Below are 40,953 nucleotides of genomic sequence, written 5' to 3'. Positions count from 1 at the left end.
CCCCGCCCCGCCGCCCGCCCCCCCCCCCCGCCCGCCCCCGCCGCCCCCCCCCCCCCCCGCCGCCCCCGCGCGCCCCCCCCCCCCCCCGCCCCCCCCCCCCGGCCCCCCCCCCCCCCGCCCCCCCCCCCCCCCCCCCCCCCCGCGGCCCCCCCCCCCCCCCCCGCCCCCCCCCCCCGCGGCTCTGTCTCGATGCGGTGCTACGCGGTCAAGCAGACTTCCTGCTGTCCCGCGGGTGCACTGCGATATTCATGGCGCCGGAGCGCAGAACCGCCAGCCTCTCGGCCAGCACCTCTTCCAGCTCCTCGCGTGTGCGCCGCTCCATGAGCATGTCCCAGTGCGTACGCGCAGGCTTGCCCTTCTTCTCCTCGGGGCCATCCCCGTCCACCAGGAGTGCCATGGCGCCACACGCCTTGCACTCCCACTCCGGCGGAATTTCCGCCTCTACCGAGAACGGCATCTCAAATCGATGTCCGTTCTGGCATGCGTACTCCACCGCCTGGCGCGGGGCCAGATCGATGCCGCGGTCCGTCTCGTAGCTGGTAACCACGAGTCGCGTGCCGCGGAGAGCTCGCTCACTCATGAATCGTGCCTCCCGGGCTTGTCGCCCACAGGACAAATGTCGCTGTCGTCGTCATCCGGTCAACGTCCGGTCGGCGGCAAAGATTCCCGTTACCGGTCATGCGTCGCCCGTCGTGCCGCTGCTTTTTCAGGTCGCGAGTGTTGAAGTACCCGCCAGTGCCCGGTTTGTCACATCTGGCGGACGTTGTCACTCAACGGTTTGGATTCTTCCACTCGCAGTAACGGTCCTCCGGGCAGGCCAAAGGCGTACACTACCGGCCTTTCACTTCAACGTCTAAATCCGTTCGGGAACAGGATTCCCGGCCGCTGCCACCGCCTGCCGTACCGGCACCCTCGCGAGCAGCACGGAACCGATCACGAAGAAGACCACCAACGAGATGATCGCATCCCGATAACTGCCGGTCAGCTGGTACGCGAGCCCGAACACCAGGGGCCCCAGCCAGCTCAGTCCGCGGTCGCTCATCTCGTACGCCGAGAAGTACTCGGCCTCCTTGCCGCGTGGCACCAGATGCGAGTAGAGCGAACGGGACAGCGCCTGGCTGCCGCCGAGGACCAGCCCGATCGCCGCAGCCAGCGCGTAGAAGAAGACCGGCGATCCGGCGGGCAGGAAGTAGCCCGCCACGAGGATCAGCGTCCAGACCACGAGCGACCCGAGAATCGTGTGCTTCGCACCGTACGTCCGGGCCATCCGCCCCATCCCGAGTGCCCCGGCGACCGCCAGCACCTGCACCAGCAGTACCGCGGTGATCAGCGTCGTCTGGTCGAGGCCCAGTTCCTCGGAGCCGTACACGGACGCCTGGGAGATCACGGTCTGCACGCCGTCGTTGTAGATGAGGTAGGCGAGCAGGAAGGAGAGGGTGAGGGGGTGGCGGCGCATGTCACGCAGCGTCGCCCTCAGCTGCCGCCACCCGGAGCCGGCCGCCCCGGTTCCGCCGGTCCTCGTGTTCCGGCCGGGCGTGTTCCGGTCGCGCAGCCGGCGCAGCGGTATGACGGTGAAGGCGCCCCACCAGACGCCCGCCGAGGCGAGACAGATCCGCACGGCGTCCGGCTCGGAGAGGCCGAAGGAGTCGTGGCCGGTGTAGAGGATCAGGTTGAGGACGAGGACCAGCGCCCCCGACGTGTAGCCGAAGGCCCAGCCGCGGGAGGAGACCGCGTCGCGCTCGTCGGGCTCCGCGATCTGCGGCAGAAAGGCGTTGTAGAGCACCATCGACACCGAGATCGAGGCGTTCGCCACGATGAGCAGGAACGCGCCGAGCAGATACCGGTGGCCGTCCAGGAAGAACATCGCCGCCGTCGCGGTGGCGCCCGTGTAGGCCGCCACCGCGAGCAGCGGCTTCTTGCGGCCCGTACGGTCGGCCGCGGCGGCCGCCATCGGCATCAGGATCACCGCGAGCACGAGGGAGGCCGAGATCGTGTAGGCGAACAGCGATCCGGCGCGGACCGGGATGCCCAGCGGATGGACGTAGCCGTCGGCGTCGGCGGCGGCCTTGGCGACCGAGGTCAGATACGGCCCGAGGAACACCGTGACGACGCTCGTCGAGTAGACGGAGCAGGCGAAGTCGTAGAAGTACCAGCCGCGCTGTTCCCGCCGCCGGTCCTCGGGGCCGGCCGCCCCGGTCGTGTCGTCCGCCGGTTCGGTGGTGTCCGCCGTCTCGGCGCTCATTGCGCACCCCTCGTCTCTCCCCGTGGAGACGTCACCGGGCTGGCGTCAGGCCCAGGCCCCCCGCTCGCTCAGCACCGTACGCAGCGTCTCGATGTGATCGGTCATGATGCCATCCACCCCGAGGTCCAGGAGCGCGGCCATCCGCTCCGGTTCGTTCACCGTCCAGACGTGCACCTGGAGTCCGCGTGCGTGCGCCTCGCGCACGAAGCGCCGGTCGACGACCCGCACGCCGCCCTGGCTCTCCGGGACCTGGGCGCAGACCGCACCGGCGCGCAGCGCCGCCGGGATGCCGTACGAGCGCAGTCGCAGCCCCAGCACGCCGCGGACGCCGTAGGAGGTGGCGAGCCGGGGGCCCGCCAGGCGGTGCGCCCTGGCGACCCGTGCCTCCGAGAAGGAGCCGACGCACACCCGGTCCCAGGAGGCCGTCCGGCGGATCAGCTCCACGAGCGGCGTGAGGGCGGGCCCGGCCTTGATGTCCACGTTCCAGCGGGCCTCGGGAAACGCCTCCAGCAGTTCCTCGAAGAGCGGCAGCGGCTCACGCCCGGCCACCCGGGCCCGCTGTATCTCGCTCCACGGCAGTTCCGCTATCCGGCCCCGGGCGTCCGTGACCCGGTCCAGGGTGGGGTCGTGGAAGGCGACCAGCCGGCCGTCCGCCGAAGCGTGCACATCGGTCTCGAAGTAGCGGTATCCGGCGTCGGCGGCGCGTCGGAACGCGGCCGCGGTGTTCTCGATCCCGTCCGCCGCCCCGCCGCGGTGGGCGAACGCGAGAGGGCCGGGGTGGTCCAGATAGGGATGGGGTACGGAAGTCACTGCGGCAGTATGGCCTGCCCGGATGTCCGGCCTGCGACCGTGGTGTCACCGCTGTCCTTGATCGCGAAGAAGCGCAGGAAGAACTGGGCGAGCGGGCCGATGGCCAGGGCGTACAGGACCGTACCCACGCCGAGGGAGCCGCCGAGCAGGAAGCCGGTGACCACCACCGCGACCTCGATCGCCGTGCGGACGAGCCGGATCGACCGGCCGGTCCGCCGGTGCAGCCCGGTCATCAGCCCGTCCCGCGGCCCGGGACCGAACCGGGCGGCGATGTAGAGCCCCGTCGCGACGCCGTTGAGGACGATCCCCGCCACCATCACCCCGGCCTGCGCGGCGAGCCCGTGCACCTCGGGGACCAGGGCGAGCGTGCCGTCCATCGCGAGACCGACGACGAAGACGTTGGACACGGTGCCCAGGCCCGGCCGCTGCCGCAGCGGGATCCAGAGCAGCAGCACGATCGCACCGATGATGATCGAGACGACCCCGATGCTGATCCCGGTGCGCTCGGCGAGGCCCTGGTGGAGCACGCCCCAGGGCTCCAGGCCGAGTCCGGCGACGACCAGCAGGGCCGAGCTCGCCCCGTACAGCGCCAGGCCCGCGTAGAGCTGGATGAGCCGCCGGGTGAGGTGAGCTCCGCGCGGCACGGCGGTGATGGACAAGTGGTGCCCCCTGGTGTGGTGGTCGTGGACTGCTGCATGTCACTCTGTGGCAGGGGATTGGCTGCCAACTATGGCCAATCCGAGGAAGGTGGACTGATTCTCATGGCGCAGTGGACTTCGGCCGTTGGCGCGGCACAGCTCGCCCGGCAGCTCCACGCCCAGCAGCCCCGGCCCGCGGGCCCCGGCAGTCGCAGGCCTCCCGCCTATCGTGCGCTCGCCGACGGTGTCCGGCTGCTCGTCCTCGAAGGCCGCGTCCCGGTCGCCGCCCGGCTGCCCGCCGAGCGTGAGCTGGCACTCGCCCTCTCCGTGAGCCGTACGACGGTCGCCGCAGCCTACGAGGCGCTGCGGGCCGAGGGCTTCCTGGAGTCCCGGCGTGGGGCCGGCAGCTGGACGGCCGTGCCCGCGGGCAACCCGCTGCCCGCCCGAGGACTGGAACCGCTGCCGCCCGAGGCGCTGGGATCGATGATCGATCTGGGCTGCGCCTCGCTTCCCGCCCCCGAGCCGTGGCTGACCCGGGCCGTCCAGGGCGCCCTGGAGGAGCTGACCCCGTACGCCCACACCCACGGCGACTACCCGGCCGGCCTTCCCGCCCTGCGGCAGATGATCGCCGACCGGTACACCGCGAGCGGCATCCCGACGATGCCCGAGCAGATCATGGTCACCACGGGGGCGATGGGCGCGATCGACGCGATCTGTCACCTCTTCGCCGGCCGCGGCGAACGGATCGCGGTCGAGTCCCCGAGCTACGCCAACATCCTCCAGCTGATGCGGGAGGCGGGTGCCCGCCTCGTGCCTGTGGCCATGGAGGAGGGGCTCGGCGGCTGGGACATGAACCGGTGGCGCCAGGTGCTGAGGGACGCGGCGCCCCGGCTCGCGTACGTCGTCGCGGACTTCCACAACCCCACCGGCGCTCTCGCCGACGAGGACCGCCGCCGCGCGCTGGTGGACGCGGCCCGTTCGGCCGGCACGGTTCTGGTGGTCGACGAGACGATGCAGGAGCTGTATCTGGACGACGACGTGCACATGCCCCGCCGCGTCTGCGCCTTCGACCCGGCCGGCAGCACGGTGCTCACCGTCGGATCGGCCAGCAAGGCCTTCTGGGCCGGCATGCGCATCGGCTGGGTCCGTGCCGCGCCGGACGTGATCCGCAGTCTGGTGGCCGCCCGCGCCTACGCGGACATGGGGACCCCGGTCCTCGAACAGCTGGCCGTCAACTGGCTGATGCGCACCGGCGGCTGGGAGCAGGCCGTGCAGATCCGCCGGGAGCAGGCGCGGGACAACCGGGACGCGCTCGTCACGGCGGTCCGCAGGGAGCTGCCGGACTGGGAGTTCGCCGTGCCGCGCGGCGGGCTGACCCTCTGGGTGCGCACCGGCGGGCTCTCCGGATCGCGGCTCGCCGTGGCCGGGGAACGGGTCGGGGTGCGGGTGCCTTCCGGCCCCCGGTTCGGGGTCGACGGTGCCTTCGAGGGCTACGTGAGGCTGCCGTTCACGGTCGGCGGCCCGGTGGCGGACGAGGCGGCCCTGCGGCTCGCGGCCGCAGCCCAGCTGGTCGGTTCGGGGACGGGCGTCGGGGCGGAGGCGCCCCGTACGTTCGTGGCCTGACACCTGCCGCAGACGGGACGAGGGGCCCGCGGATCCGGATCCGCGGGCCCCTCGTCCCGTCTGTCCGGGTCAGTCGCTGAGGGCCAGGCCCTCGACGGCGACGGAAGCGGTCACGGTCTGCGCCATCACCGGATCGGGCGGGCTCGCCTCGACGGCCGTCCGCCGCTCGGGCAGCAGGTCGAGCACCGCCTGTCGCTGCGCCTCGCTCGTCGCGTCGTCGTACGGATCGGGCGTGGCGGGAACCTGGATGCGCAGCACCTGGCCGGTGCCGAGCCGCGCGTACCCACGGCCGGGCGGGACGTCCGGGGTGGGGGTGGTGTGCGGCTCCAGTCCGAGGACGGACTCGATCTGGCCGGGCGAGCAGTGGCCGAGCACGACCCGGGCCCTGGTGTGGGACCGGACGGTGTCGCTCAGACCGTCCAGGCTGTCGGACTGCTCCGTCATCACCACGGTGACGTTGGCGGCCCTGCCGTGCCGCAGGGGTACCTGGAGCAGTTCCTGCGGATCGCGTCCGCCGTGCGCGGCGGCGAGGTGGCCGAGCACGCTGGGCCGGTCGAGCAGGATCCAGAGCGGGCGCCGGGTGTCCTCGGGGACGCTCCGGCCCGACTGACGGGCACGGTTGGCCTCGATCAGTCGCCGCTCCGTCTCGGTGGCCGCCCATTCGAGGGTGGACAGCGCCCCGTCCAGTCCGCATTCGACGGCCAGGACCCCTTCGCGCCCGGTGAAGCACGCGTACTCGCCGGTGCCGCTGCCTTCGATGATCAGGATGTCGCCCTGCTGGAGCGCCTGGAGAGCGATGGAGCGCAGCAGGGTGGTGGTGCCGCTGCCGGGCTGTCCGGCGATCAGCAGATGCGGTTCGGTGGAGCGTGCGCCGGTCCGCCAGACGACCCCGGGCGCGTCCCGGGTCTCGTCGCCGTCGTTCACCGGAACCGTGCGCTGCACCGCGTCGTCGTCGGTGAACCCGAGGACGGTCTCGCCGGGGGCGGTGACGAAGCGCTGGGCGGTGAGGGAGGTGGGCAGGGCGTCGAGCACGTTCATGACGAGCTGGTTGCCCTCCTCGTCCCAGCTGAAGTGGTACTCCCGGCCGCGGCCCGACTTGGCGTGCAGCAGTTGTTCGATCCGGGCACGGGAAGCGGACTCGCTGTCGGTGAAGTAGGCGGGGTACGTCACACGGAGGCTGCTGACCCGGCCGTCGCCGTCGAACTCGTAGCCGCTGAAGACCTTGTCCCAGTCGCCGCCGTGGGCGAACAGCGGACTGGGGTCGTCGGCCGTCGAGAAGTACGGCACGAGAGCCTCGTACAGGGCTTGCAGGCGTCCGGTCTCCGCCTCGTCGGGGCCTGTTTTGACGGGTGTGCGTTCCCGTCCCTTCCATGCGGCGGCGCCCATCACCACGACGAGGGCCAGCAGTGGCCCGTACGGGATGAGCGCGACCACGAGCACGCAGGCCGCGACGAGGAACAGCGTGGGACCACGCCGGTCCTTGGGCGTCGCGGCCCACTTCTGCCGTCCTGCACCGGCCAGCAGCCGCAGACCACGAGTGATCATGATCAGCGGATGGAGCACGTCGGTGGCGCTGTCGGCGGCCGTGCGCGCGAACTCGCGACTGCGAGTGATCGAAGCGCTGCCGCTGCTCAGAATGCGGGGGAGTGGTCGCCGGGCCACGTCGGTCTCCTGAAGGGGGTGGGAGCGGGAGCGGAGGGTCAGAACTTGATCCCGCCCAAGAGGCCGGCGAGGCTCGCTCCGCCCGCGGTGATGCTCGGTGCGATGGCGGTGCCGGCCAGGTAGAAGCCGAACAGGGCGGTGACGAGGGCGTGCGACGCCTTGAGGCCGTCCTTCCTGAAGAACAGGAAGACGATGATGCCGAGGATGACGACGCCTGACATGGAAAGGATCATGAGTGGTTCTCCTGGTTGGGGGGACAGTCACCATGAGTCCTTCCAAGCTCACCGGAAGTATCTATATGATAAAAGCTGCAATTGGGTGAAAAGTCGGTTTTTTCACTGGACTGGCGTACAAGGAGGCGCCGGCGGGAGGGACTTCGGGGGCCGGACCTCTCCTCGCCGTCACTCGACGTGATCATTTGCCATGGGTGGGACGGGGCGTGTGCGCGCCCGGGCAGTACTCTGTCGATTCACTCGTACGGCCCACGCGGGGCACGCCCCGGCAGGCCGGCATCAGCGCGAACGGTTAAAGGAAGGCGGTTCCCCGATGAGCGAAACCCCTGATCCCGAGGTGGTCGAGCTGGCGACCAAGGTCTTCGACCTGGCACGTCACGGCGACGCCGACGCCCTCGCGGCCTATGTGGACGCGGGTGTCCCGGTGAACCTCACCAACGACCGGGGTGACTCGCTGCTCATGCTCGCGGCCTACCACGGGCACGCCCCCGCGGTGATCGCTCTGGCCGGCCGCGGCGCCGACCCGGACCGGGCCAACGACCGCGGTCAGACACCGCTCGCCGGAGCCGTCTTCAAGGGCGAGGACGCGGTGATCAAGGCCCTGCTCGACGCGGGAGCCGATCCGGCGGCCGGAACACCCTCCGCGCTGGACACGGCGCGCATGTTCGGCAAGGCCGACCTGCTGGAACTCTTCGGCGCCCGCTGAAGGGGCTTCGCCGTAAATGTGGTCGCGGTGGCGAAATGGCTGGGTCATCATGACGTCGCGGGCCCGATTCGGGCCACCGACGAGAGGCAGGAAGATGCTCTACACCAGGCAGAAGACGGCGGTCGGCCGATCATGTTGCTGCGCGGCCTGAGGGGGCGTCCCGTCGATCAGGGCCGGGTCCGCGACGCCTGGCACGGCGCGTCGCAGCGCTGCCGAGACGCCGAATCGCTCCGCGATGAGGACGCTCCGGCGCCTTGCGACGCACCGCACCGGACGCCGCGTCCTGTCCGGCCCTGATCGACGAGACGCCCCCAGTGCCCACCCGGCACGCGGAACTGCACAGTCCCCGGTTGCGTCGACAGCTTGATGTGAGGCTTTTCCCATGTTCGATCCGTTCATAGCGCCGAGCGGCACCCTGCTCGGCCTGCTGCAGAGGGGCCGCGGCGACGGCACGCTCCACGCACTCGCCGCACCACGCCCCGAGGCCCTGGCGGCTCTCAACCACTGCGTCCTGAGCGACCCGCGTCACGACTGGCAGGTCGAGAACCGCTCTCTCTACTACGCACGCCTGTATCTCGACCTCGACGGCGGGATCGAGGAGATCGAACGGCACCTGTGCGACGCCGACGACCACCTCGACACGGACGACTCACGGACCGGCCTGGCCCTGGCCGTCCTCGGACACCTCGCCTCGTACGGCCGCGACGACGCCCTGGCCCTGCTGCGGCGCTACGCCGCGACCGGCTCCAACTGGGCCTGGGCCCTGGACGAGCTCGCGCTGCGTGACGACGACGCCGGGCTGCGGTCCCTCGCCGTGCCCGTGCTCGCCCGGTTCCCCGAGAGCGCCGAGGGCCGCGCCGAGCTCGCCGCCACTGTGCGGGACGCGTTCGAGCCCCGCCCCTGGCGCCTGTGGGCCGACGATCCGCGCCCCTCGGTCGGCGCCCGGGTGAGAGCGGCCTCGGAACAGGGCTCGTTCGACCGCTGGCAACGGCAGATGCGACCCGGCGGCCCGCGCCCCGGCTGGAGCGTCCGCGCCGTCTTCGACTGGGCCCAGGAAGGGCTCGACCGCGGCAGCGCCCTCCATGTACCGGCCGCCCGGTGCCTCTCCGCCGTGGCGGGGCCCGAGGACCGGTCCGTGATCATCGAGGCCGCCCGCAACGGTTCCGAAGGCGCCCGCTGTGCCGCGCTGCACTACCTCGCCGCCGAGGTCCGCGACCCGGCCGTGCTCGACCTGATCGAGGCCGCGACGGAAGACGCCTCGCGCACCGTCGCCGAAGCGGCCGTCGCCGCCTTCGAGCGGATGTGCGGCGAGGCGGCCGTGGAACGCGCGCGCCGCTGGGCGCGACGGCCCGACGCGCTGGGCGCCTCGGCAGCCGGTGTGCTGGCCTGCCGAGGCGGCGCACAGGACGCCCAGCTGGTCCTCGGCGCCCTGCGTGACGCCGTACGGGGCGAGGGACCGGACGCACCCCGGCTGTGGACCCTGGTCGACGGCGCCGGCCGGCTCGGCATCGTCTGCGCCGCGCCCGTACTGCGCCACGTCTACCGCGAGACGTCCTCGTCCCATCTGCGGGGCAGGGCCGCGCGCGCCCTCGCCGCCACCGACCCGTCCTTCGCCACCGGCTTCGCCGTCGAATGCCTGTGGGACTGCGAGGAGACGACCCGGGAGGTCGCCGCACGCCATGCGGAGACCGGGGACATCAGGGTGGCCGAGCGCCTGCGACGGCTGGCCGCCGATCCGGCCGAGGAGGCCGAGGTGCAGTCGGCCGTACGCAGCAGGATCGGACCGGACGCCCCGGCGGTCTGACACCGCCCGACGCACCGGCGTCGTCGGACCGCGCCGGGTCGGGCCCCGCTCCACGCACCGGTGCCGCCGGTCCGCGCCGGGGGGGCAGGCCCTCTGCCCCGTCGGAGCCGCCGGACCGCGCCGGGGCAGACCTCTTTCTGCCCCACCGGATCTCCCTCGCGTCCTGCGCCCCTCTCGAAGGGCCGCGCGCCACTATGGAGGGATGACCGGACGCTGGGAGTTCTGGATCGACCGAGGCGGTACGTTCACCGATGTGGTGGGACGGGACCCCGGCGGACGGCTGGTCACCCGCAAACTCCTCTCGCACGACCCGGACCGGCACCGGGACGCCGCCGTGGCCGGGATCCGGCTCCTGATGGGGCTCGGCCCGGACGATCCGGTCCCCGCCGACCGGGTCTCCGCCGTCAAGATGGGCACCACCGTCGCCACCAACGCCCTGTTGGAGCGGCGTGGTGAACCCACCGTGCTCGTCATCACCGAAGGCTTCCGGGACGCCCTGCGCATCGCGTACCAGAACCGGCCCCGCCTCTTCGACCGCCGCATCCTGCTTCCGGAGGCCGTCTACGAGCGGGTGATCGAGGTCCCCGAGCGGGTCGACGCCCGGGGACGGACCGTCAGGCCGCTGGACCGGGCCGCGGTCGCGGAGCGGCTGCGCGCCGCACGCGACGACGGACTGAGCAGCGCGGCCGTCGTCCTCATGCACGGCTACCGCCACCCGGACCACGAGAAGGCGGTGGCCGCCGAGGCCCGTGCGGCCGGGTTCAGCCAGATCAGCTGTTCCCACGAGGTCAGCCCGCTGATCAAACTGGTGCCGCGCGGCGACACCACCGTCGTCGACGCCTACCTCTCGCCGATCCTGCGCCGGTACGTCGACGCGATCGCCGCCGAGCTCGACGGCATCCGGCTGATGTTCATGCAGTCCAACGGCGGCCTGCGCGAGGCCGCTCGTTTCCGGGGCAAGGACGCAGTGCTCTCCGGGCCGGCCGGCGGCGTCGTCGGCATGGCACGCACCTCCGCACAGGCCGGATACGACCGGGTGATCGGCTTCGACATGGGCGGCACGTCCACCGACGTCTCGCACTACGCGGGCGAGTTCGAACGCGAGCTCGGCACCGAGGTGGCCGGGGTGCGGATGCGCGCCCCCATGATGAACATCCACACCGTCGCGGCCGGCGGCGGCTCCGTCCTGCACTTCGACGGCCGGCGCTACCGGGTCGGCCCCGACTCGGCCGGAGCGGTGCCGGGCCCGGCCTGCTACCGCAGGGGCGGGCCGCTGACCGTGACCGACGCCCAGGTGATGCTGGGGCGGATCCAGCCGGCCCACTTCCCCGCCGTCTTCGGGCCGGACGGCGATCTGCCCCTCGACGCGGACATCGTACGAAGACGCTTCGAAGCCCTCGCCGACGACGTGGCACGGGCCACGGGAACCCGTCGGACGGCGGCCGGTACCGCTGCCGGGTTCCTGGAGATCGCCGTGCTCAACATGGCGAACGCGGTCAAGAAGATCTCCGTGCAGCGAGGGCACGACATCACCCGGTACGCCCTCACCGGCTTCGGCGGCGCCGGCGGCCAGCACGTCTGCGCCGTAGCCGACGCCCTCGGCATCGACACGGTCCTCGTCCCCCCGCTGTCCGGCGTGCTGTCCGCCTACGGCATCGGGCTGGCCGACGCGACCGCCATGCGCGAACAGTCCGTCGAGGCGCCGCTCGACACCTCCACCCGGGCCCGCCTGGGCGAAGTCTGCGACGCGCTGGCCGCCCGTACCCGGGCCGAACTGCGCGCCGACGGCGTACCGGACCATGCGATCAGCACCCGGTCCCGGGTGCTCCTGCGGTACGAGGGCACCGACGCGAGCCTCTCCGCCGACCTGGACACGGTGGCCGCCATGACCGAGGCGTTCACGAGCGGGCACCGCGCGCGTTACGGCTTTACCATGGACCGGCCACTCGTCGTCGAGGCGGTCTCCGCCGAGGCGACCGGGACGGCGGGGGAGCAGGAGGAACCGCGGCACTCCGGACCGGAACGGGGCGGGGCCACCGCGCCGCAACCCCACGACACGGCACGGATGTTCGCCGAGGACCGCTGGCAGGACGCCGCCCTCCACCACCGCGCGGAGCTGCGAGCCACGGACACGGTGACCGGGCCGGCCGTCATCGCCGAGGACGGTGCGACCACCGTCGTCGACCCCGGCTGGCAGGCAGCCCTCAACGACACCGGCCATCTGCTCCTGACCCGCGCCCGCCCGCGCCCCGCGACACAGGCCGTCGGCACCCGGGTCGACCCGGTCATGCTGGAGGTCTTCAACAACCTCTTCATGTCCATCGCCGAACAGATGGGCGTGCGCCTGGAGAACACCGCCCACTCCGTCAACATCAAGGAGCGGCTCGACTTCTCCTGCGCCCTCTTCGACGCGGACGGCAACCTGATCGCCAACGCACCGCACATCCCGGTGCACCTCGGCTCCATGGGCGAGTCCATCAAGGAAGTGCTGCGCCGCAACGACGGCACGATGCGGCCGGGCGACGTGTACGCCATCAACGACCCGTACCACGGGGGTACGCATCTGCCCGACGTCACCGTCGTGACACCGGTGTTCGACGAGACGGACGACGCCCCCGCCCTGAGGTTCCTGGTGGCCTCGCGGGGCCACCACGCCGAGATCGGCGGCATCACGCCCGGCTCGATGCCGGCCTTCAGCCACACCGTCGACGAAGAGGGGGTGCTCTTCGACAACTGGCTCCTGGTGCGGGACGGCACCTTCCGCGAGACCGCGACCCGCGAGCTGCTCGGCTCCGCCGCGTATCCCTCCCGCGACCCCGACACCAACCTCGCCGACCTCCGCGCCCAGATCGCCGCCAACGAGAAGGGCATCGCCGAACTGCGCCGCATGGTCGAGGAATTCGGCCCCGACGTCGTCGACGCCTACATGGGCCACGTGCAGGACAACGCCGAGGAGTCCGTGCGCCGCATCATCGCCGGGCTCCACGACGGTCATTACCGGTACGAGACCGACAACGGTGCCGTGATCGAGGTGACGCTGACCGTGGACCGGGACGCCCGCAGCGCGCTCGTCGACTTCACCGGCACCTCACCGCAGCAGCCGGGCAACTTCAACGCGCCGAAGTCGGTGGTCATGGCCGCCGTGCTGTACGTGTTCCGGACCCTGGTGGCCGACGACATCCCGCTCAACAGCGGCTGCCTCACCCCCTTGGAGATCAGGGTCCCGGAGGGCTCGATGCTGGCACCGGTCCACCCCGCGGCCACGGTAGCCGGCAACGTGGAGACCTCGCAGGCCGTAACAGGCGCGCTGTACGCCGCCCTGGAAGTCCAGGCCGAGGGCTCGGGCACCATGAACAACCTCACCTTCGGCAACGACCGGGTGCAGTACTACGAGACCGTGGCGAGCGGCTCGGGTGCGGGGGAGGACTTCGACGGCACCGACGCCGTACAGACGCACATGACCAATTCGCGCCTCACCGATCCCGAGATCCTCGAATGGCGTTATCCGGTGCTGCTGGAAAGCTTCCGGGTCCGCGAAGGGAGCGGGGGAGCGGGACGCCGGCACGGCGGACGCGGAGTGGAGCGCCGGATCCGCTTCCTCGAACCCGTCACGGTCGCGCTGCTCAGCGGACACCGCCGCGTTCCGCCGTACGGCATGGCGGGCGGCGGCCCGGGCGCCCTGGGCAGCCAGCACGTCGAACGCGCCGGCGGCGGCCGCACCCCGCTGAAGGGCTGCGACACCGCCGACCTCGACGTCGGCGACGTACTGGTCATCCGTACCCCGGGCGGCGGGGGCTACGGAGCACCGGACACGGCGGGTGACCGGGCTCGTGGAGACCCCCACGAAAGGGCATGACCGACTCCGGGGCAACCGGCCGCATCTGCGCCGTTTCGACCGTTGTCAGTCCGAGGACCTAATCTGTGCAGCGTGACTTCGCCTGCCTACACGGAAAACGCTGCGCCCCAGCTCAGCGCGGGGCCGCGGCCCGCACCGGGCCCGGCCGCCGACGAGGGGCTCTCGCGGCGGCTGCGCGCGCTCGCCTGCACGGCGCCGCTGCACGACCTCGACGTGCGCAAGGCGAACCTGGCCGGCGAGTACACGGTGTACGCGATGGCCGAGGTCGCGCTCGCGGCCATCGACCACGTCACCCTCAACATGGACTTCGACACCGGGGCCGACCACGACCAGATAGTGGCCAGACTCCTCCCGCGCGTCGCCGCGCAGGCACCGCGCCGTCCCGCAGCCGAGCACGAGCGGGTCGCCCGCTGGGTGCTGGAGAACCTGATCAACGTCGGCAGTGTGGACCGCGGCTTCCGCGCGGTCTACGGCACCTTCGGACCCGACGGCGTCTACGTCCGCCGGGACTACGACTTCAAGCTCATCGAGGAGGTCCCGGGATACGGCGGCAGCGTCTACCTGCGGGCCACCGACGAAGCGGTCAACGTCCTGGTCGGCGCGCTCGACACGGACGTCACCAGCGCCCAGATCGCCGCCGAGGTGAAACTGGAGGTCCTGATCAGCCGGGGCCGCCTCGCCGACGCCCAGCTCGCCGCCGAGCAGGCCCGCTACCGGACCGTGCAGTACGCACAGACGCTCCGCAGAACCCTCGACGCGACCCGGCGCAACGTCCGTGCGGTCGACTGGCTCAACGCCGTGCCCGACATGATCGCCGAGGCGCTCGACCACGTCGCCGACCGCTACCGCCACGAGAACGCGATCCTCACCAACATCCGCAAGGCCCGGGACGAGGCAGAGGAGCCCGAGCACAAGAGGCGCGCCGCCGAGCTCGTCGACATCGTCAAGGACTGCATCCGCCGCCACACCCAGCTCCAGTCCCGCCTCCTGGAGGCCGGACCGCTGTTCCGTGCCGAGCAGGACCGCCAGGCCTTCGCCGCACCGGCAACGCGCACAGGACTCGACCTGTACGGACAGCTCCTGGCCCCGCTGCTGCCGCTCCCCGTCGAGCAGGCCATTCGGGCCACCGACGCGTTCTTCGCCCACGGCACAGGGCTGCGCACCCCTGCTTCGGTCCGGGTGGGCGACCTGGTCGACATGCTGTTCACCCCGCCGCTCGAACGGGAGAACCTGGGCGCCGAAATGCCCGAACCGGACCTGATCGCCACACCGGACGACAGCCGGTTCAGCGAGGAGCAGCTGGCGTCGGCCATGGAACTCCTCGATCTGGAGCACGACGCCCCGCGCCGCCTCTCCGGACTCCTGGCCGAGGCCCGGCGGCGCGACGCCGAACTGCCCTACCTGGTCGCCCTGCTCGCGGTGCACGCCGCCAGCCCCCCGGTCGGCACCGCCTACCGCCAGGGCGAGCGCCGGCTGCTGTTCTCGGTCGACGACGGCACCCGGCTCGACGACCCCGAGTTCGGTGGCGCCGACCTGATCGTGGGCATGGCGCTGCTGGACGCCGTCGGCATGGCGGCGGACCGCTCGGAGGCGTCATGAGGACGCCCCGGCACACGCCTGCGCATCTGGCTCCGGGGAGATCCGGCGCGACCCTGCACGGCGCGACCCCGCACGGCGCGACCCCAGGCGCCCGGACCGGGCGCCCCGTACCGAAGACCTTCCGCAACGAGGAGCGACCGTCGTGAGCGAACACCGCGCAGAGCACGCCGACGCGTGGAGCGACCCGACCGCCGAGCGCCCCGCGGCCCCTGCCGCCGCCGCCGCGGTCACCCCGGCCGATGCGGCCGACGCCTCCCGGCTCGTCGCCTTCGGCCTCCAGCCCAAACTGCTGCCCGCCCGTGACGCCGAGTACGCCGAACTGCTCCGCCGCTACCGGGAGGAGTCGCCCTTCGCCCGGCTCGCCGACGCCGTGGCCACCGGCCTCGGCCTCGTCGTGCTGGAGGTGTCCACCCGGGCCGGTATGGCCGTCACGGCGGGCGAGGACTCGGTCTTCGCCGTCCGCATGGGCGACTACGCCCGGCGGGCCTCCTCGGACGCCGCCGACCGCTTCCTGCACGGCCTCGCGCACCTGGCCGTCGCGGCGATGGCCTTCCCGCGCCCCGAGGACCTCGCCGACGACGCGTACATCGGCCGGATCACGGTCAACGGCGTCGACGCCTTCGTCCGCCAGGCATGCCACCGCCTGGAGGAACGCGCGGAGGAACACGGCGACAACACCGACCCCGCCAGCGAGGCCCCCGGCCTGGAGGCGGGCTGGCGGATCTACGCCCGCCGCAGTGCCACCGGCGCGACGAAGGACGCCCGCCGGCTGGCGGGATCCACCACCGGCATCGTCGGCAAGGCCGTGGCCTTCCTCACCGACTCCGGCTTCCTCCAGCGCACCGGGGACGACGCCGGAGGCGCCTTCCGCACCACCGCCCGCTACCAGCTCCAGGTCCGGGACATGGCAGGAAACGCCGCCATGGCCGAACTCCTGGAACTGGGCGTGGTGCCGGTCACCGACGGATCCGCCACGCTGCTGCCGCCACCCGACCCCGACGACCTGGAGCTGGCGGCCGGCGCCGGTCTGCCGTTCCACAGCTGACCGGCCCACCACCGCCGGGGCCGGTCACTGCCCCGCCCCGCCACCGACGTCTCCCTCCCGCTGCCTGAACGACGAGAGTCCGCCGCCATGTACGAGCTGTCCCGGGTCCGCCTCTACTCCATCGGGCCTGCCGGCGCGCGCTACGCCGACACCGTGCTCGACCTGCGCGGCGTCGGCGAGCCCGTGCCCCACCCCGCACCGGCACAGGCGGAGTTCTTCGAGGAGGAACCGGTCGGCCCACCGCGCCGGCCCGCCCCCGCCGGGGTGCTCTTCCTGGAGAACGGCGGCGGCAAGTCCGTCCTGCTCAAGCTGATCTTCTCGGTGATGCTCCCCGGCCACCGCAACACCCTCGGCGGCGCCAGCTCCGGCGTCCTGCGCAAGTTCCTGCTCGCGGAGGACTGCGGTCACGTCGCGCTGGAGTGGCAGCACACGCAGACCGGTGAGTGCGTGGTCGTCGGCAAGGTCAGCGAGTGGCGCGGACGCCAGGTCTCCAACGACCCCAGGAAGTTCGCCGAGGCCTGGTACTCCTTCCGGCCCGGCCCCGGCCTCAGCCTCGACTCGCTGCCCGTCGCCGAGGCCACCTCGGTCGGCCGTACCGCCGAAGGCGTCTCCGGCGCCCGCGGCAGGCGGCGCACCATGAAGGGCTTCCGCGACGCGCTCACCGAGGCGGGCAAGTTCTACCAGCACCTCGACGTGCACTGGGAGGAGATCCACGACCGCTGGAACGAGCACCTCGGCGAGTTGGGCCTGGACCCCGAACTCTTCCGCTACCAGCGCGAGATGAACGCCGACGAGGGCGAGGCGGCCGGTCTCTTCGCGGTGAAGAAGGACTCCGACTTCACCGACCTGCTGCTGCGCGCCGTCACCGACACCCGTGACACCGACGGACTCGCCGACCTCGTCAGCGGCTTCGGCAACAAGCTGGGCCGCCGAGCCGAACTCACCGCCGAGCGCGACTTCACCGCGGGCTCCGTCGACCTCCTCGGCCGCATCGTGGAAGCCGCCGAAGCACGCTCCAGGACCCGGGACGTCCACGCCGGAGCCGAGCGCCGCACCCGCACCCTGGCCCGCCGGCTCTCCGCCCGGGCCGGCCAGGAACGCGGCCGCACCGGGGAGCTCGCCCAGCAGGTCACCGGCGCGGCCCACACCGTCACCGGCGCCGAGGAGACCCGCGGCCGCCGTGCCCTGATCGCTGCCGAACTCGCCTACCGGCACGCCTCCCTGGCCCTGACGGCAGCCGAGAAGAGCGCCGCCGCCCAGCGCCGTGAACTCGGCGACGCCCGCACCCTGCACTCCGCCTGGCAGGCCGCCGAGGCGGTGCTCCGCCACCGGGCCGCAGCCGACCGCTCCGCCCGAGTCGCCGTCGCCATCCGCGAGGCCGAGCGCGACGCCGCCCCGGCCCTCGCCGCACGCGCCACCGCCGCGGCCGATCTCGTACGGGCCCTGCACACCGCCGCCGAAGCCGGCGAGAACGTGGCCAACGGGGAGGAGGAACGCTCCGACACCCTCCAGAGCGCGGGCGAGGCCGCCCACCGGGACGCCACCAACGCCGCCACCGAGGCCCAGCGCGCCCGAAGCGAGGCAGGCCACCTGCGCCAGCGCCTCGCCGAGGTGGAACAGGAGACCGCCGAGGCCGTCCGCGCGGGCTGGCTCGACGACACCGCCCCGGGCGCGGACCCCGCCCGCGCCGCGCTTGCCGCGAACGATGCCGAGCACGTCGCGGTGGCTGCCTGGGACACCGCCCGCGATGCCGCGGGGGCCGCGGCGGACCGGTCCCGGCAGGCCGCGGCCGACGAGAGCCGGGCCGAACTCGCCGCCGCCCGGGCCGCCGACGGTGCACGCGCCGCGGAGCAGGCCTACGAGGCCGAGCTCAGGGCCGCCGAGTCCATCGCTGCCGAGCACCGCCTCGCCGACCTCCTGGGCCTGCCCACCGCCGGAGGCGTTCCCCGGCCCCGACAGGGCGCCCCGGGTGCACAGGACCAGCAGCAGTACGAAGAGGGCGCCGAGCCCGGCTCCGCCGCGGACGGTACCGAACCGGCCGCTGCTCACGGGCCCCGCACCGCCACGGCCGCACAGCCCGGGCCCGTCGAGCAGCCCCTCACCGCCGACGAGTTCGACCGCAATGCCGAGGAGCTGCGGGACCTCCTCGACCAAGGGGTGGCCGCAGCCGAGCGACGCCTCTTCGAACTGCGCACCGCGGCCGCCGACGACTCCCGCATCCTGGGTGCGCTGGGCGACGGCGGGCTGCTGCCGCCGGGGCCCGATGTGCTCGCCACCGTCGAATACCTCGGCGAACACGGCATCCCGGCCCTGCCCGGCTGGCGCTACCTCGCCCAGGCCGTCGACCCCGCCGACCACGCGGCCGTGCTCGCGGCCCGTCCGGAACTCGTCGACGGCGTCGTCATCACGGACCCGGACGCCCACGCCCGGGCCCGCGACGTGCTCGGCGCCGCCGCCCTGCTGCCGCGCTCCGCCGTGGCCGTGGGCACCGCGGCCGCGCTGCTCGCCCCCGTACCGGACCCCGCCGCCGGATCCGCAGCGAGCACCGACGGGGTGTTCCTCGTTCCGCCGAACCCGGCGATGCACGACGAGCACGCCGCCGACGAGGAACGGCAGGCGCTCAGGAGCCGGACCGCGGCCCGCGACGAGGACATCCGCACGCTCGCGACCCGCCTCACCGGCGACCGCTCGCTCGCCGCCCGTATCGGCTCCTGGCGTGCGGACTGCCCGCCCGGCATGCTCACCGAGCTTGCCGATACCGCCCGTACCGCCCGGACGGCCGCCGAGACGGCCGAGGCCCATCTCGCCGAGGCCCGTACCGTACGGGTCGAGGCCGACGAGGCGGCCGCGGACACCGCCCGCGTCCGCGACGAACGTCAGGAGGCCGCCCAGCGCGCCCGCCGCGCCGCCGACGCACTCGCCGGACTCGCCTTCCGGCTCCGCGAGCGGGCGGGCTGGCAGGCGAAGCTGCGCGAACTGGTCGACGAGGCGGCCGAGTCCGAGGCCCGCGCCACCGTCTTCCTCGAACGGGCCCGGGCCGCCGACGAGGACCGCAGGGCCACCCAGCGAGCGGCCGACGACGCACGCCGCACCGCCCGCGCCCTGCGCGCCGAACGGGCCGAGATCGCCGGAGCCCCCGAACACCTTCCGGAGCCGGAGGAGGGAGCACCGAGGCGCGCCCTTCCCGCCCTGCGCGAGGCCTACCGTGCGGCGTCGCAGCTGTACGAGAAGGTCGGCGTCGGTGCCGACCTGCGTGCCGAGCAGGCGCGTGCGGAGAGCGACGAGAGCGCCGCCCTGGCCGAACTCGACCGGCTCAGCAACAAGGTCCGTACCCGGGCCGCCCAGCTCCTGGAAGGCACGGACGGCGCCGACGGGCCCTCCCGGCAGGCCGCCGCCGCCCGCGCCGAGTCCCTGGTCCAGCTCCTGGAGACGCGTGCCTCGGCCGCCAGCGAGCAACTGGGACGGCTGCGCGGCGAGGCCGAGCGGCTGGCCCCCGCCGACGGCGAGAGCCTGCACACCGAACTCCCCGACGACCAGGTTCCCGCCGACGCCGAACAGGCCCAGGCGCTGCTGCGTACCGCGACGGGCGAGCTCGCCGCCGCGACCGCCGCACTGGACACCGCCCACGCCGCCCACGCCGAGCTCCTCCACGCCCACCGCACCGCCGAGGACTCGGCAGGCGGCTTCGACGAGACCGCGGCCCTGCTGCGCGACCTCCTGCGGGACCACGGAGCCGAGGACGACCCCGAGGCCCCCGAGCCGTACCCCGGCAGTCTGGAGGAGGCCCGGCAGTCCGCAGCCGAGGCCCGCCGTTCGCTGCGCGGCTGCGCCGCCGACCTGTCCACCGCGGAAGCGGCCGTACGCGAGGCGAGCGACGTCCTCGTCCGGCACGCCAACTCCACCCGCTACGAACAGGTTCGCACCCCGGCCCGCCAGCAGATCCGCGAACTCCCGGCCGCGGCGCTGCCCGAGCACGCGCAGAAGTGGGCGACGGCGTTCGCACCCCGGCTGCGGGTCCTCACCGACGAACTGGCCCAGCTGGAGCGCAACCGCGACTCCATCGTCGACCGGCTGCGAGGTCTGGTGGACTCCGCGCTCACCACGCTCCGCTCCGCGCAGCGGCTCTCCCGGCTTCCCGAGGGCCTGGGGGAGTGGTCCGGCCAGGAGTTCCTCCGGATCCGCTTCGAGGAACCCGACCAGGCCACTCTCACCGAACGGCTCGGCGAAGTCATCGACGAGGCGACCAAGGCAGCCCTGAAGAAGAACTCCGACCTGCGCCGCGACGGGATGTCCCTGCTGCTGCGCGGCGTGCAGGCGGCGCTGGAGCCCCGTGGCATCGCCGTCGAGATCCTCAAGCCGGACGCGGTGCTGCGTGCCCAGCGGGTGCCGGTCGGGCAGATGGGCGACGTCTTCTCCGGCGGCCAGCTGCTCACCGCCGCCATCGCCCTGTACTGCACGATGGCCGCCCTGCGCAGCAACGACCGGGGCCGAGACCGGCACCAGCACCGCCACGCGGGGACGCTGTTCCTCGACAACCCCATCGGCCGCGCCAACGCCACCTATCTGCTGGAGCTCCAGCGTGCGGTCGCGGACGCACTGGGCGTCCAGCTGCTGTACACCACCGGCCTGTTCGACACGACGGCGCTCGCCGAATTCCCGCTGGTGATCAGGTTGCGCAATGACGCCGACCTGAGGGCCGGGTTGAAGTACATCAGCGTCGAGGAGCATCTGCGTCCCGGACTGCCCCAGCAGGACCCGGGCAGCGAGACGGTGCACGGAGAGATCACCGCCACCCGCATGTTCAAGCGGTCCGCACCGATGCCGGACGTGCCCGCGGCCCGGACCGGGGACGGACCTCGCGCCATGCCGGGACTCGACACAGCCCCATAACGACCTGGAGCACGCAGAAGGGGCGGGGCGCGGGTCAGGCCCGGGAGAGGCGGCGGCCCGCGTCCCGTCGCCGTATCCGCGCCGCGTCCCGCTCGGCGGTCCGCTCCGCCCGTCTGGCCCTGCGCCGCTCGCGGCGCAGCCGCCGGGCCGAACTGCTGGGCACCGACACCACGCCGTTGCGCTGATTCCACACCTGCCGGGTCACCCACACGTCGAGCACCGACCACGTCGTGACCACCGTGCTGCCCACACTGCTGAGCACCATCGGGAAGGCCAGCCAGGAACTGGTCAGCGAGGCCAGGAAGGCGACCATGGCCTGGATGAGTGTCAGCGACATGATGAGTACGGCCCGCACGGCCGCCGTGCGCACGGGATCCGGCATCCGCCGGCGCGTGGCCGGCTCGTCGACCCAGAGCGGCTGACGCGGGATCTCCGGCCGCCCAGTCACCGGGGCCGCGGTGCCCGCCTCCTTCGCCGTCCGGGCGGGTGGCAACTCCACCGCACCGTGACGCTCCTGCGTGTCCAACGACTTTCAACTCCCCACCGCTGTCCGACTTCAGGGTTGCTGCCCCGCATGCACCCTTTCTACGCGGACGGGCCGTCCCGTCCTGCCCAGTGCCCTCCTCCAGCTCTCCTGCCCCCGTACGTACAGACGAGTGCCGGACGGTGAAGATTCCCCTGGATCGGCACGGAACGAAGAGTTCCAGCCAACCGGCAAGGGGAGGAATATGCCGCTCTGATAGGCGCCTTCTGTCGCATTCGCGAGTTTCATCTCCCGTAATACCGGGACAACTCATGGTCAACTCCCAGTAAGGCGGCCGAAAATCGTCCGGACACGCCTTCGAGTTGTCTGTGTGTCGGTAGTAGGCTCGCGCCGTTTGTTGACGGAACACCATCCCCGCGCCGCGGGGCCGAGCTGGGGGAGGCCATGCGCTTTCGCGGGAAGTCCATCCGCAGGAAGATCGTGGCGTTGCTTCTGGTGCCGCTCGTCTCCCTCACCGCACTCTGGGGCTTCGCCACCTATCTGACCGGACGCGAGGCCGGCCAGCTGCTGAGCGCGAGCACCGTCGTGGAGAAGGTCGGCCACCCCCTGGAGGACACTGTCAGGGCCGTTCAGAACGAGCGGCGCCAGACCCTCGTCTTCCTCGCCGACCCGAGGGCCTCCGACGCCCTTCCGATCCTGCGCACGCAGCGCGCGGTCACCGACCGGGTCGTGAAGCGCGTGACGTCGAGTGCGCAGCAGAAGGACATCCGCGACGCACTGCGTCCCGACGCCGAGACCCAGCTCAACTCGATCCTCGGAGCCGTCGACGAACTCGACGCCCTCCGCGACTCCGTCGACCGGCGCACCATCGGCCGGACCAAGGCGATGGACTACTACAACCGCCTCATCGACCCCTGCTACCGCTTCCTGACCGGCCTCCACACGATGGAGAACGTGTCCATGGACAAGCAGGTCCGGGCGCTGACCGGCGTCTCGCGCGCCCGCGAGATGCTCTCCAGGGAAGACGCCCTGGTCGCCTCCGGCCTCCTGGCCGGGCGGTTCACGGCCCCCGAACTCCGGCAGATCTCCGACCTCGTGGCCAACCGGGGGCTGCTGTACGAGATCAACCTCCAGGTGCTCCCCGCGTCCGAGCGCCGGCGCGTGGAGCAGTACTGGTCGGGCCCCGACAGTGAACCGCTGCGCACCGCCGAGGACCGGCTCATCGCCCAGGGGCCCACCCGCGACTCCCGTGCCGTGGACACCGCCCGCTGGCAGGAGGTGGCCCCGCCGGTCCTGGACCGGCTGGCCAACGACTCGACCGAGATGAACAACCGCTTCCAGGACCGGGGCAGGCCCGCCGGCTACAACGTCCTGATCAAGGCGGGTGTCGCCGGCGTACTCGGATTCCTGGCCCTGCTCGTCTCCGTCTTCGTGTCCGTACGCATCGGCCGCGAGCTCGTCCGCGACCTCTCCCGGCTGCGCAAGGACGCCCACGAGGTCTCCGGAGTGCGGCTGCCGAGCGTGATGCGCCGCCTCGCCGCGGGAGAACACGTCGATGTCGAGACCGAGTCCCCGCACCTCAGTTACGAACGCGACGAGATCGGCCAGGTCGGGCAGGCGCTCAACACGTTGCAGCGAGCCGCGGTCGAGGCGGCTGTCAAACAGGCGGACATGCGACGCGGCGTCTCCGAGGTCTTCGTCAACCTCGCCCGCCGCAACCAGGTGCTGCTGCACCGCCAGCTGACGCTCCTGGACGCGATGGAGCGCCGCACCGAGAACACGGACGAACTCGCCGACCTGTTCCGCCTCGACCACCTCACCACCCGGATGAGGCGCCACGCCGAGGGCCTGGTGATCCTCTCCGGCGCCGCGCCCTCCCGGCAGTGGCGCAAGCCCATCCAGCTCATGGACGTGGTGCGCGCCGCGGTCGCCGAGGTGGAGGACTACGAGCGGATCGAGGTCCGCAGGCTCCCGAGGATCGGCGTGGGCGGCCCCGCCGTCGCCGACCTCACCCATCTCATCGCCGAACTGCTGGAGAACGCCACGGTGTTCTCGCCCCCGCACACCGCCGTCCAGGTGCACGGCGAGCAGGTCGCCAACGGCTTCACCCTGGAGATCCACGACCGCGGCCTCGGAATGCCCCCCGAAGTACTCCTGGACGCCAACCTCCGGCTGGCCGAGACCCCCGAGTTCGAACTGTCCGACACCGACCGGCTCGGCCTCTTCGTCGTCAGCCGGCTGGCCCAGCGGCAGAACGTCCGGGTGTCCCTCCAGACCTCTCCGTACGGGGGCACCACCGCCGTCGTCTTCATCCCGGCGGCGCTGCTCACCGACGCCCCGGACTCGCACGGCACCGGATTCCGTCTCGACCGCAGGTCCGAGAAGGCGATCGCCAGCAGCAGGCCGGGCGGCGACCCGGGGAAGGACCGGGGGCAGGACGCGCCGGACCGCGGACTCGCCACCGCCCGCCCGCAGGACCGGCCGGGCAGCCTCTCGCCCGTCCCCAGCGGGCTGGTGGACCCGGCCCTGCTGGATGGCCCGGTCGAGCTCGAAGGGCCGGTCTCGTCCGTGGGCTTCGACCGCGACCCGCTCCTCGAAGCCGTCGCAGGCCGGGGTCCTGACCCGCTACTCGATCCAGTCGCCGACCTGGACGACACCGAAAGCGAACGCGGCGGCATCTTCCGCTCCCGCGAGCTCCGGCGCGACGGCGACCGCGAGCAGCACCAGCAGGCCGCGGACCGGACGGCGGAGCCGGACGGCGTACGGGCCCTGCGCCCGGACGGCACGCGCCCGCTGCCCCGCCGCAAACCGCCGACCCTGGTCACCGACCGCGGCCGCCGCGTCGACGAGAGCGGCCGCGCCCACCCCACGTCCGCCGGCCGGGAGCCCGCGCGCACCTCGGCCCGGCCCCCGGCGACCGGCCCCGTTCCGCACGAGGACCGACGCCGCCCCACCGAACCCCGGCAGCCCACCGGCTTGCGGACCCCCACAGGGCCCGCCGAGGCCACGCCGTCGGTGCCGGCGCCCCGGTCTTCCACACCCGCCGTCCCGTCCCCGTCGGCCGCTCCCGACACCGTGGGCGGACTGCCCCGCCGGATCCGCCAGGCCAGCCTCGCCCCACAGCTCCGCGAGGGCTCGGGCGCGCCCGGCCCGGACCCGGTGGAGAGCGCCGAGGACATCGAGCGGGACGCCGACGAGGTACGTAACCGCATGGCCTCGCTCCAGCGCGGCTGGCAGCGCGGACGTCTGCAGAACGCCGAGGACGTGACCGGTCCCGGCGATACAGCACAAGGAACCACTCCGGGAGGGGACGGTCCATGACCGCACCGAACGCCTCAGCACTCAACTCCGCACGTCAGGGGTCGGGTGAACTCAACTGGCTCCTCGACGAACTCGTCGAGCGCGTCGCCAGCATCCGCAAGGCGCTGGTCCTCTCCAGCGACGGCCTCCCCACCGGCGCGTCCAAGGACCTGACCAGGGAGGACGGCGAACACCTGGCGGCCGTCGCCTCGGGATTCCACAGCCTCGCCAAGGGCGTCGGCCGCCATTTCGACGCGGGCCGGGTCCGCCAGACCATTGTCGAACTCGACGAGGCGTTCCTGTTCGTCACGGCGGCCGGTGACGGCAGCTGTCTCGCCGTACTGGCCGACTCCGACTCGGACGTCGGGCAGGTGGCGTACGAGATGACGCTGATGGTCAAGCGCGTGGGAGCCCACCTGGCCAACGCTCCCAGGACGACCGGTCTGTCCTCCGGAGGGTGAGTGGACGGGATGAGCGCCGACACCTCCCGCACCCCGCAGCCCCCCGGTGACCCGCAGTCCTCGCGCTGGTACGACGCCGACGCGGGGCCGGTGGTCCGCCCGTACGCGATGACCAGGGGACGCACCAGCAGCGCGTCCCGGCACCGCCTCGACCTGATCGCGATCGTCATGCCCGAACCTGCGGCCGACGACCCCGGCAGGGACCAGATGCTCTCCCCGGAACACGTGGAGATCGTCGAACTCTGCAGTGACATGCCCCAGTCGATCGCCGAGCTCGCGGCCGGTCTGGACCTCCCCGTCGGGGTGGTCCGGGTCCTGGTCGGTGATCTCGTCGAGGACGAGCTGGTGCACGTAACCCGTCCCGTTCCGCCGGCCGAGCTGCCGGATGTGAACATTCTTCGCGAGGTGATCAATGGCCTTCGGGCGCTCTAGCCGCAACAAGCGGCCCGTTGAGCCCGTTACCCTCAAAATCCTGGTGGCGGGCGGCTTCGGAGTGGGCAAGACGACCCTGGTGGGTGCGGTCAGTGAGATCAGACCGCTGCGTACGGAGGAGAGACTGAGCGAGGCGGGACGTCCGGTGGACGACCTGGACGGCGTCGAGGCGAAGACCACGACGACCGTGGCAATGGACTTCGGGCGGATCACCCTGCGCGAGGACCTGGTGCTGTATCTGTTCGGAACCCCCGGACAGGACCGTTTCTGGTTCCTCTGGGACGAACTCGCCCAGGGCGCGCTGGGGGCGGTCGTCCTCGCGGACACCCGTCGGCTGGAGGACTGCTTCGCGGCGGTCGACTACTTCGAGCGCCGCGAGATCCCGTTCGCCGTGGCCGTCAACTGTTTCGAGGGTGCGGACCGGTTCCCCACCGGGACGGTGCAGGCGGCGCTGGACCTGGATCCGCAGGTGCCGGTACTCATGTGCGACGCACGCGACCGTTCGTCCGTACGGGACGTCCTGGTGGCCGTGGTCGAACACGCGGTGGCCCGGGTGGACCGGCTCCGCGAGCCCGCCACGACGTAGCCGGCGGAACGCGGCCCCGTACCCCCGCCGACAGGGGTACGGGCCGCGCGTCGATGGGCCGCAGGGGCAGCGAGGGCCTCCCGCTACTCCTGCCAGCCGAGGCTCCGTTCCACCGCCTTGCGCCAGTTGCCGTACTCGCGCTCGCGGTCCTCCGGTTCCATCCGGGGCGTCCACTCCACATCGCGCTGCCAGTGCGTCTTGAGCTCGTCGAGCCCCGACCACACCCCGGTCGCCAGCCCCGCCGCGTACGCCGCGCCCAGGCAGGTGGTCTCCGAGATCCGCGGCCGGATCACCGGAACGCCCAGCACATCGGCCTGGTGCTGCATCAGCAGTTGGTTGGCCGTCATGCCGCCGTCCACCTTGAGCGTCGTGATCGGCACCCCGGAGTCCTGGTACATCGCGTCGACGACTTCGCGCGTCTGCCAGCTGGTCGCCTCCAGAACGGCGCGTGCCAGATGCGCCTTGGTGACGTAGCCGGTCAGCCCGGTGATCACCCCTCGGGCGTCGGAACGCCAGTAGGGGGCGAACAGCCCGGAGAAGGCGGGCACGATGTACGCCCCGCCGTTGTCCTCCACGCTCGCTGCCAGGGTCTCGATCTCCGCGGCGTTCTCGATGATCCCGAGCTGGTCGCGGAACCACTGCACGAGTGCCCCGGTGATCGCGATCGATCCCTCCAGACAGTAGACGGGCGGCTCGTCGCCGATCCGGTAGCCGAGAGTGGTGATCAGCCCGTTCTTGGACGGCACGGGGCGGTTGCCGGTGTTGAGCAGCAGGAAGCTGCCGGTGCCGTACGTGTTCTTGGCCGTGCCCGGGTCGTAGCAGGCCTGCCCGAACACCGCGGCCTGCTGGTCGCCCAGGGCGGAGGCCACCGGCACCCCCGCGAGTGCGCCCACGGCCGTTCCGTACACCTCGGACGACGACCTGATCTCCGGAAGCACCGCCTCCGGGATGTTCATCGCGGCCAGGACGGAGCGGTCCCACTGGAGCGTCTCCAGGTCCATCAGCATCGTGCGCGACGCGTTGGTCACGTCCGTGACGTGGACGCCGCCCTCGGTCCCGCCGGTGAGATTCCAGATCAGCCAGGAGTCCATCGTGCCGAACGCGATCTCGCCGCGCCCGGCCCGTTCGCGCAGCCCGGGAACGTGGTCCAGCAGCCAGGCCGCCTTGGGGCCGGAGAAGTAGCTGGCCAGCGGAAGGCCGGTGGTGGCCCGGAACCGGTCCTGCCCGTCGGTGGAGCCGAGCTCATGACAGAGAGCGGCGGTACGGGTGTCCTGCCAGACGATGGCGTGGTGGACGGGGACCCCGGTGGCCCGGTCCCAGAGCACGGTCGTCTCGCGCTGGTTGGTGATGCCGAGCGCGGTGAGCTGGTCCGCCCGCAGCCCGGCGCGGTCCAGGGCGCCGGCGACGACGGCCTGCACTGTGGTCCAGATCTCCGAGGCGTCGTGCTCCACCCAGCCGGGGCGGGGGAAGATCTGCCGGTGCTCGCGCTGGTCGACGGCGACGACCGCACCGTCCTGGTCGAAGACGATGCAGCGGCTGGAGGTGGTGCCCTGGTCGATGGCGGCGACAAACCTGTTGGTCATGATGTCCCCTTGTCCGTCGGGTGCTTCCGGCCGAGACCTCAGAACGCGGCGTTGAACACGACGCCGCCCAGCAGCCCGCCCACGATCGGGCCCACGACCGGTATCCAGGCGTAACCCCAGTCGGACGTCCCCTTGTTCGGTATCGGAAGCAGCGAATGCACCAGCCGGGGGCCGAGGTCACGGGCCGGATTGATGGCGTAGCCGGTCGGCCCGCCGAGTGAGAGTCCGATGCCCACCACGAGGAGGGACACCAGGAGTACGGAGATCCCGGAGCCGTAGATACCGGCGCCGGCCTCCGCGACCGGGCCGATCCCGATTCCCGCGTTCTTCCCGAAGGCCAGGATCGGCAGCACCAGAGCGGTCGTGGCGATGATCTCGGTGACGAGGTTGGCCACCGGATTCCGGATCTCCGGAGCGGTCGCGAAGATGCCGAGCGTGGGTCCTGACGTGTCCTGGTCGGCGTTGGCGCGGAACTGCGCGTAGTACGTCAGCCAGGCCAGCACCGCGCCGATGACGGCGCCGGTCAGCTGACCCAGGATGTAGAGCGGGACCTTGTCCCACTCACCGGTGTCGACGGCGATGCCGACGGTCACCGCCGGATTGAGGTGTCCGCCCGACAGCGGGGCGGCCGTGTAGGCCCCGGCCAGTACCCCGAAGCCCCACCCGAAGGCGATGACGACCCAGCCCGCGGCCCTGGCCTTCGAGTGGTGGAGCGTGACGGCGGCGCAGACGCCTGCGCCGAAGAGGACGAGGACGGCCGTGCCGAGGAGTTCCCCGGTGAAGATGTCTCCATTGCTCATGGCGCTCCCAGTGGTTGTCCGGCGGGTTTCGCCGGGCGCTTCCATGGCTACGGAGGCCGGGAGCAGGACGAGTCCGTCTCCTCGGCGACCGTGACGAGCGTGGGCCGGCCGGCCGCCGCGGTGTGGGAGGACGGCATCGGCTGGGAATGGAGTGTTCACCGCGCTTGATGGGTCGTCAAGGAGCATGACAACAAACGCTGTTGGCGGCCCGTGGGCGTGGCGGGGCAGCCGTTTCAGCGCACCGCCACGACAGCCGAGCCGTGGCCGAACAGCCCCTGGTTCGCCGTGATTCCGGCCCGTGCTCCCGGAATCTGGCGTTCCCCCGCCGTGCCGCGCAACTGCCGGGTCAGCTCGCAGACCTGCGCGATGGCCTGGGCCGGAACCGCCTCCCCGAAGGACGCGAGCCCGCCGCTCGGGTTCACCGGAATGCGCCCGCCGAGCGCCGTGGCTCCGGCGCGTACGAGCGCAGCGCCCTCGCCGGGAGCGCACAGCCCGATGTCCTCGTACCACTCGAGCTCCAGCGCCGTGGACAGGTCGTACACCTCCGCCAGGGACAGGTCCCCGGGGCCGATGCCCGCCTCCTCGTACGCGGCCCTGGCGATCGAGGCACGGAAACTCATGGGGGAGGGTTCGACGGCGACCGCCGAATCCGTCGCTATGTCCGGCAGGTCGAGCACCGCCTTCGGATACGTGGGCGTCACGGTCGACACGGCACGGATGCGGACCGGGTCCGCCGCCCCGTGGCGCCGCGCGAACTCCATGCTGGACAGCACCAGGGCCGCCGCGCCGTCCGAGGTGGCGCAGATGTCCAGCAGCCGCAGCGGATCGGCGACCACCGCGGAGGCGGCGACCTGCTCGGCGCTCACCGGGGTGCGGTAGCGGGCGTTCGGGTTCAGTGCGCCGGCCGCCGCGTTCTTCACCTTGACCAGCGCGAAGTCCTCCGGAGTGTCCCCGTACAGGGCCATCCGGCGGCGGGCGTACAGCGCGAAGTACGCGGGGTTGGTCGCACCGAGCACCCGGAACCGCAACCAGTCCGGATCATCCGGCCGTTCGCCGCCCGCCGGTGCGAAGAACCCCTTGGGTGCCGCGTCCGCGCCCACCACGAGCACCACGTCCGCCATGCCGGCCAGGATCTGCGCCCTGGCCGTGTTCACCGCCTGGGCGCCCGACGCGCAGGCCGCGTACACGCTGGTCACCCGGGCGCCCTGCCAGCCCAGCGCCTGGGCGAACGTCGCCCCGGCCACGTACCCCGGATAGCCGCCGCGCACGGTGTCCGCGCCGACCACCGACTGCACGTCCCGCCACTCGATGCCCGCGTCCCCGAGTGCGTTGCGGGCCGCCACCGTCCCGTACTCCACGAAACTGCGGCCCCATTTGCCCCAGGGATGCATCCCCTCCCCGAGGACGGCCACGTCCCCGCTCATGCCGCACCGTCCCCGGTGCCGGCGGCGACCGGCCGCCAGTGCCAGGTCGTCCGCACCACGTCGTCGTCACCGGGGCCCGGGCCCAGCATTCCCGGCACGGCCTCGACCGTCATCCCGACCGCGAGGTCCCCGACGCGGACTCCGGGCGCCGCCTGGCCGAGCACGACCATCCGCTCGGCCGCCAGCTCCACGGCCACCAGCGTGTACGGCTCCCAGGGCACCTCCGGATCCGAGAGGTAGGGGGCGGGTGGCCGGTAGCGGCCGTCGGTGTACGACCAGACCGTGCCGCGCCGGGACAGCGGCACCTCGGCGAGCTCGCCGCCCGTACAGCCCGGATTGCGGCAGAGGCCCCTCTGGGGCGGGAAGAAGACCGACGAGCAGAGCGGGCAGCGGCTGCCCAGCAGCCGGAAGTCCTCCTCCGTACCGTCCTCGGTGAACCACCCGGCCACCACAGGTATGCGCTTGCGCGGCAAAGCCCCTCCCGGCACTGGATCTGACGGAACGTCAGAAGTGTGCCACGGTCAGCTGTTGTCGGCGAGCCACTTGGCAGCGGTCTCTGCGAGCTCCCGGTCGCGGCCGGTCAGCATCATCCCGATCATCTGAGCGTCACCGCGCAGCGACCAGGCAGGATGGCCGAAGGTGGCCGGGTTGTTCCCCTCGATCAGGAAATGTGCGGGCCAGGCGGTCCCGTAACCGATCAGCGGCAGCGCCGCCACGTACCGCTTCCGGCCGCGCGCCAGTCCGTATGCCGTGATCGCGAGCCCGGTCAGGGTGCCGGTCAGATGGACCCAGCGGGTCGCGGCCCGGGAGTGCATCGCGACGTAATAGGGCCAGAACTCTTCGTACGAGTCGAACGTCTGCTGTGGCATACGGGCACCGTAATGGCTGGATCGGCAACCGGATACGGCCGATCCGCGTCCGAGAAGAAGAACGGGCGGCCGGAACCCACGGGGGTGGTCCCAGCCGCCCGCTCACCCTCCTCCCGGGCGCGCCGCCTCAGTGACCGGCGACCGACCGGCGAGCCACCGGGAAGTCGAAGTAGGTGTCGGGGAACAGCTCGGGCTTGAACGTGTAGTGCCACCACTCCTCGGCCAGATTCACGAATCCGGCGTCGGTGAGTGTCTCCTTGAGGAACTGACGGTTGGCGCGCTGCACGCCCTGGATCCTCGGGTCGTCGGTGTGCGAGAGCGTGTCGAAGCAGTCGAAGCCGGTTCCCATGTCGACCGAGTTGTCCGGGAAGCGGTCGGCCTGCGGGGCGTAGCACGGAACCAGCTTCTCGCCCGGACGGTACGGCCTGGTCGGCAGGGCCGGCAGCCGCACCAGGGTCAGGTCCACCGTGCTGCCCCGGCTGTGCCCCGACTTCTCGGCGATGTAACCGTCCGCGAACAGGCGGGTCTTGTCGACCTGCGGATAGAACTCGCTTTTCATGGTCTCGTCGTCGAGATCCTTGGCCCACCGCACGAAGTGGTCGACGGCCCGCTGGGGCCGGTAGCAGTCGTACACCTTCAGTGAGTACCCCTGCGCCAGCAGCCGGACCTGGGCCCGGTGCAGGGCCTCGGCCGCGGGCCGGGTCAGGATGCACAGCGACTGGTTGTATCCGTCCACCGGTACACCCATGAAGTCGTGTCCGGTGGGGTAGCGCATCTCCTGGATGATCGTGGGATCGACCGCACGCAGCGCGACGAACTCCCCGGGAGCCTTCGGCTCGGGCTTCGCCTGCGCCACCGGAGCGGCCGCGGTGAAGGCGAGCAGAGTGGCGGCAGTCGCTGCCAGGACACGGAAAACGGAACCAATACCTGTCATGAGCACATCGTCCACTAGTCGGGCCCTCCCGTAGGGGCGATCGGATACAGTCCGCGCGTGTCCGCCCAACCTGTGGGCCCATGACGAGGAGGACGACGAGGAACGGAGAAGGACGTGAAGGACTCCCACTGCGCCAGTTGCGGAACGCCGTACACCGAGCTGCCCTCGCCCGACACCTGGCCCCGCGCCTGCACCGCCTGCGGCACCACCGCCTACCGCAACCCACTGCCGGTCGCCGTAGCCCTGCTTCCGGTCACCGGCGACGACGGCACCGGACTCGTCGTCATCACCCGCACCATCGAACCCTGCCTCGGCGGCACCGCCCTCCCCGGCGGCTTCATCGATCACGACGAGGACTGGAAACACGCGGTCGTACGCGAACTCCGCGAGGAGACCGGCATCGACGCGGACCGAGCCGACGTCCGCCTCGCCGACGCCCTCAGCGACCCCGACGGCCACCTGCTCCTGTTCGGGCTGCTCCCCGCACGGCCGGCCGCGGCGCTCCCGCCGGCCGTGCCGACCGACGAGACCTCCGGGTACGGAGTACTGCGCACCCCCGAAGCGCTCGCCTTCCCCCTCCACACCGAGGCGGTCCGCGCCTGGTTCGCCGGCCGCTACCGCTGACCGCGCTCAGAGCCCACGCACCCGGACCGGACAGTCCACCAGCCCCTCCTCACCGTCCCGCTCCACCACGACCCGCCCGCCCGAGACCCGCGTCGTGTACCGCTCGACCACCACCGGCTCCCAGCCGTCACCCACGTCACGGACCACCGAACCGCCGCCGGAACCCTCCACCGGAGCCCACACCTCCAGTTCGATCCCGCCCTCCGCGCCCCGCACCGGAATCACCGAACCGGCCCGCGCCAGCACCGGCACCCGCGACAGCGGCGCGTCGACCACCACCCGACCGGGCCCCTCGTACACCGCGCCGCTCGCCGTGTCGTACCAGCGCCCCGCCGGCAGCCGCACCGACCGCTCCTCGACCCCCGGCTCCAGCACCGGCGCCACCAGCAGCGCGTCACCCAGCAGGAACGCGTCCTCGCACTCCCGCAACGCCCGGTCGCCGGGCGCCGCCCACCACAGCGGACGTACGTACGGGGCCCCGGTCAGCCGGGCCAACTGCGCAAGCGTCACCCAGTACGGGCGCAGCCGCTCCCGCTCCACCAGCACCTCCCGCGCACCGTCGAGCACCCGCGGCCCGAACTCCCACGGCTCCCGGCGCCCCGCGTCGATCGCCGCATGCGTACGGAACAGCGGAAGATACGCCCCCAGCTGGAACCACCGCAGATACAGTTCCGGCGACGGGGAACCGTCGAACCCGCCCACGTCCGGCCCCGAATACGGCACCCCGCACAGGCCGAGACCCAGCACCAGCGCCAGCGAGGCCCGCAGGCCCGGCCAGCCGGTCGTCACATCACCGGACCAGGTCCCTCCGTACCGCTGCATCCCCGCCCAGCCGGACCGCGAGAACAGGAACGGCCGCTCCTGCGGCCGTAGCCGGAGCAGCCCCTCGTATCCGGCGCGCGCCATCGCGAGGCCGTACACGTTATGGGCCTCCCGGTGATCGCCGCCGCGCCCCTCCAGTGAATGCCGGGACGAACGGGGCAGCGTCGGCTCACCGAACGCCGCGAACGACACCGGCTCGTTCATGTCGTGCCAGACACCGGAGAACCCCTGCGCCAGCCGCTCCTCGTACAGCCCGCCCCACCAGACACGCACCTGCGGATCGGTGAAGTCCGGATACACGCACTCACCCGGCCACACCTCCCCGCGCACCGCCCGCCCCCGGGCGTCCCGGACGAACGCGCCCGAAGTCCCGACCGCCGCACCGGTGTCGAACACCGCGTTCCCCGGAGCCGCGGCCACCGCCGGGTCCACGATCGACACCAGCCGTACCCCGTCCTCACGCAACTCCTTCGCCAGCCCCGGCAGATCGGGGAACCGCTCCCGGTCCACCGTGAACACCCGGTGCGCGTCGAAGTGGTCGATGTCCAGATGGAGCACCGACAACGGCAGCCCCCGCTCCCGGTACCCCGCCGCGATCCGCCGCACCTCCCGCTCGCTCCCGAACCCCCACCGCGCATGGTGCGGACCCAGCGCCCACGACGGAGGCACCGCCGGCGCGCCCGTCAGGGCCGACCAGCCCTGCAGGACCCGGGCCGGCGTACCCACGACCACCCAGCAGCGCAGGGGGCCCCCTTCCATCCGCACCTCGGACGTCCCCGGCCGGTCATGGCCGGAGCCCGCCCCCTCCTCGCCCTCGCGCAATGCCACCCGCCCCGCCCACGAGTTGTCGTGGAACGCCAGATGCGTCCCCGCGTCCGAGACCACCATCTGCACCGGCATCGTCAGATACAGCGGATCGTCCCCGGGCCCGAACCGGCCGCCGGGATCGGTGTTCCACAGCCCGTACACCCCGTCCCTGAGCCGGGGGCCGGCGGCCCGCCCGCCCAGCCCGAAGAACCGCGCGTCCGCCGGGACCTCGCAACGCTGCACCCACCGCGCCGGACCACCCCCCACCGGCTCCCACCACCGAGGCGGCAGCTCCCGCCTCAGCACCACCCCGCCCGGCGTCCGCAGCTCCACCGCACCGTGCCGCGACACCACCACCGTCAGCCGCTCCGACACCACCTGCCAGCCACCGTCCTTGTCCGGCTCCAGCACGGCCCGCGGATCGGCGTCGGGCGCCGCCCCCGGCAACGCGTACGACGGCAGCGGCTCAGCGCCGTCCCACCCCCAGAAGACCGCCCCTCCCACGGCGACACGGACACGCAGCTCCGAACGGGCGAACCTCACCACACCGCCGCCCGGCTCCGGTTCCGCACCCACCACCGCGCCGGGCACCCGCGCCCGCTCAGGGCCGCGCGCAGGCAACGCCCGCGCATCCGCCCGCGCCCGCCGCCACGCCGAGCGCACCGTACGCAGCCCCTGCTTCGAACCGACCAGCTTCACCGAGCGCACCAGGTCACGACCGTCCATGCAGCTCACCCTGCCACCCGGTGATCCGGTAACGGGTTCTGTTCAACTTCCGTTCACCCGTGGCCGGCCGGGGCGGAGCGTGGCCGGACCATATATCGGGACACGCGACCATGGCTGGCCAACCCTGGTGCGAAAGACGATCACATGGCATCGTCCGTGGAGCCGCCTCACGCGCACACCCCAGCCCGTGCGCGCGACACACGCACACACCGCGTACCCGTACAGCCAGGGAGCCGCCCCATGACCTCAGCAGCCGACGAAGCCCCCCTGTGGCAGCCCGGCCCGGACCGCATCGCGGCCGCGGGAGTCACCCGCTTCCAGAGCTGGGCGGCCGAGCACCACGGAGCACCGGCCGAGGGCGGCTACGCGAGCCTGCACCGCTGGTCGGTCGACGAGCTCGACACCTTCTGGAAGGCCGTCGCCGAATGGTTCGACGTGCGGTTCTCGCACCCGTACGAGACCGTGATCGGTGAGCGCGCCATGCCGGGCGCCGAGTGGTTCCCCGGCGCCACCCTCAACTACGCCGAGCACGCGCTGCGCACCGCCGAGAACCCGCTGCGAGCGGACGCCCCCGCCCTGCTCCACGTCGACGAGACCCATACCCAGGTCCCCGTCTCCTGGTCCGCCCTGCGCCGCCAGGTCGGCTCGCTCGCCGCCGAACTCCGCGCCCTCGGCGTCACCCCGGGCGACCGCGTCAGCGGCTACCTCCCCAACATCCCGCAGGCGGTCGTCGCCTTCCTCGCCACCGCCGCCGTCGGCGGTGTCTGGACCTCCTGCGCCCCCGACTTCGGCGCCCGCAGCGTCCTCGACCGCTTCCAGCAGGTCGAACCCGTCGTCCTGTTCACCGTCGACGGCTACCGCTACGGCGGCAAGGAACACCACCGCGCGGACACCGTCGCCGAGCTGCGCCGCGAACTGCCCACGCTGCGCGCCGTCGTCCACATCCCGCTGCTGGGCACCGACGCCCCCGAAGGCGCCCTCGACTGGTCCGCCCTCACCGAAGCGGACGTGGAGCCGGTCTTCGAGCAGGTCCCCTTCGACCACCCGCTGTGGGTGCTCTACTCCTCCGGAACCACCGGCCTCCCCAAGGCCATCGTCCAGTCCCAGGGCGGCATCCTGCTCGAACACTTCAAGCAGATCGGCCTGCACTGCGACCTCGGCCCCGAGGACCGCTTCTTCTGGTACACCTCCACCGGCTGGATGATGTGGAACTTCCTCGTCTCCGGCCTCCTCACCGGCACCACCCTCGTGCTGTACGACGGAAGCCCCGGCTACCCGGACGTCAGCGCCCAGTGGCGCGTCGCCGAACAGACGGGCGCCACCCTCTTCGGCACCTCCGCCGCCTACGTGATGGCCTGTCGCAAGGCCGGCATCCACCCGGGGCGCGACTTCGACCTCTCCCGCATCCAGTGCGTCGCCACCACCGGCTCCCCGCTACCGCCCGACGGATTCCGCTGGCTCCACGACGAAGTGGCCGACGACCTGTGGATCGCCTCCGTCAGCGGCGGCACCGACGTCTGCAGCTGTTTCGCCGGCGCGGTCGCCACCCTCCCGGTCCACATCGGCGAACTCCAGGCCGCGTGCCTCGGCACGGACCTCCAGTCCTGGGACCCCGCGGGCGAACCCCTGACCGGCGAGGTCGGCGAACTCGTCGTCACCCAGCCCATGCCCTCCATGCCGATCCGCTTCTGGAACGACCCCGACGGCACCCGCTACCGCGAGAGCTACTTCGAGACGTACCCGGGCACCTGGCGGCACGGGGACTGGATCACGATCACCGATCGCGGATCCGTCGTCATCCACGGCCGCTCCGACTCCACCCTCAACCGGCAGGGCGTCCGCATGGGCTCCGCGGACATCTACGAAGCCGTCGAGCGCCTCCCCGAAATCCGCGAGTCCCTCGTCATCGGCCTGGAGGAACCCGACGGCGGCTACTGGATGCCGCTGTTCGTCCACCTCGCCGAAGGCGCCGCACTCGACGACAACCTCCGCGACAGCATCAAGCGCACCATCCGCGAGAACCTCTCGCCGCGCCACGTCCCGGACGAGGTCATCGAGGTCCCCGGGATCCCGCACACCCTCACCGGCAAGCGCATCGAGGTTCCGGTCAAGCGCCTGCTCCAGGGAACCGCCCTGGCCAAAGCGGTCAACCCGGGCTCGATCGACAACCTGGAACTCCTCCACTTCTACGAGGAGCTGGCCCGCAGACGCCGCTGACAGAGGCCACTGTCAGTGGCCATGATTACTCTGAGTGAGCAATGTTCGACAGCGCACTGGGGGAATCATGGCGCAGACCAGGAACAAGCGGGCCACCGTCCGCGGCCGGACCGGCACCACCATGCGACGCACGCTGCGCCGCGAAGCACCGAGCACCATCGGCCTCCTGACCGATGAACAGGACTTCGCGGCGATGCGGCGCTACCGCACCTTCACCTTCGACGACCACTCCGTCTATCTGCAGCAGGTGGAGGGCCTGCTCCGGGCTCTCGCCGCCCAGGGCATGCACACGACGGTCGCCCTCTTCGACCCCGAGGAGTACGCGGAGTTCTGCGCCGAATCGGGAATCGCACCCGACACCCCGGCCGGACGCAGCCGGTACACCGCGGAGATCGCGGCCTGCGGTGCCACCGTCGCCTACACCGGACAGCCCATCGACACCCTGATCCCGCTCCTGGTCGCCCGAGCGGTCCGGCAGGCCACCTGGGAGTACGCCACGATGCTCCTGTCCGGGCTCGGGGACTGCGCGGACTGCGGGCAGGACATCGGCCGCGCCGCCTTCGACCGCGCATCCCACCTTCTGCTGCGCACCCTGGAGGCGGCCGGCCCCGGCACCCACCACCTGGTCTGCAGCACGCCCACGGAGAACGAGCAGCTGCTCGCAGCCCTGCACACCGAGCGCGACACCACAGGCCCCGCACACCTCGACTCGGCGGAAGGCGCCGAATTCGTGACCGTGCTGGCCGTAGGCATCGCCCTCGAACGTCGTGGGGGAGTCGTCCTGCGGACGAGCGCCCCCGGCACCGCGGACCGGGTCCACGGCTGGCGCCTGACCGGCGGCAGCCTCGTGCCGCTCACCGCGGGGGAGGTGTTCAGCGCCTACTGCACCGACGCAGACACGGGTGAACCCGTCTCACCCGAGTCCGGAGTGGAGTACTGCGCAGGATTCGACATCGGCGCCGAAGCGCCGGAGGCGCACAGCTGACAGACGGAAGGGGCTCCCCGCCATCACTGACGGGAAGCCCCTTCTCACTCATCGCAGGACCCTGGGGTCCTGCGGGACGTCCTACTCGCCCGACAGAACCGCCTGCGCGGCAACGCGGGCCTCTTCGGCCGAGTCCGCCGCACGCGCGGCCGACGCTGCACGCTCGCACTGGGCCAGCGTGTACTTCGCCAGCGTGCTGCGTACATAGGGAATGGACGCGGCACCCATCGACAGCGACGTCACACCGAGACCGGTCAGAACACAGGCGAGCAGCGGATCGGAGGCGGCCTCACCACAGACACCACAGCTCTTGCCCTCGGCCTTGGCGGCATCGGCGGACATCGCGACCAGATCCAGCAGCGCGGGCTGCCACGGGTCCTGAAGCCGGGACACCGCACCCACCTGACGGTCCGCGGCGAAGGTGTACTGCGCCAGGTCGTTGGTGCCCAGCGACAGGAACTCCACCTCCTGCAGCACCGAACGGGCCCGCAGCGCGGCCGAGGGAATCTCGACCATCGCGCCGAACTTCGCCTGCAGCCCGGCGGCACGGCACGCATCGGCGAAGGCCTTGGCATCCGCACGGTCCGCGACCATGGGAGCCATGACCTCGAGGTAGACAGGAAGACCCTCGGCCGCCTTCGCCAGAGCGGTCAGCTGGGTCTGCAGCACGTCGGGGTGATCCAGCAGACTGCGCAGACCGCGCACGCCGAGCGCGGGGTTGGGCTCGTCGGCCGGAGTCAGGAAGTCCAGGGGCTTGTCCGCCCCCGCATCCAGCACCCGCACCACGACACGGCCTTCGGGGAAGGCCTCCAGCACCGCGCGGTACGCGGTGATCTGCTTCTCCTCGGACGGCGCCTGCTTGCTGTCGTCCAGGAAGAGGAACTCGGTCCGGAAGAGGCCGACACCCTCGGCGCCCGCCTCCAGCGCCGCCGGCACATCGCCGGGCCCGCCGACATTGGCGAGCAGCGGCACCTTGTGCCCGTCGGAGGTCGCGCCGGGACCGGTCGACGCCGACAGCGCCGCCTTGCGTGCGGCGGCGGAGCTCTCCATCTCTGCCCGCCTCTCAGCACTCGGCTCGACGAAGATCTCGCCGGTGCTGCCGTCCACGGCGATCACCGTGCCTTCGGCCAACTCGCCGGCGCCGGGGAGCGCCACGACGGCGGGCACACCGAGCGCCCGCGCCAGAATGGCGCTGTGGCTCGTCGGCCCGCCCTCCTCGGTGACGAAGCCGAGCACCAGAGTGGGGTCGAGCAGCGCCGTGTCGGCCGGAGCCAGGTCGCGCGCGATGAGCACGTACGGCTCGTCGCTGTCCGGCACACCCGGCATCGGCACGCCGAGCAGGCGGGCCACGATCCGGTTGCGCACGTCGTCGAGGTCGGCGACGCGGCCGGCCAGGTACTCACCGGCGCCGGCGAGCAGCGCGCGGTATGAGGCGAATGCGTCGTACACACCACGCTCGGCGGTGCTGCCGACAGCGATGCGCCGGTCGACATCCGCCATGAGTTCGGGGTCCTGGGCCATCATGGCCTGGGCCTCCAGCACGTGCTGGGCCTCGCCCCCGGCCAGGTTGCCGCGCGCGACGAGGTCGGCCGCCACGGCCTCCACGGCCTGCCGGGCCCGCCCCTGCTCGCGCTCGGCCTCCTCGGCCGGAATCTGCTTGGCCGGCGGTTCGAGCACTGCTGTGCCCATGTGCCGTACCTCGCCGATCGCCACACCGTGGCTCACGCCTACGCCTCGCAGCGTTGTCTGCATTGCACCCGTCTCCGGTTGTGCGGTGGACGATGCCCCCGCGATGGATATCCAGTCGGCTGTCACTGCGCCGAATGCGTTACTGCCAGCCGAACAATGCGTCGCCGACCTTGACGTCGCCGTCCTCGATGACGGCGGACAGCGAATCGGCAGTTGCTTCGAGCGCCACGATGGGACAGATCGGCGACTTGCCGGCCGCCTCGACCGCAACCGGGTTCCACCGGACGACGCCTTGGCCGCGTGTGACGGTGTCGCCCTTGTTCACGAGCAGCTCGAAGCCCTCGCCGTTGAGCTGGACCGTGTCGATGCCGAGGTGGGTCAGCACCCCGTGACCCTCGCTGTCCACGACCACGAAGGCGTGCGGGTGAAGGGAGACGACGATTCCGTCCACGGGCGAGACCGCCTCGGACGGCTCGCGCGAGGGGTCGATGGCGGTCCCGGGACCTACCATCGCTCCGGAGAAGACCGGGTCGGGTACCGCAGCGAGCCCGATGGCACGTCCGGCAATAGGGGACGTCACAGTGGTCATGGGGAGCCTCCCAGAGTGGAGCTTCAATGGCGCCGCCGCGGCTTGTAGGAGGACGGCTTACTGCTCAGCAGCGTAAGTCATGAGAAGTCCCGGTTCCGCCCGAGTCCTGACGGTTCGAGGACCTAGGGGTGTACCGGCAACGATTTGCCTCGACTCCCGGCAGCCTGTACTGTCGTACTCCTGCCTGGCCCCAACGCGACTTTGAGTCGGGGGTCGGCGGCGACTATCAAGCCCAAACCCTAACCCGATATCGGGCACCCGCATGCTTGCGGGGGCCGGTCAGGGGCAGCGGAAAGGCCTGATAGAGTCTGGCTCGCCGGAAAGGGAAAGCGCGAAAGCGAATTCCTGGAAAGCGAAAATGCGAGGCCCGCTTCGACCGGGAATCGGACACGAAAGAGTCTGATAGAGTCGGAAACGCAAGACCGAAGGGAAGCGCCCGGAGGAAAGCCCCAGAAAATGTTCTGCGGGTGAGTACAAAGGAAGCGTCCGTTCCTTGAGAACTCAACAGCGTGC

General features: G+C 72.0%; 30 protein-coding genes. 14 read left to right on the top strand and 16 right to left on the bottom strand.

Going from position 1 to position 40,953, the window contains the following annotated elements; translation table 11 throughout:
- Positions 1–205: 205 nt before the first annotated feature.
- The 4 genes from ACIBJG_RS37185 to ACIBJG_RS37170 all read right to left on the bottom strand — a co-directional run bounded on the left by ACIBJG_RS37185 (position 206) and on the right by ACIBJG_RS37170 (position 3,711).
- Positions 206–580: an RNA polymerase-binding protein RbpA gene (locus ACIBJG_RS37185; protein WP_007262928.1), complete on the bottom strand. Its 375-nt coding sequence runs from the start codon at positions 578–580 to the stop codon at positions 206–208.
- A 273-nt stretch (positions 581–853) separates the two neighbouring features.
- Positions 854–2,242, bottom strand: a complete 1,389-nt coding sequence (locus ACIBJG_RS37180) for an MFS transporter (protein ID WP_399314567.1) — start codon at positions 2,240–2,242, stop codon at positions 854–856.
- A 45-nt stretch (positions 2,243–2,287) separates the two neighbouring features.
- On the bottom strand, positions 2,288–3,052 hold the full coding sequence (locus ACIBJG_RS37175; protein ID WP_399314565.1) for a glycerophosphodiester phosphodiesterase: 765 nt from the start codon (positions 3,050–3,052) through the stop codon (positions 2,288–2,290).
- The gene (locus tag ACIBJG_RS37170; protein WP_399314564.1) at positions 3,049–3,711 is read right to left on the bottom strand and encodes a YitT family protein; all 663 of its coding nucleotides are present in this window, start codon (positions 3,709–3,711) and stop codon (positions 3,049–3,051) included. Before ACIBJG_RS37170 ends, ACIBJG_RS37175 begins: the two co-directional genes overlap by 4 nt.
- A 102-nt stretch (positions 3,712–3,813) precedes the next feature.
- On the opposite strand from ACIBJG_RS37170, the gene ACIBJG_RS37165 reads away from it, so the two are divergent.
- On the top strand, positions 3,814–5,313 hold the full coding sequence (locus tag ACIBJG_RS37165) for a PLP-dependent aminotransferase family protein (protein ID WP_399314562.1): 1,500 nt from the start codon (positions 3,814–3,816) through the stop codon (positions 5,311–5,313).
- A 69-nt stretch (positions 5,314–5,382) separates the two neighbouring features.
- Here the strand turns inward: ACIBJG_RS37165 and ACIBJG_RS37160 are convergent, their stop codons facing one another.
- Positions 5,383–6,975: an ATP-binding protein gene (locus ACIBJG_RS37160; RefSeq protein WP_399314561.1), complete on the bottom strand. Its 1,593-nt coding sequence runs from the start codon at positions 6,973–6,975 to the stop codon at positions 5,383–5,385.
- A gap of 38 nt (positions 6,976–7,013) precedes the next feature.
- On the bottom strand, positions 7,014–7,208 hold the full coding sequence (locus tag ACIBJG_RS37155) for a hypothetical protein (RefSeq protein WP_018103962.1): 195 nt from the start codon (positions 7,206–7,208) through the stop codon (positions 7,014–7,016).
- A gap of 313 nt (positions 7,209–7,521) precedes the next feature.
- On the opposite strand from ACIBJG_RS37155, the gene ACIBJG_RS37150 reads away from it, so the two are divergent.
- From ACIBJG_RS37150 to ACIBJG_RS37125, 6 genes are all read left to right on the top strand, one after another.
- A complete protein-coding gene (locus ACIBJG_RS37150; protein ID WP_399314559.1) occupies positions 7,522–7,914 on the top strand; it encodes an ankyrin repeat domain-containing protein in 393 nt (130 codons plus the stop codon).
- A gap of 382 nt (positions 7,915–8,296) precedes the next feature.
- Positions 8,297–9,718 (top strand): HEAT repeat domain-containing protein, encoded by a 1,422-nt coding sequence (locus ACIBJG_RS37145; RefSeq protein ID WP_399314558.1) that lies wholly within the window; start codon positions 8,297–8,299, stop codon positions 9,716–9,718.
- A 202-nt stretch (positions 9,719–9,920) separates the two neighbouring features.
- Complete coding sequence (locus ACIBJG_RS37140) at positions 9,921–13,574, top strand: hydantoinase B/oxoprolinase family protein (protein WP_399314556.1); 3,654 nt, start codon at positions 9,921–9,923, stop codon at positions 13,572–13,574.
- 72 nt (positions 13,575–13,646) lie between these two features.
- On the top strand, positions 13,647–15,173 hold the full coding sequence (locus ACIBJG_RS37135; protein WP_399314554.1) for a hypothetical protein: 1,527 nt from the start codon (positions 13,647–13,649) through the stop codon (positions 15,171–15,173).
- Positions 15,174–15,315: 142 nt separating this feature from the next.
- Entirely contained in the window at positions 15,316–16,218 is a 903-nt protein-coding gene (locus ACIBJG_RS37130; RefSeq protein WP_399314553.1) for a hypothetical protein, read from the top strand.
- Positions 16,219–16,305: 87 nt separating this feature from the next.
- The gene (locus ACIBJG_RS37125) at positions 16,306–21,108 is read left to right on the top strand and encodes a hypothetical protein (protein WP_399314551.1); all 4,803 of its coding nucleotides are present in this window, start codon (positions 16,306–16,308) and stop codon (positions 21,106–21,108) included.
- Between the two features lie 34 nt (positions 21,109–21,142).
- Here the strand turns inward: ACIBJG_RS37125 and ACIBJG_RS37120 are convergent, their stop codons facing one another.
- Positions 21,143–21,634 (bottom strand): hypothetical protein, encoded by a 492-nt coding sequence (locus ACIBJG_RS37120; protein WP_399314549.1) that lies wholly within the window; start codon positions 21,632–21,634, stop codon positions 21,143–21,145.
- A 402-nt stretch (positions 21,635–22,036) separates the two neighbouring features.
- On the opposite strand from ACIBJG_RS37120, the gene ACIBJG_RS37115 reads away from it, so the two are divergent.
- Genes ACIBJG_RS37115 through ACIBJG_RS37100 form a run of 4 tightly spaced genes read left to right on the top strand, consistent with a single transcriptional unit; the run spans position 22,037 to position 26,371 of the window.
- Positions 22,037–24,913, top strand: a complete 2,877-nt coding sequence (locus tag ACIBJG_RS37115) for a nitrate- and nitrite sensing domain-containing protein (protein ID WP_399314548.1) — start codon at positions 22,037–22,039, stop codon at positions 24,911–24,913.
- Positions 24,910–25,353, top strand: coding sequence for a roadblock/LC7 domain-containing protein (locus tag ACIBJG_RS37110; RefSeq protein ID WP_399314545.1), 444 nt, complete (start codon positions 24,910–24,912; stop codon positions 25,351–25,353). The genes ACIBJG_RS37115 and ACIBJG_RS37110 overlap by 4 nt, the downstream gene beginning before the upstream one ends.
- Positions 25,354–25,362: 9 nt before the next feature.
- Positions 25,363–25,785 (top strand): DUF742 domain-containing protein, encoded by a 423-nt coding sequence (locus tag ACIBJG_RS37105; protein ID WP_399314543.1) that lies wholly within the window; start codon positions 25,363–25,365, stop codon positions 25,783–25,785.
- Complete coding sequence (locus ACIBJG_RS37100; protein ID WP_399314541.1) at positions 25,766–26,371, top strand: GTP-binding protein; 606 nt, start codon at positions 25,766–25,768, stop codon at positions 26,369–26,371. Before ACIBJG_RS37105 ends, ACIBJG_RS37100 begins: the two co-directional genes overlap by 20 nt.
- Before the next feature lie 83 nt (positions 26,372–26,454).
- Here ACIBJG_RS37100 and glpK read toward each other — a convergent pair whose 3' ends face one another.
- From glpK to ACIBJG_RS37070, 6 genes are all read right to left on the bottom strand, one after another.
- Entirely contained in the window at positions 26,455–27,954 is a 1,500-nt protein-coding gene (glpK, locus tag ACIBJG_RS37095; protein ID WP_399314539.1) for a glycerol kinase GlpK, read from the bottom strand.
- A gap of 38 nt (positions 27,955–27,992) precedes the next feature.
- Positions 27,993–28,754 (bottom strand): MIP/aquaporin family protein, encoded by a 762-nt coding sequence (locus tag ACIBJG_RS37090; protein ID WP_399314537.1) that lies wholly within the window; start codon positions 28,752–28,754, stop codon positions 27,993–27,995.
- 233 nt (positions 28,755–28,987) lie between these two features.
- The gene (locus ACIBJG_RS37085; RefSeq protein ID WP_399314535.1) at positions 28,988–30,178 is read right to left on the bottom strand and encodes a lipid-transfer protein; all 1,191 of its coding nucleotides are present in this window, start codon (positions 30,176–30,178) and stop codon (positions 28,988–28,990) included.
- Positions 30,175–30,651, bottom strand: a complete 477-nt coding sequence (locus ACIBJG_RS37080; protein ID WP_399314533.1) for a Zn-ribbon domain-containing OB-fold protein — start codon at positions 30,649–30,651, stop codon at positions 30,175–30,177. The genes ACIBJG_RS37085 and ACIBJG_RS37080 overlap by 4 nt, the downstream gene beginning before the upstream one ends.
- A 48-nt stretch (positions 30,652–30,699) precedes the next feature.
- Complete coding sequence (locus tag ACIBJG_RS37075) at positions 30,700–31,047, bottom strand: Mpo1-like protein (protein WP_399314531.1); 348 nt, start codon at positions 31,045–31,047, stop codon at positions 30,700–30,702.
- Positions 31,048–31,174: 127 nt separating this feature from the next.
- Positions 31,175–31,981: a M15 family metallopeptidase gene (locus tag ACIBJG_RS37070; RefSeq protein ID WP_399314530.1), complete on the bottom strand. Its 807-nt coding sequence runs from the start codon at positions 31,979–31,981 to the stop codon at positions 31,175–31,177.
- A gap of 114 nt (positions 31,982–32,095) precedes the next feature.
- Between ACIBJG_RS37070 and ACIBJG_RS37065 the strand changes: the two genes are divergently transcribed.
- Complete coding sequence (locus tag ACIBJG_RS37065; protein WP_399314528.1) at positions 32,096–32,605, top strand: NUDIX domain-containing protein; 510 nt, start codon at positions 32,096–32,098, stop codon at positions 32,603–32,605.
- A 6-nt stretch (positions 32,606–32,611) separates the two neighbouring features.
- Here ACIBJG_RS37065 and ACIBJG_RS37060 read toward each other — a convergent pair whose 3' ends face one another.
- Entirely contained in the window at positions 32,612–34,960 is a 2,349-nt protein-coding gene (locus ACIBJG_RS37060; protein WP_399314526.1) for a glycoside hydrolase family 31 protein, read from the bottom strand.
- A gap of 240 nt (positions 34,961–35,200) precedes the next feature.
- Here ACIBJG_RS37060 and ACIBJG_RS37055 point away from each other — a divergent pair, with 240 nt between their 5' ends.
- Complete coding sequence (locus tag ACIBJG_RS37055) at positions 35,201–37,177, top strand: acetoacetate--CoA ligase (RefSeq protein WP_399314524.1); 1,977 nt, start codon at positions 35,201–35,203, stop codon at positions 37,175–37,177.
- A gap of 67 nt (positions 37,178–37,244) precedes the next feature.
- Positions 37,245–38,162, top strand: a complete 918-nt coding sequence (locus ACIBJG_RS37050) for a hypothetical protein (RefSeq protein ID WP_399314522.1) — start codon at positions 37,245–37,247, stop codon at positions 38,160–38,162.
- A gap of 81 nt (positions 38,163–38,243) precedes the next feature.
- Here ACIBJG_RS37050 and ptsP read toward each other — a convergent pair whose 3' ends face one another.
- On the bottom strand, positions 38,244–39,914 hold the full coding sequence (ptsP, locus tag ACIBJG_RS37045; protein ID WP_399314520.1) for a phosphoenolpyruvate--protein phosphotransferase: 1,671 nt from the start codon (positions 39,912–39,914) through the stop codon (positions 38,244–38,246).
- Between the two features lie 76 nt (positions 39,915–39,990).
- On the bottom strand, positions 39,991–40,440 hold the full coding sequence (locus ACIBJG_RS37040; protein WP_399314518.1) for a PTS glucose transporter subunit IIA: 450 nt from the start codon (positions 40,438–40,440) through the stop codon (positions 39,991–39,993).
- Positions 40,441–40,953: the final 513 nt, after the last annotated feature.

Source organism: Streptomyces sp. NPDC050422, from assembly GCF_044458665.1.
GTDB lineage: Bacteria > Actinomycetota > Actinomycetes > Streptomycetales > Streptomycetaceae > Streptomyces.
Note: the sequence above shows the minus strand (reverse complement) of the source record. Positions and strands in the feature narration are given on the sequence as shown.

What these genes read in the sequence shown, in the direction of transcription:
- ACIBJG_RS37185 (WP_007262928.1), bottom strand. Translation starts at nt 580, where the DNA reads ATGAGTGAGCGAGCTCTCCGCGGCACGCGACTCGTGGTTACCAGCTAC.
- ACIBJG_RS37180 (WP_399314567.1), bottom strand. Translation starts at nt 2,242, where the DNA reads ATGAGCGCCGAGACGGCGGACACCACCGAACCGGCGGACGACACGACC.
- ACIBJG_RS37165 (WP_399314562.1), top strand. Translation starts at nt 3,814, where the DNA reads ATGGCGCAGTGGACTTCGGCCGTTGGCGCGGCACAGCTCGCCCGGCAG.
- ACIBJG_RS37155 (WP_018103962.1), bottom strand. Translation starts at nt 7,208, where the DNA reads ATGATCCTTTCCATGTCAGGCGTCGTCATCCTCGGCATCATCGTCTTC.
- ACIBJG_RS37150 (WP_399314559.1), top strand. Translation starts at nt 7,522, where the DNA reads ATGAGCGAAACCCCTGATCCCGAGGTGGTCGAGCTGGCGACCAAGGTC.
- ACIBJG_RS37145 (WP_399314558.1), top strand. Translation starts at nt 8,297, where the DNA reads ATGTTCGATCCGTTCATAGCGCCGAGCGGCACCCTGCTCGGCCTGCTG.
- ACIBJG_RS37140 (WP_399314556.1), top strand. Translation starts at nt 9,921, where the DNA reads ATGACCGGACGCTGGGAGTTCTGGATCGACCGAGGCGGTACGTTCACC.
- ACIBJG_RS37125 (WP_399314551.1), top strand. Translation starts at nt 16,306, where the DNA reads ATGTACGAGCTGTCCCGGGTCCGCCTCTACTCCATCGGGCCTGCCGGC.
- ACIBJG_RS37115 (WP_399314548.1), top strand. Translation starts at nt 22,037, where the DNA reads ATGCGCTTTCGCGGGAAGTCCATCCGCAGGAAGATCGTGGCGTTGCTT.
- ACIBJG_RS37110 (WP_399314545.1), top strand. Translation starts at nt 24,910, where the DNA reads ATGACCGCACCGAACGCCTCAGCACTCAACTCCGCACGTCAGGGGTCG.
- ACIBJG_RS37105 (WP_399314543.1), top strand. Translation starts at nt 25,363, where the DNA reads ATGAGCGCCGACACCTCCCGCACCCCGCAGCCCCCCGGTGACCCGCAG.
- ACIBJG_RS37100 (WP_399314541.1), top strand. Translation starts at nt 25,766, where the DNA reads ATGGCCTTCGGGCGCTCTAGCCGCAACAAGCGGCCCGTTGAGCCCGTT.
- glpK (WP_399314539.1), bottom strand. Translation starts at nt 27,954, where the DNA reads ATGACCAACAGGTTTGTCGCCGCCATCGACCAGGGCACCACCTCCAGC.
- ACIBJG_RS37090 (WP_399314537.1), bottom strand. Translation starts at nt 28,754, where the DNA reads ATGAGCAATGGAGACATCTTCACCGGGGAACTCCTCGGCACGGCCGTC.
- ACIBJG_RS37085 (WP_399314535.1), bottom strand. Translation starts at nt 30,178, where the DNA reads ATGAGCGGGGACGTGGCCGTCCTCGGGGAGGGGATGCATCCCTGGGGC.
- ACIBJG_RS37075 (WP_399314531.1), bottom strand. Translation starts at nt 31,047, where the DNA reads ATGCCACAGCAGACGTTCGACTCGTACGAAGAGTTCTGGCCCTATTAC.
- ACIBJG_RS37070 (WP_399314530.1), bottom strand. Translation starts at nt 31,981, where the DNA reads ATGACAGGTATTGGTTCCGTTTTCCGTGTCCTGGCAGCGACTGCCGCC.
- ACIBJG_RS37060 (WP_399314526.1), bottom strand. Translation starts at nt 34,960, where the DNA reads ATGGACGGTCGTGACCTGGTGCGCTCGGTGAAGCTGGTCGGTTCGAAG.
- ACIBJG_RS37055 (WP_399314524.1), top strand. Translation starts at nt 35,201, where the DNA reads ATGACCTCAGCAGCCGACGAAGCCCCCCTGTGGCAGCCCGGCCCGGAC.
- ACIBJG_RS37050 (WP_399314522.1), top strand. Translation starts at nt 37,245, where the DNA reads ATGGCGCAGACCAGGAACAAGCGGGCCACCGTCCGCGGCCGGACCGGC.
- ptsP (WP_399314520.1), bottom strand. Translation starts at nt 39,914, where the DNA reads ATGCAGACAACGCTGCGAGGCGTAGGCGTGAGCCACGGTGTGGCGATC.
- ACIBJG_RS37040 (WP_399314518.1), bottom strand. Translation starts at nt 40,440, where the DNA reads ATGACCACTGTGACGTCCCCTATTGCCGGACGTGCCATCGGGCTCGCT.